Here is a 56,452-nt window from a genome sequence, read left to right as displayed (position 1 = left end):
TACGGCCCCGCCCGCGGGCGGGACCGTGGGTGACGCTGCGGGAGGTCCGCCCTGCTGGTGCTGTGTGTGCTCTTCGCGCTGCTCGGCGCCGCCAGCAACGCGGCCGGCACCGTCCTCCAACGCAAGGCCGCGCTGCGGGTGCCCGCGGAGGACGCGATGCGCTTCCGGCTGCTGGTGGACATGCTGCACCAGACGGTGTGGCTGCTGGGCATCTGCGGGGTGGCCTTCGCCGCGCTGTTTCAGGCGCTCGCGCTGGTCACCGGCCCGCTCGCGCTCGCCCAACCGGTGTTCGTGCTCGAACTGCCCTTCGCGCTGCTGATCGCGATGCCGGTGCTGGGCCGCAGCCTGCCCACCCGGGCCTGGCTCGCCGTGGCCTGCATGGTGCTCGGGCTGGCGATCGCGCTGGCCTGCGCCGCACCTGACGGCGGCACCGACCAGGCATCGCTGGCCCGCTGGGTGCCCGCGGTCGCCGGGGTGGGCGGCTTCACGCTGGCCGCGGTGGCCCTGGCCCGGCACCGCCGCAGCGGGCCGACCCGGGCCGCGCTGCTCGGTGTCGCCGCCGCGGCGGCCAACGCGCTGACCGCCGCGCTGATGAAGTCCGCCGCCAACACCTTCTCCGCCCACGGCTTCGGTGCCTTCCTCGCGGCCTGGCAGACCTACGGCTTCGCGCTGTGCGGCATCGCGGCGGTCTTCCTGCTGGAGAACTCCCTCCAGTCCGGCTCCATCGCCGCCTCCCAGCCCGCCCTGACTCTGGGCGACGCGACCCTGAGCCTGCTGCTCGGCCTGACCGTGTACGCCGAGCAGATCCGCACCGGCTGGTGGTTCGTCCCCGAACTCCTCGGCGTGGCCATGGTCGTCACCGGCACCGTCTACCTCTCGAAGTCCGTCGCGCTCACCCGCGAACTGGGGACGAAGTAGCCGCCGGCCGGCGGCGCGGGCGCCGTACCGCGCCGGGGGCCGCGCCGAGGTCACGGGGTGCCGCGCGCGGGAGCGCGGCCCGCGCATGCGATGCTGGGCATGGTCGAACACCCGAGGGAACACGACAGTGGCGATGACAGGGACACGAAGGGCGCTCACGGACCTGTGGGACCGCTACTCGGCCTCCGACCCCGGGCTGCTGCGGCTGATGGCGGGCCTGCGCACGGTCGGCTCGATCGGCCTGGCCCTGCTGGTCCTCGCCGCGATGGACACCCCGGTCCCGCAGCTGGTCGCGGGCGCGATAACGGCGATGGTCTCCACGTTCGCCATCCGGGACAAGCGCGTCGCCGACCAGGCCGTCACCCTCGCGCTCGGGCTGCCCGCCGCACTCGCCTCGATGTCGCTGGGCGCGGTGCTCAACCCGCACGTCGTGGTCGGCGACATCTTCTTCGTGCTGCTGATCTTCGTCGCCGCGTACGTGCGCCGGTTCGGCGACCGCTACACCGCCGTCGGCATGATCAGCTTCCAGGTGTACTTCGTCTCGCTGTTCGTGCACGCCACCACCGCCGACCTGCCCGGGCTGTGCCGCACCCTGGCCGTCGCCTTCGTGTGCAGCGCGCTGACCCGCTTCGCGTTCGTGCCCGAGACGCCCGAGCGGGTCCTGCGCCGGCTGCGGCAGGCGTTCCGCGCGCGCACCGCGCAACTCGTCGCCACCCAGCTGGAGGTGCTGGAGGCGCCCCCGGACCGGCTGGACAACGCCGTCGCCGACCTGCGCAAGGACACCGCGCGGCTGCACGAGACGGCCCTGATGATCCAGAACCGGCTGGAGGACGGCACCTCCGACCCGGCGGTCGCCAACCAGCTCCAACGCCGCGTCGTGGACGCCGAGATCGCCGCCGAACGCCTCGGCATCCTGCTGCTCAACACCCGCGGCGCCGGCCGCGCCGACACCCTCACCCTGCACCTGCCGAACGCCCCGCTGCCGGCGCCCGTGCGCCGGCTCGGCGACGAGGACGGCGCCGTGCAGACCCTCCGCAAGGAGGTGCGCGCCCTCCAACTGCTCGTCGCCCGGCTGTCCGGCAACGACCTCGGCACCGCCGTCGTCCACCTGCGCAACCGCCTGCTGTCCTACCGCGACGACGCGAACCTGCCGCGCGCCACCCCCGCGGTCCAGGACGCCTTCCGCGGGATCGGCGAGGCCGCCCGAGCCGTCCTCGGTCTGCGGATGGCCCTGGACGGCCCCGGCGACGACTCCGACGACGCCCCCGAGACCGTCCGCTCCCGCGAGGAGTTCGACGCCGAGGACCTGGCGCTGGCCGAGGACACCGCGCCCGCCGCCCGCGCCGGGCTGGACCGCCCCAGCACCCGGGCCGCCTTCCAGGTCGCCACCGGCTCCGCGCTGGCCGTCCTGGGCGGCGAGTTCCTGTCCTCGCAGCGCTGGTACTGGGCCGTCCTGACCTGCTGGGTGGTGTTCCTCAACACCTCCTCCACCGCCGAGATCCTGGTCAAGGGCTACCGCCGGCTGATCGGCACCATCTGCGGCGTCGTCGCCGGCGTCCTGCTCGCCGGCGCGGTCGGCCACCACACCTGGACGGCGTTCGCGCTCGTCCTGGTCTGCATCTTCGGGATGTTCTTCACCGCGCCGGTGTCGTACACGCTGATGTCGTTCTTCGTCACCGCCATGCTCGGGCTGCTCTACACCCTGCTGCACACCTACAGCCTGTCGGTGCTGGTGCTGCGGATCGAGGAGACGGCGCTCGGCGCCGCGTGCGGGGTGATCGCCGCGGTGCTGGTGCTGCCCATCCACACCGACGAGCACACCGACGCCCAACTCGTCACCGTGCTGACCCGGTTGCGCGACGTGTCGGTGGCCGCCGTGGATCAGCTCGGCGGCGGCCCCGCCGTGGACCTCGTCGACATGTCCCGCGACCTCGACAGCGCGCTGGACGCCCTGCGCCGCTCCACCAGCCCGCTCACCTACCCGATCACCCCGCTGCGGGTCCGCCGCCGCACCGCCCGCTACCTCGTCGCCCTGCTGGAGACCTGCGCCTACCACGCGCGTTCGCTGGCGGCGACCGCCGAACTGGTGCCGTACAGCAGGAGCGTGGCCGCCGACCCCCGGCTCGCCGCGGTCGGCCCGCGGATCGCGCACAACATCGACGCGCTCATCAGCCACGTCGAGGAGCAGGAGACCCCGAAGGAGCGGGCGCTCGCGCTCGCCGCCGCGCCGGCCCCGGAGCCGGGGGAGGGCGGCCGGCCGCAGGGCGGCAAGGGCAAGGGCGCGCCGCCGCGCCGGCCCGAGGTGCGCAGCGGGCCGAGCATCGCGGCCATGCTGGAGGACTCGGGCGGCGCCCATGTGCGCTCGGGCACCGTCACCTACCGGGTCCTGCGCCACCTCCAGCGCCTCGACGAGGGCATCACCGCGCTGGCCCGGCCGCTGCGGGCGCCGATGGCCGACGACGGTACGAAGCCGCGGGCGGGCGCGGGTGACGGGGCGGGCGGGAGCAGCGGGGCGCCCTCGGCCGGCCCGGCGACCTGAACCGCCGCCGAAGACGGTACGCCCGGGCGCCCTTGATGGCGGGCGGTGCGGGGGAGGGGCGGCGTCGTGGCGCCTTTACGGCGCCAGGCGGTGCAGCCGTACGTCCGACAGGGTCCCGTCCGCCGCCTCGGCCGTCATGTACGTGCGGTACGGCTCGCGCCGCCGGTCGGTCGGCGAACCCGGGTTGAGCAGCCGCAGCCCGTTCGCGGCCACCGTGTCCCACGGGATGTGGCTGTGCCCGAAGACCAGGACGTCGGCGTCGTCGAAGAGCCGCGCACAGCGCTCCTCCCGCCCGCGCGCCGGGCCCGTCTCGTGCACGACCGCGAAACGGACGCCGCCGAGCCGTGCCCGGGCCACCTCCGGCAGCCGCGCCCGCAGTTGCGGGCCGTCGTTGTTGCCGAACACCGCGACCAGCCGCCGCGCCCGCGCCTGAAGCAGGTCGAGCGTCGCGGTGTCCACCCAGTCGCCCGCGTGCAGGACGGCGTCGGCGGCGTCGATCTCGGCGAGCAGCGCCGGCGGCAGCTCCCGGGCCCGCCGGGGCACGTGCGTGTCGGTGGTGAGCAGCAGGCGCATGGCGGGCCTCCCTCGCGGGTGTCCGTAGGTGGCGGTGGGATGGGGATGGCGATGGGGATGGGGATGGGGTGCGGGGCGGAGTGCCCCGATCGTGCCATGTCCGGCCCGCGGTCCGGGCCGGGCACGCGGGCCGGAGGGGACGCGTGCCCCACAATGGGGCGCACCCGACGTAGCCGAATGGGGTCGAAAGATGCCGCACGTACCCGAACTCGCCCGGACCCTGGGGCTGAGCCCGCACCCGGCGGGCGGCTGGTACCGCAGGATCTACACCTCGCCGGTGCCCGTACGGCACCCCGCGGGCGGCGGGTCCCGCGCCTCCGCGACGATGATCCACTACCTGCTCGCCCCCGGCGGCCGCAACGAGTGGCACAACGTCGCCTCCGACGAGGTGTGGTTCTGGCAGCACGGCGGCCCGCTGCGGCTCCACACCAGCCCGCCGGGGCCCGCCCCCACCACCGTCACCGAGCACCTGCTGACCCCCGACCCGCCGCCCGGCGCCGACCCCTGCTTCCACCTCGCGGTGCCGGCCGGCTCCTGGCAGCGCGCCGAGCCGGCCGCCGACCGCGACGTGCTGGTCAGCTGCGTGGTCACGCCCGGCTTCGACTTCGCCGACTTCGCCCTGCTCAGCCGGAGCTGACCGCTGCCGCGTCGCGCGGGGCGAGGGACGGGTAGTCGGTGTAGCCGCGGTGGTCGCCGCCGTAGAAGGTGGCCGGGTCCGGGGTGTTGTAGGGGCCCTGGGCGGCCAGCCGCGCGGGCAGGTCGGGGTTGGCGAGGAAGAGCGCCCCGAAGGCGATCAGGTCCGCGCTGCCGTCCTCGACGAGGGCCAGGGCGTCCGGCCCGGTGGGCTGCGGATGGGTGAAGGGGTTGAGGACGAAGGCGCCGGGCCAGGCGGCGCGCAGGCGTGCGGTCAGCTCCTGGTCGGGCCCACCGATCACGTGCAGGTAGGCGAGGTCCAGCGCGCCGAGCCCGGTGAGCAGCGCGGTGTAGGTGCGCTGCACGTCGGCCGGGTCCTGCTCGGCGATGTCGTTGTAGGGGTTGCCGGGCGAGACCCGGAAGCCGGTGCGGTGGCCGCCGATCGCCGCGGCGACGGCCTCGGCCACCGCCAGGCCGAAGCGGACCCGGCCGGCGGCGTCACCGCCCCACTCGTCGGTGCGGTGGTTGGTGTTGGGCGCGAGGAACTGGTGGATCAGGTAGCCGTTCGCGCCGTGGATCTCCACCCCGTCGAAGCCGGCGGCGATCGCGTTGCGGGCCGCGTCGGCGAAGTCGGCGACGGTGCGGGCGATGCCGTCGGCGTCCAGTTCCCGCGGCGTGACGAACTCCTGCGGGCCCTGGTGGGTGAAGACCTGGCCCTTCGCGGCGACGGGCGAGGGCGCCACCGGGACCAGGCCGTCGGGGAGCAGACTGGGGTGGCCGATACGGCCGGTGTGCATGAGCTGCGCGAAGATCACCCCGCCCGCGCGGTGGACGGCGCCGGTGACCTCGCGCCAGGCGCTGACCTGTTCCGGTGTGTGCAGGCCCGGTGTGTCGGGGTAGCCCTGGCCGACCGGCGAGGGCTGTATCCCCTCGGTGACGATGAGGCCGGCGCTCGCGCGCTGGCTGTAGTACGCCGCCATCAGGTCGGTGGGGGTGGCGCCCGGCCCGTAGGCCCGGCTGCGGGTCATCGGCGCCATCACGATGCGGTTGGCCAGCTGCCGGCCGGCGACGTCGACGGGGGAGAAGGGGTTCGGCATGGCGGAGAGCTCCTTGCGGTCATGAAATGTCGGGTATGAGGGCCCGCCGTTCGCCGGCGGGAGGGGGGTTCTTCGGGGTTCCCCGCCCGGGCGGCGAGGGCTGCCCTGGGGCAGGCCCTCGCTCCGCACCGGGCGTGGCGGGTGCCGGCCGATCGGCCGGACGTGTCGCCCCCGCCTACGCGGCGGGCGGCTGTCGGTCGTGGTCCCGGACCGACTTCTCGATGATGTGCGCGCAGGCGGTGAACTCACGGACCTGATCCGGCGTCAGGTCGCGTACGGAGGCCCGCTCCAGGGTCCGCCACATGTCGGCGATGGGCTGCCGCAGGGCGCGCCCGGCGTCCGTGAGGTGGACCACCATGACCCGCCGGTCGTGGGCGGCGGGCTCCCGGGTGAGCAGCCCCGCCTCCTGCATGCGGCGCAGCGACTTGGAGACGGTGGAGTGGTCGAGGCCGACCAGCTCCAGCAGTTCCGCCTGGGTCCGCCCGTCGCGGTCGAAGAGCTGCATCAGCAGCAGTTCCTGCCCCGGGTGCAGGTTCATCGCGCGGAGCATGGCGGCGGCGTGGGCGCGGTGGGTGCGGGCGAGCTGGAAGATGGCGTAGCTCAACGGCCCCGCTCCCGCGGTGTCCGGCAGCTCCGACGGGGTGGTGTCCGACATGGGGGCCTCTTTTCCTCACGCAACGGTCGAGTCGACGGTGAGGACGATCTTGCCCCGGTTGTGGCCCCCGTCGCTGGCCTGCTGCGCGCGTGCCGCCTCCGCGAGCGGGTGGACCGCGCTGATCGTGGTGACCAGGGTGCCGTCGGCGGCCAGCCGCGCCAGCTCGGCGAGACGGGTGCCGGAGCGGCGCTGGGGGCCCTCGGCGAAGACGACGCCGAGCTCGGCGGCGCGGAAGTCCGCGGTGGTGACGATCCGGTCGGTGCCGCCGCGCAGGGTGAGGGAGTCCTCCAGCGCACCCTTGCCCGCGGCGTCGAAGACCGCGTCCACCCCTTCGGGGGCGAGCGCGCGGACCCGTTCGACCAGGTTGTCCCCGTAGACCAGCGGGGTCGCGCCGAGTGAGGCGACGTAACTCTGGTTGTCCGGCCCGGCGGTGCCGAGGACGCGGGCGCCGCGGGCGACGGCCAGTTGGACGGCGATGGTGCCCAGCGCACCGGAGGCGCCGTGGATGAGCAGCGTCTCGCCGGCGGTGACGCCGAGCAGGTCCAGGACGCGTTCGGCGCCGTCGCTCGCCACCGGCAGGGCCGCGGCGTGCGTCCAGTCCAGACCGGCCGGCTTGGGCGCGAGGGCGGTCGCGGGGGACAGGGCGTACTGCGCGTAGGCGCCGGTGTCGGACCAGCCGAGCACCTCGTCGCCCACCTTCAGGTGGTCGACGCCCGCGCCGACGGCGTCCACCACGCCGGCGATCTCGCCGCCGGGCACGGCGGGCAGCGTGGTGGGGAAGATCGCCTCCATGCCGCCGGCGCGGATCTTGCCGTCGACCGGGTTGACGCCGACGGCCTTCACCTGCACCCGGACCTGGCCGGGGCCGGGCTGGGGCACCTCGACCTCCGCCTCGTGCAGGACCTCGGTGCCGCCGAACGTGTCGAAAACGATGGCCTTCATGACTGCTCTCCTCGCAGGGGGACGCTTCACCGGCCACGTTCTGTGGCCAGCCACATAAAAGTAGCACCGATTGTGTGGCTAGCCAAGTAATTGCTTCGCGAGGTTCCCGGGCGCCCCGGAGCCGGGGGTGGCGGGCGTGCCGACGCGCCGCACGGCGCGAGCTCGTGCGGCGTCGTCCAGCGCGGTGTGACGCGGCGTCAGTCTTCTACGTCGCCGGTCACCGGTCGCCGCCGGCCGTGGCGGGGATGGCGTTGTCGATGAGGACGGCGGCGATGGCGGCGGCGGTGGGGAAGGCGTCGGCGTCGAGGACCCGGGTGCGGGCCGCGGCGCCGTCGATGAGCAGCGCGAGCTGCTCGCCGAGCTGTTCGGGGTCGGCGGCGCCGGCTTCACGGGCGGTGTCGGCGAGCCGCGTGGCGACGGCCTTCTTGTAGTCGCGCGCGTACCGGGACGCCGGGTGCTGGGGGTCGTGCAGTTCGACGGCGGCGGCGATGTACGGGCACAGGGGGGTGTCCGCGGGGATGTCGAAGGCGGCGAGGAGCCGTTCGCGGGGTGTGAGGTCGGTGCGGTCGAAGACGCCGGGCAGCACGGAGGGGTCGAACTGGCGCAGGTACTCGGCGACGAGTTCGTCCTTGCCGCCGAAGTGCTGGTAGGCCGTGCGCTTGGACACCTCGGCCGCCGCGCACAGCTGGTCCATGCCGGTGCGGTTGATGCCCTGCTCGCGGAACAGCTGCTGGGACGCGCCGAGGATGCGCTCGCGGGCGCCCCGGCCGCGGCGGCGGCCCGTGGGGCCCTTCTCCAACTCCGTCATGGGCCCAGCCTACCGCGGTTGGGTAACGACCGGTGTACATAGTTGCGCCTCGACCCGAGCGTCCGTACCGTAAGCACACGGGACGGTGTACATAACACCGTCGCCCCAGGTGCGCACGGCACCACCGACCCGAGGGAACGACCATGGGAAAGCTCGACGGCAAGGTCGCGGTCATCACCGGCGGCTCCACCGGCATGGCGCTGGCCGGCGCGAAGCTGTTCGTGGACGAGGGCGCGCACGTCTTCGTCACCGGCCGCCGCCAGGAGGCCCTGGACGAGGCCGTGAAGGAGATCGGCCGCAATGTCACCGGCGTCCAGGGCGACGCCGCCGACCTGGACGACCTGGACCGCCTCTACGACACCGTCAAGCGGGAGAAGGGCGGCATCGACGTGCTGTGGGCCAGCGCCGGCGGGGGCGAGCCCGCCCCGCTCGGCGAGATCACCGAGGCCCAGTTCGACACCTGGTTCGGGCTCAACGCCCGCGGCACCCTGTTCACCGTCCAGAAGGCGCTCCCGCTCCTCAACGACGGCGGCTCCATCCTCATGACCGGCTCCAACGCCTCGCTGGGCGCCTTCCCCGGCTGGAGCGTCTACGCCGGCAGCAAAGCCGTCCAGCAGGCCTGGGCCCGGATCTGGCTCAACGAACTCAAGGACCGCCGCATCCGCGTCAACGTCCTGACCCCCGGCCAGGTCGCCACGGCCAAGCAGGAAGAACTCTTCGACGAGGCCACCAAGCGCCAGTTCGAGTCCCTCATCCCCCGCGGCCGGATGGGCAGGCCCGACGAGCTCGCCACCGCCGCCCTCTTCCTCGCCTCCGACGACTCCAGCTACGTCAACGGCATGGAACTCGTCGCCGACGGCGGCACCACTGCCATCTGAACCCGACAACCCACACCCAGGGCAGGACATCCATGAGCAGCATCAGCATCATCGGCGCCGGGAACATGGCCCGCACCCTCGGTGCGCGGGCCATAGCGGGCGGCAACACCGTCGAGATCATGAGCCGGGACCCGTCCAAGGCCGCCGACCTGGCCGAGGCTCTCGGTGACGGCGCCACCACCGGAGCATGGGGCACCGCCCCGACCGGGGACATCGTCATCGTGGCGCTGCTCCACGACGGCGTCGTGCCGGCCGTCGCGCAGTACGGGGACGCCCTCGCGGGCAAGGTCGTCGTCGACATCAGCAACCCCTTCAACGCCACCTTCGACGGGCTGGCCCACCACGAGCAGACCTCGGTCGCCCAGGAGGTCGCCAAGGTGGCCCCGGCCGGCGCCAGTGTGGTGAAGGCGTTCAACACCGTCTTCCGCCATGTCCTGGAGAAGGGCCGGCCCGACGTCTTCGTCGCCGGCGACGACGCGGCGGCCAAGGCGAGAGTGGGGGCGTTCGTCGAGAGCCTCGGACTGCGGCCGCTGGACGTCGGCGGCCTGAAGATGGCGCACTGGCTGGAAGGAGCGGGCGTGGTCACGGTGGGCCTCGCCCACCACGGCGTGGGGAACCTGGACTTCGCCCTCGGCGTCACCGAAGTCCCCGCCTGAGCGGAGCGTTCGCGGACCTGTCCGGCGACGGGTCCGCTCCCCGTGGCCGCCGGGGGCGGGGGGTGAGGGCGAGCAGGGCGAGGGCCTGGAAGGCGGCGGCCGTGACGAGGGCGGCCGGAAGCGACCGGGCGGCCAGGAGGCCGGCGAGCGCGGTGCCGAGCGCGTAGCCGGCGGTCTTCAGGCCGGCGCCGGTGGTGAAGACCTGGCCGCGAAGGCGGGGCGGCACCTCGCGGTGCCGGATCGCGAACAGCGCGGTGAGCTGCGGTCCTTCGGCCGCGCCGGCCAGTACGGCGGCCAGGGCGAGTACGGGCGGCCGTACCGTCGCGGCGAGCAGGAACGCGGCGCCGAGCACCGCGGTGGCGCACCGCAGCACGGTCTCCGGGCGCACTGCGGAAGGGCGGCGCGCGAGGAGCCCGTTGGCGACCAGGGATGCCACGGCGGCCCCCGACAGCAGGTAGGCGCCGTGCCCGGCCCCGCCCAGCGCCGCCGCCCCGGCGACCGGCGCACACGTGACGAACATGCCCGCGCCCACGCAGGACACCACCGAGACGGCCGTCGCCCGCCCCAGCACCCCCGACGCGCCGATCGCCCGGAAACCGGCGGCCAGTTCACGGCGCAGACCCGCGGGCACCTCGCGCCGGTCGGGCGCCGTCCGCGGCAGCGTCCACGCGGACGGCACCGCCAGCCCGACCAGTACCGCCGCCGCCACGACCGCCGCCCCCGCTCCCGACCACCCGGCGACGGCGCCGGCCAGCGCCGGCCCCGCCAGCCCCGCCACGTCATACGTCATCGCGTCGAACGCGGTGACCCGCGCCGGCCGCTGCGCGCCTTCGGGGCCCGGGGGACCCGGCAGGTGGGGGAGTTGGGCGGACCAGGCGGCGGACAGGGCCGGGGCGAGGGGGCCGGCGAGGGCGGCGAGGAGGACGGTCAGGGCGAGGGGGAGCCGGGGGAGGGCGGCGAGGAGCAGCGTGAGGGCGGCCGCGTAGCCGGCGAGGGCGGCGGCGAGAAGGCGCCCGGGGCGGGCGGAGCGGTCCAGGAACGCGCCGAAGAGCGGGCCGCCGACCGCCGCCGACGCCATCAGCGCGGCCGGGACCAGGGCCGCGTGGGCGGCCGACCCGGTGGCGGCCAGACCTGCCAGCAGCAGCGCGGGCCCCGCCGTCTCGTCGCCGATCCGGGCGGCGGCCGCCCCGCCGAGGTACGAGCCCACGGCCGGGCCGACGTCACGCTGTCGCATGCGGAGGACGGTACGCAGGTAACCCAAAACCGCGCCACCTGCGTTACCGTGCACGGATGGCCCCGACGTACGACGACAGCTCCGCCCACCACTCCGTGCAGGCCAACGCCCGCCGCGCAGCCGACCTCGTCAACGCGCTCGCGGCCGACGCGGAGCCGAAGGAGACGGCCGCGGTGACGGCCGCGGTGACGGCCGCGGTCGCCGCGGTCCTGCGCGCCTACGGCGAGACGGAACCCTTCGGCCTCACCCCCGCCGACCTCGCCGACCTGCGGGCCGCCGCCCGCCGGCTCCGCGAGGTCTTCGCCGCCGAGGACGCCGACGAGGCCGCGGTCCGCCTCAACCGGCTGCTCGCCTCGGGCACCGGCCCGCTGCGCCTGACCACGCACGGCGGCACCACCTCCTGGCACCCGCACCTGGACAGCGACGACGACGCGCCCTGGGCCGAGTGGTTCCTCGCGTCCTCCTGTCTGGCGCTCGCGGTCCTGCTGTGGGACCGGCGGCGGCCGCCCGGCGGCGTCTGCGCCTCCCCGAGCTGCCCGAACGTCTACGTGATGGAAGGGCGCGGGCCGAACCGCCGCTACTGCTCGCGCCGTTGCGCCACCCGCGAGCGCGTCGCGGCCCACCGCGCCCGGACCCGGCCCCCCGGAGCGCCTGAGGCCACCGACGAGGCGCTGCGGGGCGAGGGGGTCACTTCCTGAGGCCAGGGCTTGACACAACGGGCCCCCGGCCTTCAGGAGTTGGCCACGGGAGGCCGACCGTGCGGGTTCCGTGCGGGCGATGTGTTCAGTGTGTGCGGGCCGGGCGCCCACTCCTTGACGGTGGCGCAAGGGCGGCTGAGACTGCCTAACGAGCCGCAGCGCCCCCGATCCTTAGATTGAGAGCGTTCTCCGATCTGCGAATCGAAGGGTCGTCAGGTGCTGTGGCAGTGAAGTAGTGGAGCCAAAGCGCGATCAACCCCCACTATCCGCGCTGACCCGCGCGTTCACTTCGTGAACCCGGGTGAAAGGACCCCCATGCGCAGACCACCCCTTGAGCCCCCCACCGCGCAGCCGCGGCGCCATGCCGGTCCCCGGCGCCGCGGCTACGCCGCCCTCGGCGCGGGCGCGCTGCTGCTCGCCACGCTGACCGGCCTGACCGGCGCGGCCGGTGCCGCCTCGGCGGACCCGGCCGGCCATGGCGCCACGACGGGCCACGGTGCCACGGCCGCGCGGCCCGCGGCGGACGCGGCGGACTGCCCGGCGCAGTCCGACACCCCGGACTTCGGGCCGAACGTGCACGTCTTCGACCCGTCGATGGGCGACGCCGCGATCCAGTCCGAACTGGACTCCCAGTTCAACCAGATGAAGGACACCGCCACCGCCCAGTTCAGCGAGAACCGGGTGGCCGACCTGTTCAAGCCCGGCACCTACAACGTCGAGGACAACGTCGGCTTCTACACGTCGGTGGCGGGCCTGGGCCAGAACCCGGACGACGTCTCCATCAACGGCGACGTGACCGTGGACGCCTTCAACGCCTCCGACGCCGGCAACGCCACGCAGAACTTCTGGCGCAGCGCGGAGAACCTGGCGATCACCCCCTCCAGCGGCACCGACCGCTGGGCGGTGGCCCAGGCCGCGCCCTTCCGCCGGATCGACGTGCGCGGCAACCTGGCGCTCTACCCGGCCAGTTACGGCTACGCCAGCGGCGGCTTCATCGCCGACACCAAGGTCAGCGGCCAGGCGTCGTCGGTGTCGCAGCAGCAGTGGTACACCCGCAACAGCAACCTCGGCAGCTGGGACGGGGGCGTGTGGAACATGGTCTTCTCCGGCGTGTCCGGGGCGCCGTCGACCACCTTCCCCAACCCGCCGGAGACCACGCTCGCCACCACCCCGGTCTCCCGCGACGTGCCCTACCTGTACGTCGACGGCTCCGGGAACTACCGGGTGTTCGAGCCGAGCCTCCAGACCGACTCCTCGGGCGCCAGCTGGGCGAACGGCAGCACCGCGGGCACCTCGCTGCCGATGAGCCAGTTCTACGTGGTGAAGGCCGGCGACACCGCCGAGACCATCAACGCCGCACTCGCCGAGGGCTGCAACCTGTTCGTCACCCCGGGCGTCTACCACCTGGACCAGACGCTCGACGTGACCCGCGCCGACACCACGATCCTCGGCGTCGGCTACCCGACCTTCGTCCCGGACAACGGCGTGGACGCGATGAAGGTCGCCGACGTGGACGGGGTCCGGCTCAAGGGCCTGCTCTTCGACGCCGGCACCACCAACTCCCAGGCGCTGCTGACCGTCGGGCCGTCCGGGTCCACCGCGGACCACTCGGCCGACCCCACCACGATCCAGGACGTCTTCTTCCGGATCGGCGGTGAGAACGCCGGCAAGGCCACCGACAGCCTCGTCGTCAACAGCAACAACACGATCATCGACCACATCTGGGCCTGGCGGGCCGACCACGGCAACTCCGGCAGCGTCGGCTGGACCACCAACACCGCCGACAACGGCCTGACCGTCAACGGCGACGACGTCCTCGCCGACGGCCTGTTCGTCGAGCACTACCAGAAGTACGAGGTGGTGTGGAACGGCCAGGGCGGCAGGACGATCTTCTTCCAGAACGAGAACCCGTACGACCCGCCGGACCAGGCGTCCTGGATGAGCTCGTCGGGGGTCGACGGCTACGCGGCCTACAAGGTCGCCGACGACGTCGCCTCGCACGAGGCGTGGGGCCTGGGCAGTTACTGCTACTTCAACGTCAACCCGGCCGTGAACAACTACCACGCCTTCGAGGCACCGGACACCGCGGGCGTGAAGTTCCACGACGCGCTCACCGTCTCGCTCGGCGGCGTGGGCACCATCACCCACGTCATCAACGACACCGGTGCGGCCACCGCGTCCGACACCACCCCGACCGACGTGGTGAGTTACCCCTAGCCCCACCGCACCCGCACCTGTATCACCACAGTGACCCGCGGCCCCGGACACCCCGCCCCCCACCAGCGGTGTCCGGGGCCGCGCCTGTGGCGCCCGGGGCGCGCGCCGTTCAGCATCCGGCCCGGCGGTAGACGACCGCGCCCTCGACGACGGCGACCCGCGTGTAGCCGCCGTCGCGTACCAGGCGCACCAGCGCCGGATACCCGGCCATCGGGTACGGGGTGCCCGCGGAGTCGTCGACCACCAGGCACGGGGGAGCGGCGGCCAGTTCACGGCGCAGGCCCGCCCAGGCGCCCGGCACGGCGTAGCGGGCGCCGACCCGGCGCACGTCCGCGCCGCCGCTGAAGTTGGTGAGCAGCCCGGCCGTCAGGTAGCGGCCGGCGGCGGGACGGCCCGCGAGCCAGTACACCTCCGGGTGCATGCTCCACAGGAACACGCTCTGCCCGGGCCGGCTGTGGGCGTCCAGCGCCGAGGCCAGGGCGAGGGACTTGCCCATCTGCGGCGGCTCGGCCCGCAGCGCGCCCGCGTCGAAGAGCGCGGCGGCCGCCACCGCGCAGAGGCAGGCGGCCGCCAGGGCGCGGTCCCGGGTGCGGGGCCCGGCTGGGCGGCGGGAGAGGGCACGCGTGCGGGAGCTGTCGGCGGCGCGCAGCGCCAACAGCGCGAGCGGCGGGAGGAGTTGCAGGAAGTAGTGGCCGTAGAAGCGGAAGCCCGCGGTGACGCCCGCGGCCGACGCGATCAGCCACAGCCACAGCACCCGGTCGAACGTCCGCGTCCGCGGCCGGAGTTCGGTGACACCGCGCCACCGGCCCAGCGAGCGGGGCATCCGGCGGGGCAGCCGGCGGGGCAGCCGGCGCGGAAGCAGGAAGGCGAAGCCGGCGAACGGTACGGCCAGCCGCAGCAGGATGCTCCCGGCGTGCCCGCACATCGCCGCCGCGCCCGGCGGGGAGGCGGCGTAGGAGCTCGAGGCCAGGAAGTTCCAGAAGACGAACGGGCGCACACCCAGCAGCAGGGCGCAGCCGGCCACCGGCAGGAACACCCCCGAGGCCAGCGCCGCGCCGTGCCGCAGCCGGTCCCGGCGCGGGCCGGCGAGGACCTGGAGCGCGACCGGCAGCAAGGGAGCCAGGCCGACCTGTTTGGTCAGGGTCGCGGCGGCCAGGGCCAGCCCGGCGGCGAGGAAGCGGCGGCGGGAGCCGAAGTACACGGCGGCGGCCGTCGCCGGGAGCATGAACACCTCGAAGGTCGCGGCCATCGCGTCGGGCGCGGGCAGCGCCGCCGACGCGGCGATGGTGAGCACCCCGGCCGGCAGCCCGGCCCACGGCCCCCACTCCCTTGCCGCCAGCCGCGCCACGAACAGCGCGGTGAGCGCCAGCGCCGCCACCGCGCACAGCCGCACCAGCCACAGCGTGCCGGGTCCGGTCAGGCCGAAGCAGGCTTCGTACAGCCAGGGCACGAGCGGGGGCTTGCGGTCCACGACGTCGGTGTAGAGCCGCCCGCCGTGCCGCAGGGCGACCGCCTCGGTGCCGAGGTAGCCCTCGTCGGGGCTCCAGAACGGGCGGCGGAAGGAGGGCGCGCGCACGGCGAGGGCGAGGAGCATCAGGAGCGGCGCCTGCCCGGCCGGGTGCCGCGTCCAGCCGGCGGTGCGGCGCCGCGCGGTCCGGCCGGCGGTCTGCGGCGGCGCCGGTGCGGCCGGTGCGGACACGCCGACCGGCGCGGCGCGTTCGGATACGTCAACAGGCGAGGTGGGCACCGCGGTTGCTCCCGTCCGGAAGAGGGCGTGCGTCATCGCCGCGCGGCCCGTGGCTTCCGGGGGCGCGTCCGACTCACTCAGTCAACTACTTAACTAGTGGACCGAGTGTCGAAGGCGCGGACCGCTGGTGTCAACCGCTCCAGGTCCACTAGTCCACTAGGGGTATGATGTGGCGGGTGGTGACCTTCCGTATCGAGCGGCGCAGCGGCGTGGCCGCGTACCAGCAGATCGTCTGGCAGACCAAACAGGCCCTGCGGTTGGGCCAGTTGGCGCCCGGCGACAAGCTGCCCTCGGCGGCGGAGGTGGTCGCCGCGACCGCGATCAACCCCAACACCGTGCTCAAGGCGTACCGCGAGCTGGAGAACGAGGGGCTCGTCGAGGCGCGGCAGGGCGTCGGCACCTTCGTCCGCAGGTCGCTCGCCCAGCCCGGGGCCGCGGCCGGCTCCCCGCTCCATGAGAGCCTGCACGCCTGGATGGCCGCCGCACGCGGCGCCGACCTGGGCCGCGAGGATGTCGCCGCGCTGCTGTCCGCCGCGCTCGACACGTACTTCCCGGCCGGTGCCGACCCCCGCGTGCCCGGCGCGGAGACGTACGACGCCCACCCGCACGGCTAGCGCGAAGCCATGACCGACCAACCGAAGGCCGGCGGCCCGCACGCCCGCACCGAACCGCCCGCGCTGGAAGCGCGCGGCCTCGGCATCCGCAACCGCGCCGACTGGGCGCTGCGCCACAGCGACTTCCGGGTCCCGCCCGGCCGGGTGGCGGGCCTCGTCGGGCCCAACGGCGACGGCAAGAGCTCCCTGCTCGCGGTCGCCGCCGGACTGCGCGCCCCCACCGAGGGCTCCCTGCGGGTGCTCGGCCACCGGCCCGGCAGCGCGGCCGCCCTGCCCCGCGTGGGCGTGCTGCTCCAGGACCGGCCGCTGCACACCGCGTTCACCGTCGCCGAGACGCTGCGCTACGGACGGGAGATGAACCCGCGGTGGGACGACACCGCCGCCCGTACGGTCCTGGCCGACGCCGACGTGCCGCTGAGGGCGAAGGTCGGACAGCTCTCCGGCGGCCAGCGCACCTGCGCGGCCCTCGCGCTCGTGCTCGGCAAGCGCCCCGAACTGCTGCTGCTGGACGAGCCGATGGCCGACCTCGACCCGCTGCGGCGGCACGCGATGATGGCCGCGCTGATGACCACCGCCGCCGAGCACGGCACCACCGTGGTGATGTCCTCGCACATCCTCGCCGAGCTGGACCTCGTCTGCGACTACGTCCTGCTGCTCGCGCACGGCCGGATGCTGGTCGCCGACGACGTGGAGTTCGTCCAGGCCGCGCACACCCTGGTCACCCACACGCTCGACGGCCGCGAACCGTTCGGCGCCGGGCCCGGCGATCCCCGCTCAGGGCGCCGCAGCCCGGCCCCCGCCGACCCTGCCGCCCCGCTGCCGGCGGCGCTGCTCGGCCACACCGTCGTGGAGGCGCGCACCACCGGGCGCCGGGTGACCGCGCTGCTCCAACTGCCGACCGCCCTGGACCGCGCCGTGAGCGCCGAAGCGCCCAGCCTCGAGGAGATCCTGCTCGCCTACCTGCGCAATCCGCAGGCCCCGCCGCTGGTCGCGCCCGCCGACGAGCCGCTGGTCCGGCCGGCCGACGCGGCGCGCGCGCACCAGCACCAGCACCAGCGCAGGCGCCAGGACGAAGCGGACCCCGGCCGATGAGCGCCCTCGCCCGCTACGTGGCCTGGCCGCCGCGCGAGGAGCGCCGTGCCCGGCGGCGCTTCCGGCTGCCGCTGCCCTCCCCGCTGCGGCTGCCGCGCCTGGCCGGACCGGCCTGGCCCGCCTGGCGCCGGCACCGGGCCGCCTTCCGTACGATGCTCGCCCTCGCCCTGCTCGCCGGGATCGGAGCGGTCCGGGAGCACCACCAACTCGTCGGCGCCGTCCACCACTACGCCGACCTCTGCCGCGCGGCGGACGGGTGCGACTTGGGCGGCGGCGACGTGGCGGCGCCGACCGTCACGCATGTGGCGCCGTACGTGCTTCGCTACCTGCCGGTCGCGGTCGGCGCGCTGGTCGGCGCACCGCTGTTCGCGCAGGAGCTGGAGTCCGGCACCCACCGGCTGGCCTGGACGCAGTCCGTCGGCCGCCGTGAGTGGGCCGCGGTCCGGCTCGGTCTGGCGGCCGCGGTCACCACGCTCGCCGCCGTCGTGGTGACGGTGCCGGCCAGCTGGTGGTGGTACTCCGCACGGCGCGGCCACGACGGCGGACCGGACCGCTTCGCATGGCGCGCGGTCGTCTGGTGGAACGACTGGGACTTCTTCGCCTGGACCGGCCCGGTCGGCGTCGCCCACCTCCTGCTCGCCCTGACGACCGGCGCGGCCACCGGCCTGCTGGTGCGCCGCACCCTGCCCGCGGTCGCCGCGGCCGCCGGGCTCGGCGAAGCCGCCCTGTTCGGGCTGGAGAAGCTGCGGCCGCACCTGCTCACCCCGCACATCCGCCGCACCCGCAGCCTCGACTTCCCCAGCACCCCGCTCGACGGCTGGTTCCAGGGCTTCGGCTACGTGCGGTCCGACGGCACCCTCACCCGCCGCAACCCCTGCTCCGGTCCCGGCCTCCAGGACTTTTCCGGATGCCTGGCGCGGCACCACATCGTCGGCCGCTACAACAGCTCCTTCACCATGGACCAGTTCCTCCCGCTCCAACTGGTCGAGACCGGCATCTGCCTCACCGCCACCGCCGCCCTGGCCGCCTTCTGCCTGTGGCACGTCCGCCGCGTCAAGACCCGCTGACTGCCTCTCCCCGCCCCGGGCCGGGACCACAACGTCCCGCCGGATCACGGCTGTTAGCGTGCCCGCATGACGCATCCGCTGACTGTCGCCTGGCCGCCCGACCCGATCAGGACCGCGCGGCTGGTCCTGCGCGCACCCGAAGCGCGCGACCGCGCGGCGTTCGTCGAGCTGCTGGCCTCGCCCGAGGTGCACACCTACCTCGGCGGGCCGCAGCGGCGGGAGGAGTTGGAGCAGGAGCTGCCCGCGGTGCCCGAGCGGTGGCCGGGGAGCTTCGTCGTGGAGTGCGGCGGGGAGATGATCGGCCAGATCCTGATGCGGCGCAGCGCCTCCCAGCGCCCCGCGGCCGCGGGGAAGGCCGACCTCGGCTACCTGTTCCTGCCGCGGGCCTGGGGGCAGGGGTACGCCGCCGAGGCGTGCACGGCCGCACTCGGCTGGTTGGAGGGCGCACTGCCCGGGGAGGCGGTGGTGCTCGCCACCCAGACCGCGAACCTCGGCTCGATGCGGCTGGCGGCGAAGCTCGGCTTCACCGAGGTGGAGCGGTTCCACGCCTGGGGCGCCGAGCAGTGGCTCGGCGAGCGCCGCCCGGTCGGCGGGGGCGGCGGGGACGCCGGCGGCGCGGTCAACGCGGCGTCAAGCGCTGGGTGAGGAAGAGCGCGGCGCGGTCCAGTGCCTCGTCGGCCTCGTCGAGGAGGCCGGTGAACGCCTGGAAGACGTGCGGCACGCCCGCGGTCACGTCGAGGATGACGTCCACGCCGGCCTCCCGGGCGCGGGTGGCGAGGCGGGTGGCGTCGTCGAGCAGGATCTCGTTCGTGCCGACCTGGAGCAGGATCGGCGGGAAGCCGGTCAGGTCGCCCGACACCGCGGGGCTGAGCAGGGGTTGGCGCGGGTCGGCCCCCGCGAGGTACATCGCCCCGGTGTACTCCACGCCCGTACGGGTGAAGACGGGGTCGGCGTCCTCCTTGCCGTCGATGCTCGCGCCGGTGCGGGTGGCGTCGAGCCCGGGGGAGAGCGCCAGGAGGGCGGCGGGCAGCGGCAGTCCGGCGTCCCGGGCGGCCAGGCAGGCGGTGACGGCCAGCCCGCCCCCGGCGGAGTCCCCGGCGAACACGACGGAGGGCGCGGGCGTGCCCGTGTCGAGCAGGGCGCGGTAGGCGGCCACGGCGTCCTCGATCGCGGCCGGGAACGGGTGCTCCGGCGCGAGCCGGTAGTCCACGGAGTACGCCGGGACGCCCGTCCTGGCGACCAGGTTCCCGGTCAGTGACAGCGCGGTCCGGGGCGAGCCGGACACCCAGCCGCCGCCGTGGAAGTACAGGATCGTGCCGGCGCGCGGCGGGCCGGCCGGGTCGACCCGCAGCACCGGCCGGCCGCCGAGCGCACCCGGCGCGGTGCGGATGTCCGGCGGCACCGCCATGGTGGCCATCAGCTTCTCGAACCCGGCGCGGATCTCCTCGATCGGCTGGGGGCCGGCGGGCTGCGGCCGCCGCAGCATCGCATCGATCCGGGCGCGTTGCTCAGTGCTCACGCGTATGCTCCCTCATAGAAGTAGCCCAGGAAGTATCTTCCCAAGAACTATATGCCTAGGAAGTTAAATGTCCAACGGTGACCGCCGCCACCTGCTGCCCGGCCTCTTCTCCGACCTGGTGCGCTGCGAGACACGGCTCTACAACGCCCTCGGCGAGCGCCTGAAGGCCGAACATGCCATCGTCACCTCGCAGTTCGAGCTCCTGCGCCACCTGCGCGACCACCCCGGCGCGCGCGTCGCCGACATCGCGGCCGTCTTCGCCGTCGGGATCGGCGCCGCCAGCAAGAGCGCCGACCGCCTGGAACGGCAGGGATGGGTCGAGCGCCGGGCCAACCCGGCCGACCGCCGCTCCTCCCTGCTGGCGCTCACCGACTCCGGCGCGCGCCTCACCGAGGCCGCCGAACGCACCTTCGCCGACGCGCTGGACGGCCTCGTCGGCGGCGTGCTCGACGCCGCCGCGCTGGCCGCCGTGGGCGACGGCCTCGCGGCGCTGCGCGCCGCACTCGAGGACCGGAAGGCCGGCACCCCCGCCGGCTGAACGGCCGGCCCGCGGCTCGAGGACCTGCCGCTCGGGCGCCGCCGCTCAGGCCCCGTCGCCCTCCTCGTCGCCCGGCCACAGCTCGTCCGCGCGCAGCGCGAGGTCCTGGAGCAGGTCCGCCGAGGACACGTCCGTGCGGCCCGCGTCATGGACGTCCGCCAGTTGCAGGAAGATCAGCGAGAACGCCCCGGTCAACCGCTCGATCACCGGGCTGAGCTGCACGCTCAGCGCCTCGCCGATCTCCCCCGGGCTGGCGTCCGCGGGGAACTCGATCGTCGGCATCGTCTCGTTGAGCAGCGCCCGTACGTTGTCCCCTGAGATGTCCTGCCGCTCGGGGTCCTCCGCCAGCAGCACCTGCATCTGCCGGGCCTCGGTGAGAATCCCGATGATCCGGCGCACGAAATCGCTGTCCTTCATGCCCGGAGCGTACGCCGCCCCCCGCCCCACCACCCCCACCCGCGACCCCATGTCGCCCCCGCGCGCCCCGAGGCCGCCTCGGCCGGGCGGGTGCGGTCAGGCCGGGGTCGGGGTGGGGAGTTCCATGACGGTGCTGCGGTAGGTCTTGCCCGGCCACTGGATGGTCTCGCGCGGGACGAAGCCCCACGCGGTGTAGATGCCGATGAGGTGGGCCGCGGGCAGCGCGGTGTCCACGCCGATGTGCGAGGCGCCCTCGGCGTGGGCCCGTTTGCGGGCGACCGCCCACAGGCGGGAGGCGAGCCCGCGGCCGCGGTCGGCGGGGTCGACCGCCATCTGGTTGAGCCAGGCCCGCCCGGGCGCGGCGGCGGTGGGGCTGAGCAGCCGCAGCGGCTCGTGCGGGGGCAGCGTCATCGTCAGGGCCGCCGCGATGCGGGTGCCGTCCACCAGCAGCCAGGACGCGCCGGTGTCCGCACGGCGCAGCGTCGTCTGCTCGGTCTGGTCCACCGCGGTGAAGTTGAGCCCGCCCGCGCCCAGTTCGGCGTAGGCGCGGTGCAGCATCGCGGTCAGGTCGGGGGCGTCGGCGGGTTCGAACGGGCGCAACCGGTACATGACCTCCACCGTAAGCCGGGCGGGCGGCGGAGTGTACCCGCGGGGTCGCACCGGGGGCGCGATGGGGTGTTCGTCCGGGTTGGCCCGCCGATGGACCGTTAGGGTCGTCGGTAGCCGGGAACGGACAGGGGGCGGACAGGGAACGGATCGGGCCGCCCGCGCAGGCGGGACCCGGCGGGACGAGAGGGACGGCACGTGCGGCTCGTACGGTGGACGGACGGCAGGGCCCGGTGGCTGCGCCGCGGCCGCAACCTGCTGCTCGCGGCCGTGCTGGTCGCGGTCGCCGGCGCCGCCGGGATCTGGCTGGCGGTACGGCTGACCCCCATGCAGTCCGTCGCCGCGGCCGGGCAGAACGTCCAGGTCGGCGCCGTACAACCGGACCTGAGCCGGTCCGGGCCCGGAGAGCTGAACCTCTTCGGCGAGGCCATCCCGACCCAGCCGCGCTTCGACGGGCCGATCCGCCCCAAGCTGATGCTCTCCCACATCACCCTCGACTCCCAGGTCGACCAGGCCTTCCACGCCGACGGCGACAACGCCCTGGTGCCGATGCTCAGCCGCCAGCTCGCCGCGGGCTGGAAGCGCTACTGCATCTGGGAGAGCCTCGTCGCGGCCGGCTGTGCGGGCGTGATCACCATCGCCGTCGCCGGGATCGGCCGCACCTCGCCGCGCACCATGCTGACGCTGCTCGCGGCCACACTGGTGACCGTCAGCGCCGCCAACGCCGCCGGCGTCTACCTGCTCGCCTCCGGCACGCCCCGCGCGCTGCGCCAGGTGCACACGCTCGACGACCTGGTCGGCCGCACCCGCGCGGCCCCGGTGCCCGCCGCCAAGGGGCCCGCGCTGCCCGGCATCCACGCGGTGGTGATCGGCGACTCGACCGCCGCCGGCATCGGCAACCCGCTGGTGCCCCACCCCACCGCGCTCGACCGCACCTGCGGCCGCAGCTCCGACTCCTACGCCGAGGACCTCGCGGCCGCCAACCGCTGGAAGGTGCTCAACCTCGCCTGCCAGGGCGCCACCGTCAGCGACGGCATCCTCGGGGTCCAGGTGCGCGGCGGGAAGGTCGCGCCGCCGCAGCTCGCGGTCGCCCAGCGCGCGACCGGCGCGTCCGCGGTGATCGTCAGCATCGGCGCCAACGACATGAACTGGGGGCTGCTGACGGGCCTGTGCGCGGCCGCACCGGTCTGCGACGACGACGCGTCCACCGCGTACTTCAAGGAGGAGCTGGCCGGCTTCACCCAGGACTACCTGGACCTGCTCGAACAGCTCGCCGCGCTCCCGCACCACCCGGCGGTGGTCCTCAACGAGTACTACGACCCCTTCGGCCCGGACACCGCGTGCCTGGCCAAGGACGGCATCACCCGGGAGAAGGCCGACGTCCTCGGCTCCCGGCTGTCCGACCTCAACGCCGTGCTGGAGCGCGGCGCCGCCACCTTCCACTTCGCCGTCGCCCGGCCCGGGTTCGCCGGGCACCAGCTGTGCAGCAAGCAGCCGTTCGTGCAGGACGCCGCCGGGAAGGCACCGCTGCACCCCACCGCCGCGGGCGAACTGGCCATCGCGCTCGCCGACCAGCAGGCGCTCGACGCGATCGAGGCCGACCGCGCCGCCCACCCCGACCGCGCCGCCTCCCCGAACCCGACGCCGTCCACGCCGACGACGCCGTCCACGCCGACCACGCAGTCCACCCAGAGCCCGCCGCCGAGCCCGTCGGGCACCGCGGCCGCCGCGCCCGGAGCGACCGGCGCCACCGTCCCGGCGCCCTGAATCCCCGCGTACCGCGCGTGCGGCGCCCGCACACGGGTGCCGTATCGTCGCCTGGAGCGTGTCGTGGCTGTGCCGCGCCGGTGGCCTCCGTATGGCCTGCCGGTGCGGGAGATGTGTGGCAAAGATCACTCGCCTCACCCAATGTGACGGTGTCTGGGCCCGGTCGCCGCGGGCAGGCCCCCACCGGGGCACCGGTGCCCGCGACTTGGGGACCGGCGCCGCGACGGGTACGCTCCGTGACCACGTGGGACGCGCCGAGATGTCCTCCCGGTATCGGTAGACGGACGTTTTGGTGTCCGATGTAGTGTCGGGCGAGTCGCCCGGCGCGCTGCCGGATCGTTCGGGAAGTTCGGGAAGAGAGATCGACCGCATGCTGCTGGCGTATCCGCCGAGCCTGCCGAGCCAGTCGCCGCGCGGGCGACGGCCGGGACCTGCACCGACCTGTCACCGCCCGGCCGGTGACCGGGCACGTCGGCGGGCCGCGGCCGGCGCCGGGGGTGCCAGGTGACCGCCACCGCGGAGGGCTCCACGAGCCCCGTGGCCGCCGCCGATCCGGACGAGCGGCCCGCCGCCGTACGGCGCTTCCCGCTGCTGCCCGCCCGGATGCGCCCGCGCAACCGGCCCCGGCTGCTGCTCGAACTCGCCTTCACCGTCGCCCTGTACCTCGCCTACAGCCGCACCCGCCGCTACGTCCCGCGGGAGAAGACCCAGGCGCTGCACCGCGCCCGCGAGGTCCTGCACTTCGAGCGGCTGCTGCACGTCGACTTCGAGCTGAGCCTCAACCACGCGGTGGACAAGGTCAGCTGGCTGACGGTCGGCATGAACTACTACTACGCCACGCTGCACTTCGCGGTCACCCCCGCGGTGCTGATCTGGCTGTACGCGCGCCGCCCGCAGCACTACCGGGCGGCCCGCACCGCGCTGTACACCGCGACCTGCCTGGCGCTGGTCGGCTTCACCTTCTTCGCGCTGGCGCCGCCGCGGTTCCTGCGGTCCGAGGGCTTCATCGACACGATCGTCGCCCACCACACCCACGGCTCCTGGGACTCCGGGCACGTCTCCACCGTCTCCAACCAGTACGCGGCGATGCCGTCGGTGCACATCGTCTGGTCGGCGTGGTGCGGGCTGACGCTGTTCTTCCTGGCGCGCTGGACCTGGCTGCGGGTGCTCGGCATCTGCTACCCGCTGGCGACGTTCGTGGTGATCATCTCCACCGCCAACCACTTCTTCGCCGACGCGGTGGCCGGTGCGGTCACCCTCGCGATCGGCTTCTTCCTCCAGCGGCTGCTGTTCGGCCGCCGCGCCTACCCGAGGCTGCGGGCCTCGGGCGGCGCGGACGGACCCGCGGACGGCGACGGCTACCCGGCGTCCGTACCCTCGGCGCGCGGGGCCGCGGACGAGCCGTCGGACACCGGCAGGTGGGGGAAGCGGAACTCGGTGCGGCTGCGGTAGAGGCCGTCGGGCCGCAGCACCGTGCTCGGGTACTCCGGCCGGTTCGGCGCGTCCGGGTAGTGCTGCGTCTCCAGGCAGACCGCGCCGTGCCGCCCGTACGGCCGGCCGTCCGCGCCCTTGAGCGCGCCGTCCAGTGAGTTGCCGGTGTAGACCTGGATGCCGGGTTCGGTGGTCCACACCTCCAGGCAGCGCCCGCTGGCCGGGTCGGTGAGCCGGGCGGCCGGCAGCGGCGGCCGGCCCGCCTCAGGGGCGGCCAGCACCCAGCAGTGGTCGTAGCCGCCGGCGTCGGTGAGCTGCACATGGGACTCGCCGATGCGCTCGCCGATCGGGTGGGCCGCGGTGAAGTCGAACGGGGTGCCCGCGGTGGGCTCGACCGGGCCGAGCGGCACCGACTGCGCGGAGACCGGCAGATAGGCGGCGGAGTGCAGTTGCAGGGTGTGGCCGAGGATGACGCCGCTGCCCGCGCCCGCGAGGTTGAAGTAGGCGTGGTTGGTGAGGTTCAGGTGCGTGGCCCGGTCGGTACGGGCCCGGTAGTCGATGCTCAGCGTGCCGTCGGGGGTCAGCCGGTAGACCACCTCGACGTCGAGCGCGCCGGGGAAGCCCATGTCGCCGTCCGGGCTGTGCAGGGTCAGCCGCAGCGCCGCCGCGTCCGGGCCGTTGCCGTCGGCCGGCCCGGCCTGCCAGACCCGGCGGTCGAAGCCGTCCGGGCCGCCGTGCAGGGCGTGGCCGCGGTCGTTGAGCGGCACCTGGTGGTCCTGGCCGTCCAGGGTGAAGCGGCCGTGCGCGAGGCGGTTGGCGTAGCGGCCGACGACCGCCCCAAGGTAGGGCTGTTCGGCGGTGTAGTCGGCGAGCGTCGGCAGGCCGAGCACCACGTCGGCGGTGCGGCCGGCGGTGTCCGGCACCGTCAGGGAGCGCAGGACGGCGCCGTAGGTGAGGACTTCGGCGCGCACCCCGGTGCCCGAGTCCAGCGTCCAGCACTCGACGGCGTCACCTCCCGGTGCGGTGCCGAAGGGGGCGCTGCGCAGGGCGGCGGTGGAAGCGGGCGCGGGGGAGTGAGAGGGCATGGTCATCCTGTGACGAGGGTCGGTGGGAGGGCGTGCCGCCGCCTGGCCGCGGCACGCGGACGGCGTGGCCCGGCGGCGGTCGGGCGGGACTGGTGGTGGGCGCGGCGGTGGGCCCGGTCGAGGTCGCCCTCGGCCCGAGCCTACCGGGGTGCCCCCGGCGGCCCGGGGGCGCTCCCCCGCATACGGACCCGCGGCGCAGGCCGTGACCTGCGCCGCAGGCCGCGGCCCCAGGCCGTGTCTGACACAACCGCCTGGCCGACGGGGGCCGGCACGCACGCTCTGCCCCGGCCTTCGGCGGGAGGCGCCCCCGGCGTTGCCGGTCGTGGGCGCGGCCCGCTGCGCTCTGTTCCCCGGAGCTTCGCCGGGGAACGACCCATCCTCCGCCGTGCGATCGCGGGGCACCTCCCCTGCCGAAGGCCATGGGGGCGCGCCGGCCCCGGTCAGCCCCCCGCCCCTTCGGGCGGGACGACGCTATGTGTCGGACACGGCCTAGCTTCTTCGCACCGACGTCGACTCGCGGACGATCAGCCGGTAGCCGGGGAGGATACGGCGGGGGCTGGGGGGTTCGGTGCCGCCGGCGATCGTGATCCGCTCCACCAGGCAGTCCACCGCCAGTTGGGCCAGCGCGGCCTTGTCCGGGGCGACCGTGGTCAGCGAGACCATGCCGAAGCGGCTCTCCTCGATGTCGTCGAAGCCCACCACGGCGATGTCCTCGGGCACCCGCAGGCCGCGTTCGACCAGGGTGCGCATCGCGCCGAGCGCGATCAGGTCGTTGTAGGCGAACACCGCGTCGGGCCGGTCCTCGCGGTCCAGCAGCGCGGCCATCGCCGCGGCGCCGTCGGCCCGGTCGTACCCCTCGGTGGCCGCGACCATCGACTCGTCGGGGGCGAGCCCCGCGCCGGTGATCGCCTCCCGCCAGCCGCGCAGCCGCAGGTGGGCCGGCTGCCGCGCGCTCTCCCGGCGGGCGCCGAGGAACGCGATCCGGCGCCGGCCGATGTCCAGCAGGTGCCGCACCGCGCTGCGGGCCGCCCCCACGTTGTCGATCATGATGTGGTCGTACGGGGCGTCGTACTCCCGCTCGCCGAGCAGCACCATCGGCGGGCCCTCCGGGCGGGAGAGCAGGTCCTCGCTCTCCAGCCGGATCGGGCTGAGGATCAGCCCGTCGATGACGTGCGAGCGGAACCCCTGCGAGACCAGCACCTCCTTCTCGCGCAGCCCGGCGGTGTGGTCGAGCAGCACCGTCAGCTCGTGCCGGGCCGCCGCGTCGATCACCGCGCCGGCCACCTCCGCGAAGTAGGGGTTGCCGAGTTCGGGCACCGCCAGCGTGATGATGCCGGTGCGGCCCTTGCGCAGGTGGCGGGCGGTGAGGTTGGGCCGGTAGCCGAGTTCGTCGATCGCCTGCTGGACCCGCCGTCTGGTGCCGGGCGTGACGTGGGGGTAGTCGTTCACCACGTTGGAGACTGTCTTCACGGACACGCCGGCGCGCAGCGCGACATCCTTCAGGCTGACGCCCACGGAAATCCTCTCTCGGTCGGACCGGTTGCGTCGCGGTCCGGCTCGGGTCGGTGCCGGCCCCCGGTCCGCGGTGGTGCCGCCCCGCTGCGGCGCGGCGGCATCACTCCAGTTGCTGGGTCCGGCTCAGCAGTGTCTGTAGCAGTACCACGACGGCCAGGAAGCCGCCGTTGACGGTGTCGGTGAAGGCCGATCCGTACTGCGAGAAATAGTGGTCGATCAGATTGTGGATCACCGCCAGCAGCAGCACGCCGCTGACCGTGCCGCCGACCGAGCCGGCGCCGCCGGTGAGCAGGGTGCCGCCGATCACCACCGAGGCGATGGCGGTCAGTTCGTAGCCGACGCCGATGGTGGTCACGCCCGAGCCGAGCCGGGCGCCGCCCAGCGCGCCCGCGCCCGCCGCCAGGGTGCCGGACAGCAGGTAGACCAGCACCTTCGCCCGGGCGACCGGCAGGCCCATCAGCCGCGCCGCGTGTTCGTTGCCGCCCAGCGCGGTGAGGGTGGCGCCGAACCGGGTGCGGGTCAGCAGCACCGCGCCGAGCGCGAAGAGCGCCGCCACGATCAGCACCGGGGTCCAGGTGCCCGCGCCCAGGTGCCGGAACCAGGAGTGGGCCGGCACCAGGTAGGTGGTGGCGCCCTCGTTGGTGACCGCCTGCAACAGCCCGCGCAGGCCCAGCAGTCCGACGAGCGAGACGATGAACGGCGCCATCCGCGCGTACGCGATCAGCAGCCCCTGCACCGTGCCCCAGACCGCGCCGACCGCCAGCGGCAGCAGGATCGCCAGCCAGGTGCCGTGCCGTGAACCGTAGGCGCCGAGCACCCCGCCGAGCGCGAACATCGAGCCGACCGACAGGTCGATGCCGCCGGTGATGATGACGAACGTCATGCCGAGCGCCAGCAGCCACACGAAGGCGTTGTTGCCGAGGATGCTGCTGATGTTGTTCCAGGTCGGAAAGGTCGAGGAGGTCGCCGAGGCGATGACGACCACCAGGACCAGCACGGCCAGCGCGCCGTGCCGCTGCACCTGGGAGGCGATCCGCTCGCGGACCGGGACCCGCGCGGCCGGCCCGTCGTCGGGCACGGCGGGCGGCGGCGGCACCGCGGACGGCTGGAGGGCGGTGGAAGTCATCGGGTCCCTCGCTCCTGGGAGGCGTACACCGCGAAGCAGATGATCGCGGCCTCGACGATCTGGGTGTAGGAGGTGTGCACGTTGTGCTGGGTGAGCACCGCGGTGATCAGCTGCATGAACAGCGCGCCGGCGACGGTGCCCAGCACCCGCACCCGGCCGCCGGACAGCGGGGTGCCGCCGACCACGACCGCGGTGATGGCGTCCAGTTCCATGTTCAGGCCCTGGTTGGCCGGGTCGGCCTCCGCGCCGTGGCCGACGATCAGCACGCCCGCGAGCGCGGCGAGCACACCCGACAGGATGTAGACGGTGATCAGCACCCGGCGTACCGGCAGTCCGGACAGCCGGCTCGCCTGCCGGTTGTCGCCGATGGCGACGAGCTGCCGGCCGAAGGTGGTGCGCCGCACCAGCAGCCCGGTCAGCAGCGCGCACACCCCGGCGATCCAGGCCATCTCGGGGACCCCGCCGACGGTGCGCGAGCCGAGGTCGACCAGCCCGGACTGGGTGATCGGCTTGGCCGAGTTGCCGTTGACGATCTCGGCCAGGCCGCGGACGCCGATCATCAGCGACAGCGTCGCCACGATCGGCTGGACCCGGGCGAAGGCGACCATGGCGCCGCCGAGCGCGCCGGTGGCCGCGCCCAGCAGCAGCGCGACCGCGAGCGCGGCGAACAGGCCGTACCCGGCGTACAGCGGCACCACGGAGGCGGCCAGCGCGATCGTGGCGCCCACCGACAGGTCGATGCCCTCGGTGCCGATCACCAGGGACATGCCGAGCGCGACCAGCAGGGTCGGGGCGACCTGGTACAGCTGCACCCGGATGTTGCTGGTGGACAGGAAGTTCCCGTCCAGGCCCACCGCGACGGCGAAGAGGACGACCAGCGCGGCGTACACGCCGTACTGCTGGAGCAGCCGCAGCAGGCGGCCCCGGTCCAGGGCCGCGCCCGGCCAGGTCAGGGAGGTCATGCGGGGGTCTCCTTCGGTGCGGCGGGCGGGGCCTGCTCCGGCGCGGTGGCGAGCGCGTCCAGCAGGCCGTCCTCGGTGACGTCGTCCCCGGACAGGTGCCCGACGACGCGGCCGTCCTTGAGGATCACCACCCGGTCCGAGCCCTCGATCAGCTCCTCCAGGTCGGAGGAGATCAGCAGCACGCCCAGCCCGTCGCGGGCGAGTTCGTCGATCAGGCCCTGCACCTCGGCCTTGGCGCCGACGTCGATGCCGCGGGTCGGCTCGTCCAGCAGCAGCACCTTCGGGTTCAGGCACAGCCAGCGGGCCAGCAATACCTTCTGCTGGTTGCCGCCGGACAGGTCGCCGACCTTCTGGTCCGGGCCGGACGCCTTGATCCGCAGCCGCTCCATGAAGAACGTGACGATCTCGTCCTGCTTGGCCTGCGAGACCAGCCCCGCCCGGGACAGCCGCGGCAGCGCGGCGAGCGAGATGTTCTCCCGCACCGACAGGTTCGGGATCACCCCCTCCGCCTTGCGGTCCTCCGGCAGCATCACCACGCCCGCGCGGATCGCGGCGGCCGGGCTGCGCCGGTGCATCGCGCTGCCCTCGACCTCGACGGTGCCCTCCTCGGTGGCCAGCGCCCCGATGACCGCCTTGGCGGTCTCGCTGCGGCCGGCGCCCAACAGCCCGCCGAGGCCGACGACTTCACCGGGGTGCACATCCAGCGAGACACCGTGCAGTTTGTGGCGGACCGTCAGATCCCTTGCGCGCAGCAGGGGTTGGCCGTCCTGGCGCTCGTGTCCGTCGGAGTCGAAGGCGGTGGTGCCCTTGTCGCGGACCGCGGACATCTCCCGGCCGAGCATCAGCGACACCAGCTTCAGGCGCTCCAGGCCCGCGATCGGGCCGGTGTGGACCACGCGGCCGTCGCGCATGACGGTGACCTGGTCGCACACCGCGTACAGCTCGTCGAGCCGGTGGCTGACGTACACCACCGCGATGCCCTGCTCCTTCAGGCCGCGGATCACCGAGAAGAGGGTCTCGACCTCCTTCGGCTCCAGCGACGAGGTCGGCTCGTCCATGATCACCACGCGGGCGTCGATCTGTACCGCCCGGGCCAGCGCCACCATCTGCTGGGCGCCCAGGCCCAGGGTGCGCAGCGGCCGGGTGACGTCGACCCGCACCCCGAAGCGGCCCAGCTCCCGCGCCGCCTCGCGGTTCATCCGGCCGTGGTCGACCAGCCCGAAGCGGCGCGGCTCGCGGCCGAGGAAGAGGTTGCGCGCCACCGACATCAGCGGGACGAGGTTGACCTCCTGGTAGATGGTGGAGATGCCGGCCGCCTGGGCCTCCAGCGGGTTGCGGAAGTCCCGCTCCCGGCCGGCGAGGCGTACGGTGCCGGCGTCGGGGCGGTGCACGCCGGTCATCACCTTGATGAGGGTGGACTTGCCCGCGCCGTTCTCGCCGATCAGGGCGTGCACCTCGGCGGGCCGCAGCGTGAAGTCCACCTCGCGCAGGGCGTGGACGCCCGCGAAGCTCTTGTCGACCCCGGCCACCTCCAGGATGGCGGCGCTGCGGGGGTCCGGGTCCTGCTGGACCAACGTCTTCCTCCTCGTGGGGAGTTGTGCGCAACGGCTGGGCGTGGGGGCGGGACGCGGCGGGGCCGGGCCACAAGCAGGCCCTGGCCCGGACCCGGCCGGACCGCGCGGGGCGTCAGTACACCAGGCCCTGGGCGAGCGCCTGCTTGGCGTTGTCCGAGGTGAAGTGGCCGTCCTTGATGATGACGTCGGCCGACACGCCGGCGGTGCCGTAGAAGTTCTCCAGCGACGAGATGGCCAGCGGGCCGAACCGCGGGTTGGTCTCGATGTCCGCGACCAGCGCGCCGGACGCGACGTCCTGGACGGCCTGCTGGGTGCCGTCGATGGAGACGACCTTGATGTCCTTGCCCGGGGTCTTGCCGGCGGACTTGATCGCCTGGAGCGCGCCGAGCGCCATCTCGTCGTTCTCCGCGTAGACCGCGTTGATGTCGGAGTGCGCCTGGAGCAGCTGCTCCATCACCTTCTGGCCGTCGGTCTGCGTGAAGTTGGCGGTCTGCGAGGCGACCACCTTGATGTTCGGGTACTTCTTCTTGACCTCGTCGTTGAAGCCCTTGGTGCGGTCGGTGGAGACGTTGTTGCCCGGGGTGCCGGTGAGGACCGCGACGTGGGCGGTGCCGCCGGTCGCCGTGCCGAGGTCATCGGCGGCGATCTGGGCCTGCCCGTAGAAGTCCGAGCCGATGAAGGAGATGAAGTCGCCGCAGGCGGTGCCGGTGACGGTGCGGTCGATGGTGAGCACCGGGATCTTCTTCGACTTCGCCTTGGCCAGCGCCGGGCCGAGCCCGTCGGAGTTCTCCGGCGCCACGATCAGCACCTTGGCGCCCTGCGCGATCATGTCCTCGATCTGCGAGTTCTGCGCGTTGACGTCCGCGTTGGCGTTCCGCTCGATCAGCTTGACGCCCTTGGCCTTCGCCTCGGCCTCGATGCTCTTGGTCTCGGTGGCGCGGAACGGGTTGCTGGTCGACTCGGACTGGGAGAACCCGACGATCGTCTTGCCGTCGGTGATGTCCAGCTTCGGCACCCCGCCGCCGTAGGTCTGGTAGGTGCAGGCGGTACCGCCGGAGGCGGTGGGGGAGTCGGTCTGCTGGGCGGCCGCGGTGTTGCCCGAGGCCGCGGCCTTGTCCGAACCGGACGAGTCGTTGCCGGAGTTGGTGCAGGCGCTCGCGGCGAGGCACAGGCCGACGGTGAGCACCGCGGCAGCGGTTCTGGCCCGGAAGGAGACGTTCATGCGCCGATCACATCCTCGTGGATACGGGAAGAAACAGGGGGCGGAGCGCAGAGGTGCAGTGCGGAGCGGGGCGGCACGAAGACGGCCGGAAAGCCCGTCCTTTACAACGATGTAGAGGACCCTGCGGGATTGACGACCACGTGTCAAGAGTCCGGTACGATCCCGGCTGAACCGGGGAAACTTCGGTACGCGGGCTGGACATGGCCGCACTGACATGCTGTCATTTCCCTGCTCGGCTTTACATCGTTGTACGCCGTGTGACCCCGCCGTACGCGTCGCCGTGTGCCGCCGAGGCGCGACCCACTGACGGGCGCCGGCGGTGGTGCCTCCACCGCCGGCGCTCCCCCCTCCCGCACCCGGGAGGAACCGCGAACTACACGAAGCGCCACAGGTGGTCGTCGGTACGGCTGTCCTCGAACTGCACCACCCGCGCACTGTCGGAAGTCGACATACCGTCGACGCCCAGCACCAGACCGCTGTTGCCGTTGCGAATCCGGAACCAGCCGTCGCCGTTGTCGAGCAGCTGCCAGTAGTGGTCGGCCGTGCCGTTGTCGTGGTACTGCTGCACCTGCGCGCTGTCAGCGCGCGAGGCGCCCGCGACCGCCAGCAGCAGCCCGCTGTTGCGGTTGGTGATCGTGAAGCGGTTGTCGCCCACCGCGGTGAACCGCCAGTCGTGGTCGGCGGTGCCGTTGTCGGCGAACTGCACGACGTTCGCGCTGTCGGCCGTCGACATGCCGTCGACCCCGAGCACCTTGCCGCTGTTCTTGTTCTGCACCCGGTACCAGGTGCCGCCGTCCACGACGGCCTGACGTGCCGTCACATCCCACTGGAGGATGCCCGCCGACACCCCGGCGGCCAGCTGCGCCACCACCCGCACCGCCGTGGTGCGCACCGGCGTGAACGCCACCGGGTTGAAGGCGTCGACCGCCGTGCCGTACGCGCCCGCGCCGGACACCGGCTGCCAGGACCCGTCCGCCGCCTGGTACTCCACATGCCAGGACGCCGGCACCCGGCACTGGCCGTGCCCGGTGTCGTCGTACCAGTACACCGACGCGCCCGAGACCGTCACCGGAGCGGAGTAGCTGTACTGCACCCACTCGCTGCTGCCGGTGTGGTCCCACCAGGTGAAGCGCGGGTGCGACTGGTCATAGGAACTGCTCGGCGTGTACGCGCTGTTGAGGGCGTTCACGGTGTCGCCCGACCAGCACCAGGAGGCCGACGGCGTGGCCGGCAGCTGCCACTCCCGGCCGCCCGCGCCGATCGTCGGGAAGGAGGTGATCCGCAGCGCGGCCGCGCCCATCGGGATCAGCGTCACCGTGGTGGCCGGCTCCGCGGACGCCACGGGGCTGGGCTGGAGCGTGGTCACCACGTCCTGCTGGTCCGCGAGCCAGTTGGGGATCGGCCGGGCCTGCGCGGTCATCGCCACCGGCGTGCCCTGCGGGGTGAACGGGTTGCCGCTCGCCCCGGTCGCCGTCGCCGTGAAGGTCCCCGGCACCAGGCCGTAGTTCCACGCGGACGTCGGGAACACCTCGTACTCCGCCCAGTGCGAGGACGCGTCATTGGTGCGCAGGAAGTTCTGCCCGATCTCCAGCGCGTACGTCAGCGGGCCGCGCCGCACCGACAGCGAGTCGTGGTTCTGCGCCCAGGTGGTGGTGGCGACCTCCATCGGGAAGGACACCGCGACGGTGTCCCCGTTCTTCCAGGTGCGGTCCACCGCCACGAAGCCCGCGCCGCCCGACGCGCTCACCGCGGCCCCGTTGACCTTCACCGACGGCTTGGCACACCACGACGGCACCCGCAGATACAGCGGGAAGGCCACGCTGCCCGTCATCGACAGCGCCAGCGACACGCTGTCGGTGAACGGGTAGTTCGTGCTCTGGGCGACCGTCACCTGCGCCGCCTGGGCACCGACCTTCGCCGTCACCTTCGTCGGCGCGTACAGCACCGCCGCCAGGCCGTTGTCCGCCGTCGCCAGCCACGCGTTCTCCGTGAAGTACGCCCAGCCCTGCCCGTAGTTGTGCGGGCAGCAGCGGTACTTGTCCACGCCCAGCAGATACGCCTGCATCGAGAAGGTGTTGTCGAACTGGTGCAGCGTCTTGTCGTAGTCGTCCAACTGCACCTGGTTGGCGGCCGTCGCGTAGTGCAGCGAGGTGTGGTTCGGCTCCATCGCGGCCGGCAGCGAGTTGAACGCCAGCGTCTCGGTGCCGTCCGCCCAGCTCGGGTCGCCGGTCATCCGCACCATCGACTCGAAGCTCTGCATGTACTCCACGATCCCGCAGGTCTCGAAGCCCTGCCGCGGATCGCCGTACCCGGGCCGGGCGTTCTCGTCCCCGGCGAACCCGCCGCCGCTGAACTGCCCGTAGGTGCCCTGGATCGTCGCGTAGTCCTGGTACGACGCCTGCGTCAGCGACGCGTCCCCGCGCAGCGCCGCGAACGCCGGCTCGGTGAAGCCCTGCGCCAGGTTCACGTTGTGCAGCGACGGCAGGTTGTCGACGTAGTTCGCGCTGTACTGGTGGATCTTGTCCGCCAGCCCCAGCAGCGCGCTGTCCCCGGTCCGGGCGAACAGCCAGTGCAGCGAGTGCAGCGTCGTCGCCCACCGCACCGAACCCCAGCTCTGGTTGAACGCCGAGGCGCCGAACGTGTTCTGGTAGTGGAAGAACTTCGTCAGGAACGGCACGATCCGGCTGTCCCCGGTGTACTCCTGGTAGGTGCACAGCGCCTGGAGCATCGGCATGAACGGCCAGAAGTCCGGGCCGCCGCCCAGCGACGTGCGCAGACTCGTCGGCCCGAAGAAGCCGTCGGACTGCCCCGTCGCCAGCACGCCGTTCACCCAGGTGTCCGCCTTCGCCCGCAGCGCGGCATCCCCGGTCACCCCGGCCAGCGCGGTCAACCCCCGCACCCAGTACGGCACTTCCTCCCAGCCGACCTGGTCCGGGTGGAACCAGCCGGTGGTCGAGGTGTCCAGGAAGTGCGACACCTCGTCATAGCGCCCGGCGATCCCGTCCGCCTCCAGGGCGAGTTGCTGCGCCAGCCAGCCCGACGCGGTGACACTCCCGGTCGGCAGCTTCAGGAACGGGGTGCGGGTCAGCCCGGCCGGATACGGGTGGTACAGCCCGCCGCCGGAGGTGTCACCGACCAGCACCACCCCCGGCCCGCCCCCCGACGCCCCCCACGAGGAGGTGACCATACGGCCGGCGAAGGCCACACTGCCGAGGGCGACGGCGCCGCCGCGAAGGAAGGTACGACGATCCATGGACATGCTCCCTGATCGTGGGAAGTGGGGGGTGGGTTGCGCGCGGCGCGGCCTCAGATCATGCGCCACAGGTGGTCGGTCGTCCCGTTGTCGTTCCACTGCGTGACCTGCGCGCTGTCCGCGGTCGACGCGCCGTCCACGGCGAGCAGCTTCCCCGACCGCACATTGACGATCTTCGACCAGCCGTCCCCGTTGTCGACGAACCGCCAGACGTGGTCCGGTGTGCCGTTGTCCTGGTACTGCTGCACATGCGCGCCGTCGTCCAGGCTCTGGTCGTGCACCGCCAGCACCTTCCCGCTGTTGCGGTTCACGATCCGCACCGTGCCGTCGCCGTTGTCCAGCAGCGTCCACACATGGTCCGCGGTGCCGTTGTCGGCGTACTGCGTGACCTCCGCCGAGTCCGCCAGCGACATCCCCGAAACCGCCAGCACCTTCCCGGAGTTCCGGTTCTGGATACGGCACCACACCACCACCGAGCCGGCCGGCGCCAGCGCCGGCGCGAACATCCCGCCGACCACCGGCCGGTTCTGGAACCCGCGCTGCGCCGCGCTCGCCACCGTGTACCAGTCGCTGAACGGCACCCGCGTCGGCGTCGCGTTCGCGTACCCGTACACCCCGTTGACCAGCGCGTCGCGCACCGTGCCGTGATCGGCGAGCCAGGCCGCCGTCCACAGCTCCCAGTCCGCCTTGGTGTAGTCGTTGCGCGGGTCGAGCACCACCCCGTACGTACCGGTGTGCGCCCCGTACCAGGACGCCTCCATCGCCGCGGTGCCGACCGGCACCAGGTCCAGGCCGAGCAGCCGGTCCGCGAAGCCGTTGTACTTCAGGCTCCAGGTGCCGTCCTGGTCGTAGGCGAGCTTCAGGTGCGCGCCCGAGGAGTCCGCCGCGAGCGTCGTCCACTGGCTGACGTAGCTGCGCGAGAGCGTCGCGTACCGCGCCGCATCCGAGCTGTTGCCCGTCGCCCGCGCCACCACGCCCATCGCGCCGATCCCGATGATGCCCTTGAGCGCGAGGTTCGCACTGTGCGCGATGAAGCCGGTGAAGTCGTCCGTCTGGTTCTGGTAGCCCGGGTCCAGCGCGTTGGACACCAGGTACTCCGCCCACTGCCGCAGGATCGGGTAGTGCGCGGCGGCGAACGCCGCCCCGTCCGCCGCGGGCAGCCGCTGGACCACCGCCGCCGCCATGATCAGCAGGTCCGCCGACTCCTCGACCGGCATGTCCTCCTCGTTGCCGTCGTTGTGCCCGGCGGCGTTCGGATACGACGAACCGATGTCGTGCTCGGCGAAGTCCTTCGGCCAGCCGCCGTGCTCCGCGTAGTCCAGCACCGGCTCCAGCAGCAACCGCAGATACGCCGGCGACAGGTACAGGTACCCCGGGAACGCCGGATACGTCACATCGATCGTCGACATGTTCCCGTCGGAGGAGATCTCCTTCAAAAAGGCCCACGGGCTGCCGCCGCGGTCGGCCAACTCCGTACCGCCCACCGCCTGCCGCACCGCCAGCGCGCACACCGCCGCGTAGTGGTCGCCCGTGGTGCCGCCGCCCACCGCCGCGACCGCGTCGTCATGGACGCGCTGCTCCAGCGCCGTCGCCGCCGACAGCGCCGCCGATCGGTCCGCGTCGAACCACTGGAGCATGTCCGTCCACGACGACCAGTAGTGCGTCCACCACGGCTGCAACTGCGTACCCAGGTAACTCACTGCGGGCGTACGGACATGCCCCAGCGACACCGTGAACTCCGCCGACGGCGTACCGGCGTTCACCGTGCCGAAGTCCCGGTTGAGGCCGAGCACCGGCCACCTGTCGCTGATCGCCCGCGGCTGCGCGGAGTCCACCGTCCCGGCCAGCCTGCCGCTGCCCGCCGACGCGGCCCGCACCACCGTGTCCTGCCCGATCTGCCAGGTCAGCCCGGACCCGCTCGGCGCGGCGAACACCAACCGCCCCCACGACGCCTGGTCGCCGCTCTCCTGGAGCACCCCCGGGCTCGCCGGCTGCGCGGTCAGCACCGTCAGCGAACCGGCCTGCTGCTGCGCCCACGTGATCTGCGCCGAGGTGTCGCCGTGCACCCACTCGCCCGACACGTCCAGGTGCACGTCCACCGCGTGCGCCTGCCCGTCGCTGCTCTCGGCCTGCACGGTCACGTACGACAGCGGCACCGACTGGCGCTGGAGGTCGTCGAGGTCGACCGGCGAGAAGAAGGTGACGGTCAGCGTCACCCCGCCCCCGCTGAGCCGGTAGATCGAGCGGGTGGCGGTCAGTTGGAGCGAGACCTGCTGCATCGTGGTGAGCGCCGGGCCGCCCGGCAGGTTCGGCGCCCCGGCGAAGAGGTAGGCGGTGCCGTCGATCCGGGCGAGTCCGCACAGCGCGGTGACGTGGCCGTTCCAGAAGCTCGACCAGGTCCCGGCGAGGTTGTCGGCGGCCACCCAGGTGGACAGGTACGGCGAGCGGACCGCGAGCGGCACCGCGGGCGGCCGCAGCGGTGCGAACGTGGAGGCGGCCGCGGGGGACGCGGCACTTGTGGCGTCCGCGGCGGAAACGGGTAGGCCCGCGGGGGACGCGGCGGCGGCCGGGCCGGCCGTGAACCACCCGCCGGTGGCGGCGGCCGCGGTCAGCGCACCGGTCCACTTCAGCAGGTCGCGGCGGCCGGGGCGGGGGGAGCGGGTCTCGTCGGAAGTCACGGTGATCCGTTTCTGCGGCAGGGGCGCGGAGATGGGGGGACGGACGGGCACGTGGTGGTGCGGCGTGACGCGGGAGTCGAGCAGGGCGGGGCAGTGCGAGGCCGGACGGTGGGGCAGGGCGGGACAGGCGGGGCAGAGGCACGCGGGGAGGTGGGGCGCGGGCCGTGGGGGAGCGCTGTCGTGCTGTTCCAACGTTGCAAAGAATGACGCCAACCGGCATGACAGCACTTGGCGTTGGGCGTGTCCATACCCCGGGCAGAAGTGGGTGCGGGGGCGGGAGGGGTGAGCTGGCGTCCCTGGCGTCCCTGGCGTCCGGCCGCAGGCCCGCGACGTGCGGCGGGACCGGGTCCCGGCGGGCCGCGGGGGCTTTACAACGTAAGTAAAAACGTGGTCGTGGTGGGTCTCGCGGGTGTGACGGGGCCCCGGGGGCGGGGCGGGGTCCGGCCGTGGCGGGGCCGTGATGGGGAGGTGGCGGGGCCGTGGTGGCGAACGGGCCGTAGGCGGAGGGTGTCGAGGGGTATCCATCGGCGGTCGGATCGGCGTATAGTCTGACAACGTTGTCACCTTGTGGCGGCGGAGCAGCGCTTTCGGGCTGCTCGCCGCCCCCACGACCCGTGGGCGGGGCCGATGTCAGGCGGCTCCGCCCACGCGCTTGGCTCCGCTAGGCGGGCCGACCGTGTGCGGGCTCAACCGTCCCGGCGGGCCGGTGGGGTTGGTGAGGTTGGTGGGGTTGCCGCGGGTGGTGCCGGGGGCGCGGTCAGCGAGGCGATGCACCTGGTGAGCAGGCGCCGCATCTGATCCTGTTCGCCGGTGTCGAGGTCGGCCAGCATGGCCCGTTCGACCCGGCGTACCGCGGCGCTGGCCGTCTCGAGCTGACGGCGCCCGTCGGCGGTCAGTTCGGTGGGCAGCGCCCTGCCCACGGGCGCCTTGGCGGCGCGGGTGACGAGTCCCTGGCGTTCGAGGGACTTCAGGAGCACGTTCATCGACTGCCGGGTGACGAAAGTGCCGCGGGCCAGCTCGGAGTTGGACAGACCCGGGCGCTGGGAGAGCAGCTCCAGGCACGAGTAGTGCGTGATCGTCATGCCGAGCGGGCTCAGCACGGCCTCCATGGCGGAGTGCAGGGCGCTGGAGGCCGCTTTCAGCATGTACCCCAGCGACGTGTCCAGCTCGATTCCGGGCTCGCCTTGACTCATGTCAGCAGTCTGACATACGTTGGGTATGTCAGAAGCCTGACATTGCTTTGAGGAGGTAAGGACCATGGCGGTCACCGGACCCGACTTCGTTTCCCTGCAGGTGCGCGACCTGGAGCGCTCCGCCGACTTCTACGAGCGGTACCTGGGGCTGAAGCGCTCCGCCGCGGGGCCGCCGCACGCGGTCGTCTTCGACACCAAGCCGATCGCGTTCGCGGTCCGCGACGTCGTCGCCGGCGTCGACCTCGACGCGCTCGCGCAGCCGGGCCAGGGCGTGGCGCTGTGGCTGCACGCCCCCGACGCGCAGGACATCCACGACGCGCTCGCCGCGGCCGGTACGACGATCGTCTCGGCCCCCGTCGACGGGCCGTTCGGCCGTACGTTCACCTTCGCCGACCCCGACGGATATCAGGTCACGCTCCACGACCGCGGGTGAACCCGGCGCCCCCGGTCGGTGGGGTGCCGCCGCGCGGTCTTCCGCGGCGGGCCCTACGGTGAGGGCGCCGCCCGCCGCGTACGGGTCCGCCCGGGCGGGCGTCGTCGGGGAGGCCCTACCCGGTGGGGACACCCGGGTTGAACCGCCGCGCGTCGAAGAGGGCGGGGGCGACGAGGCGGGCTCTTTCGCCGAGGTCCCGCGCGGTCGGGTTCCTGGTGTGGGGGCGGATGAGCCGGGCCATTTCCCTGACGTGTTTGTCGACCTGTCCGGACTGGATCGACGGGTAGTCGTCGAGGACCTCGTGCCAGGTGGCGCACGCCTCGTCCAGGTGCCCGAGGGCCAACTGCCGCTCGGCCAGCATCGAGGTGAAGCGCATGCCGCTGCGGTGGGATTCGTTCGTGGGCTCGCGCAGGCGGAAGTGCAGTTGGAGCGATTCGACGCTGCCTGCCACGTCGCCGAGTTCGTACCTGACCTGCGCGGTGTGATAGGCGAGCGTGGCGGCGCTGTAACCGCCGAAGGTCCGGGCCTGACTGTCAGCCCTGCTCATGGAGACCTCGGTCTTCCGGATGCTGCTGAGCGCGTTGTGGCGCTCGCCGGCGTCGGCGTAGGAATGGGCCTGCTGGCCCGACATGAAGGCGGCCATCCTCGGACCGGCCGCGGGTGACGCCTCGCTTGCCGCATCCGCCCACTTCACAGCCGTCGGGCCGTGCCGGAGGTCCACGGACCGCACGGACATGCCGCGCATGATGTGACAGTAGGTCAGGTGGTCATGGCTGGCGCCCGCCAGCTCCAGACCTTTCACGTAGTACTGCTGGGCGATGCCGTGCAGCCCTTCGTCCACGGCCATCCAGCCCGTCAGGTAGCAGAGGAACGAAGCGGCGGACATCATCGCCCTCCGTACGTCTTCGGGCGCGCTCGCCTTCAAGTAGGGGGCGACGACGTTCACCAGGAAGGCCGCAGCCATCGGTCGCGCGTACCGTCCGCCGAACTGGTCGTCCAGATCGGAAAGACGGTCGGTAACGGCGACCACGGAGTCGACTTCGGCCGTTCCGATCCGCTGCGCCCCGCCCGACCGTACGGCCTCCGTCCGGCCGACCACGTCCTGCCAGCCGGGGATGGCGAGGGCCGCGGAGAAGAGCGAGGCTCCGATGACGCTGCGACGCGAGGGGTCCATGGCGGGGCCTCCGGGATGAGCGGGCAATGGGGCGTGGCGGCTACGCGGATATCGTGGTGCGCACCAGACGGCGGCGCGAGGAGGGCGGGATGGGGCCGAAGACGACACGGGTCTACCGGACGCTGCGGGAGCGGATCAGTACCGGCAAGGTGGGGCCAGGCGCCAAGTTGCCGTCCGAACGCGCTCTGGTCGAGGAATTGGACATCGGGCGCACCGCTCTCCGGCAGGTGCTGGCACGCCTGGTGGCGGAAGGCGTACTGGAGGTGCACGGGCGAAGCGCCTACGTCGTTCCGGCTCCGGCGGTGAGTGCGGCCCCGCCGGGGGACCTCGAGCCGTGGAAGGTCCACGGCGCCCGCACGGTGTACGACAACCGGTGGGTCGAACTGTCCCTGGTGGACGTCGAACCGCCCGGCGTCGAGCGCTTCGCGCACCACGTGGTCACGCTGCACCAGGTCGCCGTCGCCGCTGTCCTGGACAGGGAGGACCGTGTCCTCATGCTCTGGCGCTACCGTTTCGTGCCACGGCAGTGGGGGTGGGAGCTGCCGGGAGGGATCGTGGAATCCGGGGAGGGTCCCGAGGAGGCGGCGCTGCGGGAGGTCGAGGAGGAGACCGGCTGGCGACCGGACGAACTGCGGCACGTGGTCACGTTCCAGCCGATGATCGGCATGGTGGACTCGCCTCATGCGGTGTTCGTAGGGCGGGGTGCCCGGCGTACCGGAGAGCCGGCCGACGCCGAGGAAGCAGGGCACGTCGCGTGGGTGCCGCTGTCCGACATCCCGGCGATGATGACGCGTGGCGAGCTCATGGGTTCCGGCACGCTCGTCGCCCTTCTCCACCTGCTGGCCGCACGCGGCGCTTCGTAGGACCGGCGGGCACGGGGCAGGCGTTGGTTCGGCTGCGGAGCGAGGGGGTCGGTCAGGTGGCGGCCCTCCGCGCGTCGAAGAGGGCGGGGGCGACGAGGCGGGCCCTTTCGTGGAGGTCCCGCGCGGTTGGGTTCTTGGTGTGGGGGCGGATCAACTTGATCATCTCGGCCACGCGTTGGTCGGCTCTGCCGGACTGTACAAGGGGAAAGTCGTCGAGCGCCGCATGCCAGGTCGCGCAAGCCGCTTCGAGGTGTCCGATGGCGAATTGACGTTCGGCCAGCAGCCCGCGCTGGTTGACGCGAGTGCGTCGGTAGATGCTGTAGCGGAGTTTGTCGGCCTTCTCCATCGCGTCAACAGCGCCCTTGACGTCGCCGAGTTCGTACCGTACCTGGCTCGCGTGGTAGTTCAGCGCCGCGGGGTCGTATGAGCCGAAGGACCTCTCTCGTGCCTCGGCTTTCTGCATGGCCGAGTCCGCTTCCCGCAGGTGCACGAGGGCGCCCTGCCGGTCGCCCACCTGGGCGGAGGCATGGGCTTGCTGCCCGGCGAGGAAGGCGCGCATGCGCGGTCCGGCTTGTGGCGCGGCCGAGGCGGCGGCGTCGGCCAGGCGCAGGGCTTCCGGGCCGTGGCGCAGGTCCACGGCTTGGACGCTCATGCCGCGGAGGGTGGTGCAGAAGGTCAGGTGGTCCTCTGCGGCGCCCGCCAGTTCAAGGGCCTTGACGTAGTAACGCTGCGCGATTCCGTGCGCGCCCTCGTCCACCGCCATGTAGCCGGTGAGGTAGCACAGGTCGGACGCGGCGGACATCATCGCCTTGCGTACGCCTTCGGTGGCGTCGGCCTTGAGGTACGGAGCGACGGTGTTGACCAGGAAGGCCGCTGCCATGGGGCGTGCGTGCCGCCCTCCGAACTGGTCGTCCAGTTGGGAGACCTGCTCGGTGACGGCGACGACCATGTCCACTTCGGCCGTACCGATGCGTTGGACCTTGCCTGCCATGGCGGCCTCCATCCGGCCGACCACGTCCTGCCAGCCGGGGATGGCGAGGGCCGCGGAGAAGAGCGAGGCTCCGATGACGCTGCGACGCGAGGGGTCCATGTCCTGCCTGCCCAGGTCGAGTAGACCCTCCACCGTACTGGCTTCGCGGCTGCCGTGCGCGGGTGCGAATACGGGTGCGGGTGCGGGGAAGCCCGCCTCCGCGTGGGTGACCGGGCGTTGGAGCCGGCGGGCGAGCGCCTCCAGGATGAGGGGACGGACCTCGGCCTTGGGCAGGTGCCCGTCCAACCACTGGTGCACCGAGGGCCGTTGGTAGCGCGTGGGCCTTCCGCGCTCCGTGGCGACCTTGTTGACCTCCTGGGCGAACTGCCGCAGCGTCCAACCCGTAGCGGTGTACAGCCCCTTGAGGCCGTCGTTCGGCTGCCGGTCGTCCATGTCCGTGCCTCACTGTGCGCTTAACGCTCTTAACTGTGCCCGTTTCGCCAACGGTAGCGCTCTGCGTGACGGCCCGGTTGCCTAGAGCAAAGCGAACGACATGGTGGAAGGGGAATCCGTATGGGCGACGGGGGCAGCACGGGCGGCCGGGGCATCGGCGGGGGGACGGGTTTTTCGGCGCGGGAGTGGTACGCCGGGGAACTGGCGTACCGGCGGCGGGAGTCGGGGATGACGTTGGTGGAGCTCGCGGCGCTCTGCCTCTACGAGCAGTCGTATCTGCACAGGCTGGAGCGGGGGCAGCGGCTCGGGACGGTGGAGGCGGCCGCCGCGCTGGACAAGGTCTACGGGACCGGGGACCTGCTGGTGCGGCTGTGGCATCTGGCGCGGCGGGAGACGAAGGACCGGCTGCTGCCGGGGATCGAGCCGTTGGAGCGGGACGCGGTGAGCATCCAGGAGTACGCGGTCGGCGCCGTCCCCGACCTGCTCCAGACCCCCGCCTACGCGCGGGAGCAAGTGCACGCGGCGCACGTGGGCGAGGAGCAGGTGGAGGCGGAGGTCGCGGCCCGGATCGGCCGGCAGGAGCGGCTGGCCGGCCGAAACCCGCTGCACTACCGGGCGTTGATCGACGAGGGTGCGCTGCGGCGTGGGGCGCGCGACCCGAAGACGTGGACCGGGCAGTTGGCGCACCTCGTTGACGCGGCCCAACGCCCGGGCGTCTGCGTGCAGGTGGTGCCGTTCGGGACCGGGCCGCACCGCATCCGCGGCCCGCTGGAACTGGTCTACTTCCGCGACGCGCCCACCGTGGCGTTCGTGCAGGGGAGTTGGAACGGCCACCTGACCGAGGACCCGGACGACGTCGAGCCCTTGCGCCTGGCCTACGACGTACTGCGCGACACCGCCCTCACCCCCGCGGAGTCGCTGGCGTTCCTGCGTGCCCTGCTCGGCGCGTGCACCGAGGACGTGCCGCTGACCGGCTCCGAGGCGTCATGAGCGGCGCGGGCACGGCGGCCGCACGGCGGAGGGCTCACAATGTCAGGACGAGCTTGCCCCGCAGGTGGCCGCCGTCGAGCAGCCGGTGCGCGTCGGCGACGCGGGCGAAGGGGAACGTCTCCTGCACGTGGACCCGGAGCCGGCCCTGCTCGACGAGCGCGACGAGCCCGCGCAGCCCGACCGGGTCGGGGTCGACCGCGACGCCGCTGAAGCGCATGCCGGCATCCTCGTAGCGTGCGGCGAGCCCCGGGTCGTCCTCGGCGACCGCCGTCACCAGGTGGCCGCCCGGGCGCAGGACGGCGAGCGACCGTTCGGCCGTGTCACCGCCGATCGTGTCGAGGACGACGTCGACGTCGCGGACCGCGCGGGTGAAGTCGACCGCGGTGTAGTCGATCACCTCGTCGGCCCCGAACCCCTCGACGAACGCGCGCTTGCCGGCACCTGCGGTCGTGATCACGTGAGCGCCGAGCGCCTTCGCGAGCTGGATCGCGACGTGGCCGACCCCGCCACCGCCGCCGTGCACCAGGACGCGGTCGCCCTCGGCCACACCGGCGAGGTCGACCAGGGCCTGCCACGCCGTCAGCCCGACGATCGGCAGCGCCGCCGCCTCCACGTACGACAGCGAGGCGGGCTTGCGGGCCAGGTGCAGCGCGGGCGCCGTCACCACCTCGGCGTACGCGTTCGCCGCGCGCGGGAACAGCGGCATCCCGAACACCTCGTCGCCCGGCCGGAACCGCCACGTCTGCGGCGCGTCCTCGACCACGCCGCTGATGTCCCAGCCGAGGACGAACGGGGGCGGGCCCATCAACGGGAACTCGCCGGCCCGCAGGCGCGCCTCCAGCGGGTTGAGGCCGATCGCCCGGACGCGGACGAGGACTTCGGTCGGCAGCGGCCGCGGCTCGGGTGCGTCCACGATCGTGAGGACCTCGGGGCCGCCGAGTTCGTGCTGGGTGATGACGCGCATGACGCTCCTGGTGTGCGGAGGGAAGGGGGAACCAAAGAGGGGGAGGGGAGGGGACGTGCGGGGGAAGGACACCCACGCTAAGCGGCTGACAGGAACCCGCGGGTACCTTTGGCCCCATGAGCGGTTTCGGTTCCGGCGACCCCTTCCTCGCCGACTGCCCTGCGCGCATGGCGGTCGAGTTGATCGCCGACAAGTGGACGGTCGTGGTGCTCGCGGGCCTCAGCAAGGGCCCGGTGCGGCACGGCGAGCTGGTCGACCTGATCGGCGGGATCTCCCGCAAGATGCTCACCCAGACGCTCCGACGGCTCGCCGCGCACGGCCTCGTCCGCCGCCACGCCTACGCCGAGGTGCCGCCGCGCGTGGAGTACGAGCTGACGCCGCTCGGGGCGACACTCATCGGACCGATCCACGCGCTGACGGAGTGGGCGAGGGACAACGGCGAGGCGGTCCTCGACGCGCTCGACGGGCCCGATGTCCCCGATGGCCCGGACGCCCCCGACGCCGAGCCCGGACCGCAAGCCCGCACCGCCTGAATCCCGCGCCGCCCGCCCGCGCGCATCGGACCGGGCGGCGTTGCCGTATCCGGCAAAGGGTCCAGGGCGAGCCGGTCGTCGACGACGGAGGCAGCCGTGCGGACCCGGTCAGCGGTGCGCGTGGGCCTGGCAGGGGACGCTGCGGAGGCGGAGAAACCGGTGTCCGTCCTCCGGGGCAGGGTGATAGACATCCCGCGTGCAAGAGACCCTGGACTTCCCCGATCTGCTGCGGCTGATCGACGAGCGGTCGGCCGCCTTCCGTGCCGCGATCGCTTCCGCGCCCGACCTCGACGTGCGGGTGCCGACCTGCCCCGACTGGACGCTCTCCGACTTGGTGCAGCACCTGGGCGAGGGGCGCCGCGCCTGGGCCGCCACCGTCGCCGCGGGGCCCGACGCCACTGCCAAGGTCGCAGCGCCCCAGGGCGACGCGACCGCACCACGGGAGCGCGAGGCCCTGCTGCGCTGGCTGGCGGAGTCGACGCAACTGCTGCTGGACGCGCTGCGGGCGGCCGGTCCGGACCGCGGTTGCTGGGTGTGGTGGGGCACGTCCCAGTCGCCGCGGACATGCGGTGCCGTCGCCCGGCACCAGCTCCACGAGATCGCGGTGCACGCCTACGACGCCCAGCTGACGGTGGGCGCCCCCGAGCCGCTGCCGGAGGACGTGGCCCTCGACGGCGTCGAGGAGTTCCTCTTCACCCTCTGCACCACGACGGTGGCATGGCCGCATGAGCCCGCCGTCGTCGACTACCACGCCACCGAGGGCCGCTCCTGGCGCAACTGGCTCTCCGGAGACGGCGCACGGGCCGCCCGCCTGCCCGCCCCCGGCGCACCTGCGGCTGCCGCCACCCACGAGGCACCGGAGACGGCTGACGCCTCCGCCGAAGGTGCGGCCGGCGAGCTGGTCCTCGCCTTCTACGGCCGTGTTCCGCTGGACTCCCTGGAACTCGACGGCGACCGGGGCGTCTTCGACCAGTTGGTGTCCTGGGAACCGGAGTAGCGGCCCATGACGGCGCGCCGTCTCTTCCCCGCCGAGTAGCCCGCCTCCGGCCACCCGGGCGAGGTGCGCTGCCGCCCCCGTTACGCTTCGGCGGCCCGAGGAGTCATCCGGTCAGCGCGGCGACCAGCAGGCGGCCAGTGAGTTCTCGGCCAGCCGGGCGAGTTCCGCCCGGGTCAGGCCCAGGCCGGCGGCGCTCGCCACGTAGTTGTCGGCGACGTAGCCACCGAAGAACGGCGGGTCGTCGGAGTTGAGGGTGACTGCCGCACCGGCGTCGAGCAGGCGCTTGAGCGGGTGGGCGGCAAGGGTCGGCACCACCTTGAGCGCGACGTTGGACAGCGGGCACATGGTCAGCGGTATGCCGAGGTCGGCCACCCGGCGGACGAGCACCGGGTCATCGGCCACGGCCACACCGTGATCGATCCGGTCCACCCCGAGTTCCAACGCTTCGACGACGTACGAAGCGGGCGCGTCCTCGCCGGCGTGGATCGTGGTCCGGTAGCCGCGGCGCTGGGCCTCGGCGAAGAAGCGCGCGAACTTCGAGGGCGGGTTGCCCCGCTCTGCGGAGCCCATCCCGATGCCGATGACCTGCTCGCGCCACGGCTCGATCAGGTCGAGCAGCTCCAGGGCGGTGGACTCCTCCCGGTGGCGCTGCGCGGTGCAGATCAGCCGGGCGTCGATGCCCCATTCCTCGCCGGCTTCGCGGAAAGCGGAGAGCACGCCGTCGAGGACGACCTCGATCGGCACGCCGGCGTCGAGGAAGGTCTGGGACCCCACGAAGACCTCCGCCCGGGTGACGCCGTCGGCGTGCGCGTGGCGCAGGTAGTCCATCGCTAGGTCGTAGAAGTCCTGCCGCTGCCGCAGGGTGCCGGCCACCCGGAAGAGCACCTCGAGGAAGGCCGGCAGGTCCGCGAAGTCGTAGGCCGCCCGCAGCTCCTCCTCGCTGCCCCACGGCAGACTCACCCCGTTGCGACGAGCACACGCCAACGCGGTGGCGGGCTCAAGAGTGCCCTCGAGGTGTACGTGGAGTTCGGCCTTCGGCAGCGAACGGACGAAGGCCGAGTCGACGTCGGCAGTGCTCATCGCAGCAGCCTAACGGGAGCAGCGGGGGGCCGGGGCGCCGTGTCACAGGGGGTTGGCTGATGGTGCGGTGTGGCGAAGCGCGTCCAAAGGGTACGGGGTTCGGGGGTCTTCGTGTTGCAGTTGGTGGAGGAACTGCCACATCGTCAGGGAGAGGGAGGCGTCGCGGGTGAGGAGGGCCGCTGCGGGTGCCGGGATGCCGGTGGGGTGGTGGCGCCCCTCCGCGTAGGCGCGGACCAGGGCGTGGCGCTCGGGGCTTCCGTGGGGGTGGCCGTAGAGCGCGTTGACCAGCCAGTGGACGAAGTAGGAGGCGGTGTAGGAACGGTCGTAGCCGCGGTGGCGCTCGTGGAAGCCGCGCTCGCCCGGCGTGAGGTCGAAGCGGGTGGAGAGCGCGAGGCCGTAGTCGGCGAAGTACAGGCGGCGGCCGTCGGTGAGGACGTTGTGGAAGTGGGCGTCGAAGTGGAGCAGCCCGCGGGTGGTCATGAAGGAGGTGGCGGCCTCCAGTTCGCGGTCCACCATGGCGCAGGCGCGCCCGGCCGCTTCGTCGCCGGCCGCGAACTGGGCGCCGAGCCAGTCGTGGAGGGTGTGCGGGATGTACTCCAGGAAGAGCGTGAGGCTCGCCGTCGACTGCTGGAGCGCCTCGATCCGGCGGCGTACTCCGGCATCGCCGCCCCAGTAGCCGACGGTGCCTTCGACGTCGGCCAGTTCGTCGGGTAGCGGCCGGCCGGAGTCCGTCAGCACCCGCCAGTGGTACGTGAGGGGGAAGCCCTCGTGCGCCCCGGCGATCACCCAGTTCGTGGTCATCGTGTGGACGGCCGACTCCCGCCAGGCGCTGACGCCCGGGCCGCATCCGATGCCGTACTGGCAGCAGGAAGGGACGCCGAACAGGTTGGCCGTGGAGTGGACGTGCTCCGGGCGGCGCTCCAGGTCGGTCAGGCGGACCTGCTTGACGAAGACGGGGGTTCCCTCGACCTCCAGCAGCAGGGTCTTCCCGCCGATGCCCGAGCCCAGCGGGGTGGCGGCGGCCAGCAGTTCACGCAGCCCGGCCTCGCCGCACAGCGCGAGCGAGGTGGCGACGGCGCTATGGGCGGCCAGGCGCGCGGCGCGGGACATGTCGGGGCGGTGCACGGTGCCTCCCGTCCGGCGCCCGCCCCGCGCGCGTCCACGGCAGCGGACGTTCGGCGCACACCCGGGCAGGTGCCCTCGCCACCCTCTCACGTCGGGCGCCCCTCTCACGTCGGGAGCCGTGAGCGGTCGGCCCCGCGTTCCCGGCGGGCGCCTCCGCGGCGCAGCGGACCCGGCCGAGGGTCGGTCCACGCCGGCGGGCCGCCCCGGCGCGCGGGGGTCACATGCGTCTCAGGAGTCGCGGATTGAAGGGTTTCAATGCCCATCGGTGCGCAAAAAGATCGTCCTGACGCGCATTCAGGCTGTTCATTGCATTGACGTGGGCGGAGTGCGGCCATACGGTCCGGTCGGAATTAAATCGATTCATCGTTGGCGGGGCGCGAGGAAGAGGGGTAGCCGTGGGCGTTCAGGAGCAGCCGGGGCAGGCAGGTCAGCCGGAACAGGCAGCGCAGGCAGCGCAGGCGGGGCACGCGGGACAAGCGGGTACGGATCGGCTCACCCGGCGACGCGTGTTGCAGGCCGGCGCGGCGACGGGCGCGATGACCGCGCTGGCGTGGGGCGCGGCGGCGGGCGCCGCGCAGGCGAGTTCAGGGGCGAGCACCGGCGCCAACCCCCACGCCGACGCGAACGCCGCCGCGTCCGCCGCCGCGAAGGGCACCGGCAAGGCGGACTGGCTGGCCGCCCCCGCCCGCCCGCTCCAGCCGAAGTTCCGCTGGTGGTGGCCGGACGGCCTGGTCGACCCGGCCGAACTGCGCCGGGAGATCGACCAGATCGCGGACGCGGGCTTCGGCGGCGTCGAGATCTCCGCGGTGCACCACAGCGTCGACGACACGTCCGTACTCGACACCGCGCACCACGGCTGGGGCAGCCCCTCCTGGATCGCGGGCGTCGAAGCGGCCCTGGAGCAGGCCGACAAGCGCGGCATGACCGTCGACATCACCATCGGCCCCGCCTGGCCGGCAGCCGTCCCCACCATCACCCCGGACAGCGACGGCGCGCTCAAGGAACTCGCCCACGGCGTGGTGTCCGTGGCCGCGGGCGCCACTTACGCCGGGACCGTACCGGCCCCGGCGGCCGCCGCCGCGAGCACGGTGACGCGGCAGACGCTCGTCGCCGTCCAGGCCGTACGCGTGGACACCGCCTACAGCACCACCAAGCTCACCGGTCTGGACGCGGACTCGGTGACCGACCTGACCGCCGGCGTCACCGGGCCCAGGACCTGGACGTCCAGCGACGCGGCCGTCGGCGCGCGGATCTCCTGGACCGCGCCCGCCGACGGCACCTACCTGCTGTTCGCGTACTGGCAGCGCGGCGTCGGCCAGACCCCGGAAGCCGGCCCGCACACCGTGCCCGCCGCCTACGTCGTGGACCACTTCAGCCCCGCCGGCACCCACGCGATCACCGACTTCTGGGAGTCGGACCTGCTCACGAAGCCGGTGCGGCGGCTCATCGCCAAGGCCGGCGGCGCCCTGTTCGAGGACTCCATCGAGCTGGAGAGCAAGTCCCTGCTGTGGACGCCCGACGTGCTGGCGGAGTTCGCCCGCCGCCGCGGCTACGACCTGCTGCCCTACCTGCCGACCCTGCTCGTCAGCGGCGGCAACCAGGCGTACACGTTCGTCGCCCGGCTGACCCGCGAGGTCAGCCACGACTACTGGCAGACGCTGTCCGAGCTGTACAACGAGCACCACGCCACGGCCGTGAAGAAGTGGGCCAACGCCCTCGGCCTGAAGCTGCGCGCCCAGCCGTACGGCCTCCAGACCGACGCGACGTACACCGCCGCGATCCTCGACATCCCTGAGGGCGAGTCGCTGGGCTTCCACAACCTGGACGACTACCGCAGCCTCACCGGCGGCCGGGACATGGCCGGCACCACCATCCTGTCCTGCGAGTCGGGCGCCTACACCGGCGGCGCCTACAGCACCACCTGGCAGAAGTTCCTGCTCACCATGGGCGGCGCGTACGCCGCGGGCGTCAACCAGACGGTCATCCACGGCTTCTCCTACGCGGAACTGCCCGGCGTGCAGTGGCCCGGCTACGCGGCCTTCACCCCGTACAAGGGCGCCGTCGGCTACGCCGAGTCCTGGGGGCCGCGGCACCCGACCTGGCGCCACATCGCCGACATGTCCGGCTACCTCTCGCGCATCCACCAGGTGCTCCAGAGCGGGAAGCCGCGCATCGACGTCGCCGTCTTCCGGCAGACCGGCTACGCCGACACCGGCATCGGCACCTCCTGGTTCACCGCGACCGGCATCACCCTCGGCTGGAACCACTCCTTCATCAGCGAACCGCTGCTCAGCCTGCCCGCGGCCAAGGTCACCGGCGGCAAGCTCGCCGCGAACGGCGCCGCCTACCAGGCGGTCTTCGTCGAGGGCGACCGCTTCTCCAGCATGGACATCACCCTGTCCGTCGCCACCGCCGAGAAGTTCCTCGCCTTCACCAAGGCCGGACTGCCGATCATCCTGCTCGGCGACTGGTCCGCCCCGAGCATCCCCGGCGTCGACCCCGGCGGCCAGAACGCCCGCCTGGCCGCGGTCATGGCGCAACTGCTCGCCCAGCCGCGGGTGCGCGTGCTCAGCGACCTCACCCAGATCCCGACCGCGCTCGCCGACCTCGGCATCACCCCGTACGTCTCCTACGGCGCGAGCTCCACGCTGCTCAACGCCCACCGGTACGCAGGCGGCGTGGACTACTACTACTTCTGCAACGGCAAGCACGCCGAGACCGTCAAGCCGCCGGTCGCCGCGATCGACCACGACGTGACCCTGCCGCGGCAGCGCACCGGCGACGTGCCCTACCTGCTGGACCTGTGGACCGGCGAGATCACCCGCATCGGGCAGTACACCGAGGGGAAGGACGGCGCGGTGACCTTCCGCGTGGCCCTCCAGCCCGGCGAGACGATGGTGGTGGCGGTCGGGGCGCCCGGGCTGTTCGGCGACCGCAACGCCAAGGACCCGCACGCGGTCACCACCGACGCGCAGGAAGCGCTCTTCGCGGACGGGCAGCTCGTGGTGCGCGCGACCGCCGACGGCCGCTACACCACCGCGCTGTCCAAGGGCGGTACGGTGCACACCACCCTGAGCGGGATACCGCAGTCGACGACGCTGACGCAGTGGGACCTCGACGTCGAGGACTGGCAGCCCGGCGCCACCGCCACCACCACCTCGGTCGTCCGCCACCACCTGTCCCTGGACGCCCTCGCCGCCTGGCCCACCCTGCCGGACATCGCCGACGCCTCCGGGATCGGCACCTACCGCACGACCGTGCACCTCGACGGCCCCTGGACCGGCGGCTACGGCGCCTACCTCGACCTCGGCACCGTCTACGACACCTGCCGGGTGACCGTCAACGGCCGCGCCCTCCCGCCCGTCGACCACCTCCACCCCGTCGTCGACCTCGGCGGCTGCCTGCGGCGCGGCGACAACACCATCGAGGTGGAGGTCGCCACCACTCTCGGCAACCGCCTGCGGGTCTGCGACCCCTCGGTCTACGGCACGATGGCCGCGCAGCCCTACGGCCTGATCGGCCCGGTCCGCCTCACGCCGTACGGTCAGGCGCCCCTGGCCTGAGGACGCGGACGTTCTTCCGCCCGGCGCCGGCTTCGGGAGCCCAGGAGGCGAGCAGGTCCAGCGCCCGGCGGGAGGACGATCCGGCGGCGGCGGTGTAGAGGTACAGCACTGTCTCGCTGTCGCCGGGCAGGGTGAGCGTCTCGTACTCGACGGTGAGGTCGCCGACGAGCCGGTGGCGCAGGCGCTTCGACCCGTGGGTGCGCTGGTGCACGCGGTGGCTGCGCCACCACCGGTCGAAGTCGCCGCTGCGCTCCCGCAGTTCCGCGACGAGCCGCTGCGCGGCCGGGTCGCCCTGGTCGCGGCCGGCGTCCAGCCGCAGGCTCTCCACGGCCGCCCGGGCCTGCACCTCCCAGTCCACGAAGAGGGCCCGGGCGCCCGGGTCGAGGAACAGCCAGCGGGTGTAGTTGCGCTCCGCGGCCGGAAAGGCGTCGAAGTCCGCGAACAGCGCCCGGGCCAGCCGGTTCGCCCCGAGGACGTCGGCGCGGCGGCCCAGCGCGAGGGCCGGGGTGCCGCCGTCCAGCGAGTCCAGCAGCTGGTGGACGCCCGGCCGCAGGCGCTGCACGCCGGGCGGGCGGGTGCGTACGGGGCCGGCGGTGGTGCCGATCAGGTCGGCCAGGTGCGCCCGCCCGGCGGCGTCGAGCCCGAGCGCCTGGCCGACCGCCTCCACGACGGCGGGGGAGGGGGTGATCCGGCGGCCCTGTTCGAGCCGGGCGTAGTAGTCCGCGGAGACCCCGGCCAGCCGGGCGACCTCCTCGCGCCGCAGGCCCGGGACGCGCCGGACCCGGCCGTCCGGCGGCAGCCCGGCCCGCGCCGGGTCGCACTGGGCGCGGGCGCGCCGGAGGAAGTCGGCGAGTTCGCGGTTGGTGGTGGCGGCCATGCCTCCAGTGTGGACGACCCCCCGCGGGCGCCGGGCGCCTTACCTGGGTCGGTGCGTCCTAGTCAGCCGGGACCGGGGCGCGAGAGGGCCGATCATGGCGCCGCGAGGGGCGTGGCACGCGACCAGAGTGGAGGGCAGCGCCGGACCGCGGACCACCGCCCCGGCCGCACCCCCCCGTCAGCTCCGGCCTCAGCTCCGGCCTCGCGAAGGATCGCCATGACCACTTCCACCTCTTCTTCCAGCAGCTCTCCCGCCACTGCTTCCGCCACTGCTTCCGCCACTGCTCCCGCCTCCTCCGACGGCACGGCTCCCGGCGGCTTCCCCGGCACCTGGTTCGTCACCGGCGCCTCCCGCGGCCTGGGCCTGGAACTCGTCCGGCACCTGCTTGCCCTGGGCGGCAGCGTGGCGGCCACCACCCGCTCCGCCGACCGGCTCACCGCCGCCCTGGGCCCGGACACCGACACCTCCCGGCTGCTGCCGCTGACGGTCGACCTGACCGACGAGGCGCAGGTCAAGAACGCCGTCGACCGGACCGTCGAGCGCTTCGGCCGCCTGGACACGGTGGTCAACAACGCCGGCTACGGCTTCCTGGGCGCGGTCGAGGAGACCGGCGACAAGGAAGTGCGCGCCATGCTCGACGTGCAGATCGTCGGAGTGTGGAACGTCCTGCGGGCGGCGCTGCCGGTCCTGCGCGGGCAGCGCGCGGGCCGCGTCATCAACGTCTCGTCGGTGCTCGGCCTCACCGCGGTCCCCGGCTGGGCGCTGTACTGCGCGGGCAAGTTCGCGCTGGAGGGCCTGACCGAGGCGCTGGCCGCCGAGGTCGCGGAGTTCGGCATCGAGGTCGCCCTCGTGGAACCCGGGTACTTCCGCACGTCCTTCCTGACGACCGACTCGCTCGCCCTGCCCGCGGAGGTGTCCGCGCACTACCCGGCGGTGCGCACCATGGTCGCGGAGCACCTCGCACTCCAGGGCCACCAGCTCGGCGACCCGGTCGAGGGCGCCGCCGCCATCGTCCGCCGGGCCGCCGCCGGCGGACCGCTGCGCCAGTTGTTGGGCTCCGACGCGCACGCCTACGCCACCGCGAAGGTCGAGGCGCTGCGCGCCGACCTCGCCGCCAACGCCGCCACCGCCCCGGAGACGGACTTCCCCGCGCGGTGACGGCGGCCCCGCGCCCCCTGCCCGCCCGTGCCGCGCAGGTGCGGGGTTGTATTGAAAGCATCAAATCGGGGGATCGGGCGGGTGTGGGGGTGTATGTCAGGGGGTGAGGGTTGACGTCTGCCGAGGTCGGTCCTAGGGTCGGGGGACCGGGTTGAATAGTTTCAATCGGTCGCGGGCCGTACGGGAAGGGCGCGGTGGGCCGGTTGGCGACGGCGCCCGTGGGTGGAGTGGGCCGCCGCAGCGGCAGGTCGAGTGAACTGTTTCAATGGGGAGATCGCCGACCCGTTCAGTACATTGCGGTCCGGCGGTGCGCGGAGCCCCCTCTGAGGAGAACATGGTGCGAATGGTCGGGATCAAGGACGTGGCGCGGCAGGCCGGCGTGTCGGTGGGCACGGTGTCCAATGTGATCAACCGCCCCGACCTGGTCTCGGAGGAGACCAGGGACCGCGTGCAGAGCGTCATCAAGCAACTCGGCTACGTCCGCAGCGAGTCCGCCCGCCAGCTGCGGGCCGGCCAGAGCCGGATCATGGCGCTGCTCGTCCTCGACATGGGCAACCCGTTCTTCGTGGACGTCGCGCGCGGCGCGGAGTCCGCGGCGCGCGAGGCGGAGCTCGGCGTGATGCTCTGCAACAGCGGGCAGAGCGCCAGCGAGGAGGCGACGTACATCTCGCTCTTCGCCGAGCAGCGGGTGCGCGGGGTACTGCTCACCCCGGCCGACCCGACCGGCGCCAGCCTGGAGCTGCTGCGGCAGCAGAACGTGCCGTTCGTCCTGGTGGACCGGGGCGCGGGGGAGGCCGACGACGGCTGCTCGGTGTCGGTCGACGACACGATCGGGGGCGCGCTCGCCGGCCGCCACCTGGTGTCGGCCGGGCACCGCACCATCGCGTACATCAGCGGGCCGCCGCACCTCCAGCAGGTCAAGGACCGCCGGGACGGCATGCTCCAGGCCCTCGCAGAGGCCGGGCTCGGGCCCGAGGCGCTGCTGGAGATCCCTGCACAGCGGCTGGACGTCGCCGCCGGCCGCGACGCCGCCTCCCGCCTGCTGGGCCTCGCGCAGCGCCCCACCGCGGTCTTCTGCGCGAACGACCTGCTGGCCCTCGGCGTCCTCCAGGTCGTCTACGCCGCCGGGATCGCCGTCCCGCGCGACCTGGCGATCGTCGGCTACGACGACATCGAGTTCGCGGCGGCCGCCGTGGTCCCCCTGACCTCCGTACGGCAGCCGGCCGCCGAGATGGGCCGCATGGCCGCGGAACTCCTCCTGGAGGAGACCGGCCCCCGCGCCGCCCTGCACCAGCACCAACGCGCGGTGCTCCTCCCGGAACTGGTGGTCCGCGGCTCCAGCCTCCCGGTGCGGTGAGCCCCGCCGCCGGCGTCCGCGCGATCCGACGGCCGCGGCGCGCCGCTCACGACGGCCGTCAGGCGGCGGTGCGGACGAAGAGCGCGGTGCCGCGCGGGACGGTGCCGTCGGACGTGGGGGAGGTGCGGGTGCCGAGGCGGCGGAAGCCGCACTTCTCGGCGACCCGGAGCGATGCGGTGTTCGCCTCGTCGGCCTCCAGCAGCAGCCGGGTCAGGGCGAGGTCGCGGAAGGCCCAGGCGGTCACGAGGCGGACGGCGCGCGGGGCGATGCCGCGGCGGCGGTGGGCCGGGAAGACGGTGTAGGCGATCGAGGCGACGTCGTCGGTGCGGAACTGGAGGTTCACCAGCCCGACCGGCTCGTCCGTCACCGTGTCCGCGATCACCGACGGGGCCGCGCTGCCGCTGTGCCACGCCTGCTCCACCCGGGCCATCGCGGTGCGCCGTGCCTCGGCGTCCATCGGGGCGTCCGCCAGCCAGCGGCGCGTCTCGACGTCGTGGCTCGCGGCCTCGACCGCTCCCAGGTCGGACTCACGCCTCAGCCGTACGGTCACGATGCCGTCGGTCAACGGCCTACGGGGCGGCTCGATGGGCACGGAACGGGGCACGGTGGGTGTCCTCTCGCTGCGGCCGCGCGGGACGTGTCGGACACGGCCTACGGCTCG

48 protein-coding genes are annotated in these 56,452 nt (G+C 73.4%); 22 read left to right on the top strand and 26 right to left on the bottom strand.

Annotated features, from left to right (window positions below; translation table 11 throughout):
* The first annotated feature begins 51 nt into the window (after nt 1–51).
* Both AC3EVP_RS32070 and AC3EVP_RS32065 read left to right on the top strand, forming a co-directional pair.
* A complete protein-coding gene (locus AC3EVP_RS32070) occupies nt 52–918 on the top strand; it encodes a DMT family transporter (RefSeq protein ID WP_335983049.1) in 867 nt (288 codons plus the stop codon).
* A 133-nt stretch (nt 919–1,051) separates the two neighbouring features.
* On the top strand, nt 1,052–3,457 hold the full coding sequence (locus AC3EVP_RS32065) for an FUSC family protein (RefSeq protein ID WP_435135998.1): 2,406 nt from the start codon (nt 1,052–1,054) through the stop codon (nt 3,455–3,457).
* A 75-nt stretch (nt 3,458–3,532) separates the two neighbouring features.
* On the opposite strand, the gene AC3EVP_RS32060 is transcribed toward AC3EVP_RS32065, so the two are convergent.
* A complete protein-coding gene (locus AC3EVP_RS32060) occupies nt 3,533–4,030 on the bottom strand; it encodes a metallophosphoesterase family protein (RefSeq protein WP_435135996.1) in 498 nt (165 codons plus the stop codon).
* A 190-nt stretch (nt 4,031–4,220) separates the two neighbouring features.
* Between AC3EVP_RS32060 and AC3EVP_RS32055 the strand changes: the two genes are divergently transcribed.
* Nucleotides 4,221–4,667 carry a cupin domain-containing protein gene (locus tag AC3EVP_RS32055; protein WP_435135994.1) on the top strand — a complete coding sequence of 149 codons (447 nt, stop codon included), beginning with the start codon at nt 4,221–4,223 and terminating at the stop codon, nt 4,665–4,667.
* On the opposite strand, the gene AC3EVP_RS32050 is transcribed toward AC3EVP_RS32055, so the two are convergent.
* The 4 genes from AC3EVP_RS32050 to AC3EVP_RS32035 all read right to left on the bottom strand — a co-directional run bounded on the left by AC3EVP_RS32050 (nt 4,654) and on the right by AC3EVP_RS32035 (nt 8,165).
* A complete protein-coding gene (locus AC3EVP_RS32050; RefSeq protein WP_435135992.1) occupies nt 4,654–5,760 on the bottom strand; it encodes an alkene reductase in 1,107 nt (368 codons plus the stop codon). The two genes, AC3EVP_RS32055 and AC3EVP_RS32050, sit on opposite strands and share 14 nt — an antisense overlap.
* 175 nt (nt 5,761–5,935) lie before the next feature.
* Nucleotides 5,936–6,415: a MarR family winged helix-turn-helix transcriptional regulator gene (locus AC3EVP_RS32045; RefSeq protein WP_435135990.1), complete on the bottom strand. Its 480-nt coding sequence runs from the start codon at nt 6,413–6,415 to the stop codon at nt 5,936–5,938.
* A 15-nt stretch (nt 6,416–6,430) separates the two neighbouring features.
* Entirely contained in the window at nt 6,431–7,357 is a 927-nt protein-coding gene (locus tag AC3EVP_RS32040) for an NADP-dependent oxidoreductase (RefSeq protein ID WP_435135988.1), read from the bottom strand.
* A 217-nt stretch (nt 7,358–7,574) separates the two neighbouring features.
* Nucleotides 7,575–8,165: a TetR/AcrR family transcriptional regulator gene (locus AC3EVP_RS32035; protein WP_435135986.1), complete on the bottom strand. Its 591-nt coding sequence runs from the start codon at nt 8,163–8,165 to the stop codon at nt 7,575–7,577.
* A 143-nt stretch (nt 8,166–8,308) separates the two neighbouring features.
* Between AC3EVP_RS32035 and AC3EVP_RS32030 the strand changes: the two genes are divergently transcribed.
* Nucleotides 8,309–9,043: an SDR family NAD(P)-dependent oxidoreductase gene (locus AC3EVP_RS32030; protein ID WP_435135984.1), complete on the top strand. Its 735-nt coding sequence runs from the start codon at nt 8,309–8,311 to the stop codon at nt 9,041–9,043.
* A 32-nt stretch (nt 9,044–9,075) separates the two neighbouring features.
* Nucleotides 9,076–9,699 (top strand): NADPH-dependent F420 reductase, encoded by a 624-nt coding sequence (locus tag AC3EVP_RS32025; RefSeq protein ID WP_435135982.1) that lies wholly within the window; start codon nt 9,076–9,078, stop codon nt 9,697–9,699.
* On the opposite strand, the gene AC3EVP_RS32020 is transcribed toward AC3EVP_RS32025, so the two are convergent.
* Nucleotides 9,680–10,933: an MFS transporter gene (locus AC3EVP_RS32020; RefSeq protein WP_435135980.1), complete on the bottom strand. Its 1,254-nt coding sequence runs from the start codon at nt 10,931–10,933 to the stop codon at nt 9,680–9,682. The two genes, AC3EVP_RS32025 and AC3EVP_RS32020, sit on opposite strands and share 20 nt — an antisense overlap.
* Nucleotides 10,934–10,989: 56 nt before the next feature.
* Here AC3EVP_RS32020 and AC3EVP_RS32015 point away from each other — a divergent pair, with 56 nt between their 5' ends.
* Together AC3EVP_RS32015 and AC3EVP_RS32010 are read left to right on the top strand one after the other, a co-directional pair.
* Nucleotides 10,990–11,631 (top strand): CGNR zinc finger domain-containing protein, encoded by a 642-nt coding sequence (locus AC3EVP_RS32015; protein WP_435135978.1) that lies wholly within the window; start codon nt 10,990–10,992, stop codon nt 11,629–11,631.
* 315 nt (nt 11,632–11,946) lie between these two features.
* Nucleotides 11,947–13,848, top strand: coding sequence for a coagulation factor 5/8 type domain-containing protein (locus tag AC3EVP_RS32010; protein WP_435135976.1), 1,902 nt, complete (start codon nt 11,947–11,949; stop codon nt 13,846–13,848).
* Between the two features lie 109 nt (nt 13,849–13,957).
* On the opposite strand, the gene AC3EVP_RS32005 is transcribed toward AC3EVP_RS32010, so the two are convergent.
* Nucleotides 13,958–15,595 carry a glycosyltransferase family 39 protein gene (locus tag AC3EVP_RS32005; protein ID WP_435135974.1) on the bottom strand — a complete coding sequence of 546 codons (1,638 nt, stop codon included), beginning with the start codon at nt 15,593–15,595 and terminating at the stop codon, nt 13,958–13,960.
* A 179-nt stretch (nt 15,596–15,774) separates the two neighbouring features.
* Here AC3EVP_RS32005 and AC3EVP_RS32000 point away from each other — a divergent pair, with 179 nt between their 5' ends.
* From AC3EVP_RS32000 to AC3EVP_RS31985, 4 genes are all read left to right on the top strand, one after another.
* Nucleotides 15,775–16,209: a GntR family transcriptional regulator gene (locus AC3EVP_RS32000; RefSeq protein ID WP_435136029.1), complete on the top strand. Its 435-nt coding sequence runs from the start codon at nt 15,775–15,777 to the stop codon at nt 16,207–16,209.
* Nucleotides 16,210–16,218: 9 nt separating this feature from the next.
* Nucleotides 16,219–17,301, top strand: coding sequence for an ABC transporter ATP-binding protein (locus tag AC3EVP_RS31995; protein ID WP_435135972.1), 1,083 nt, complete (start codon nt 16,219–16,221; stop codon nt 17,299–17,301).
* Nucleotides 17,298–18,368: an ABC transporter permease subunit gene (locus AC3EVP_RS31990; RefSeq protein WP_435135970.1), complete on the top strand. Its 1,071-nt coding sequence runs from the start codon at nt 17,298–17,300 to the stop codon at nt 18,366–18,368. Before AC3EVP_RS31995 ends, AC3EVP_RS31990 begins: the two co-directional genes overlap by 4 nt.
* A gap of 66 nt (nt 18,369–18,434) precedes the next feature.
* Nucleotides 18,435–19,013, top strand: coding sequence for a GNAT family N-acetyltransferase (locus AC3EVP_RS31985; RefSeq protein ID WP_435135968.1), 579 nt, complete (start codon nt 18,435–18,437; stop codon nt 19,011–19,013).
* On the opposite strand, the gene AC3EVP_RS31980 is transcribed toward AC3EVP_RS31985, so the two are convergent.
* Nucleotides 18,988–19,887 (bottom strand): alpha/beta hydrolase, encoded by a 900-nt coding sequence (locus AC3EVP_RS31980; protein ID WP_435135966.1) that lies wholly within the window; start codon nt 19,885–19,887, stop codon nt 18,988–18,990. The two genes, AC3EVP_RS31985 and AC3EVP_RS31980, sit on opposite strands and share 26 nt — an antisense overlap.
* A 67-nt stretch (nt 19,888–19,954) precedes the next feature.
* Between AC3EVP_RS31980 and AC3EVP_RS31975 the strand changes: the two genes are divergently transcribed.
* The gene (locus AC3EVP_RS31975) at nt 19,955–20,425 is read left to right on the top strand and encodes a MarR family winged helix-turn-helix transcriptional regulator (RefSeq protein WP_435135965.1); all 471 of its coding nucleotides are present in this window, start codon (nt 19,955–19,957) and stop codon (nt 20,423–20,425) included.
* Between the two features lie 45 nt (nt 20,426–20,470).
* Here the strand turns inward: AC3EVP_RS31975 and AC3EVP_RS31970 are convergent, their stop codons facing one another.
* Both AC3EVP_RS31970 and AC3EVP_RS31965 read right to left on the bottom strand, forming a co-directional pair.
* Nucleotides 20,471–20,842: a hypothetical protein gene (locus tag AC3EVP_RS31970; protein ID WP_435135963.1), complete on the bottom strand. Its 372-nt coding sequence runs from the start codon at nt 20,840–20,842 to the stop codon at nt 20,471–20,473.
* A 96-nt stretch (nt 20,843–20,938) separates the two neighbouring features.
* Nucleotides 20,939–21,451 carry a GNAT family N-acetyltransferase gene (locus AC3EVP_RS31965; RefSeq protein ID WP_435135961.1) on the bottom strand — a complete coding sequence of 171 codons (513 nt, stop codon included), beginning with the start codon at nt 21,449–21,451 and terminating at the stop codon, nt 20,939–20,941.
* 195 nt (nt 21,452–21,646) lie between these two features.
* Between AC3EVP_RS31965 and AC3EVP_RS31960 the strand changes: the two genes are divergently transcribed.
* Nucleotides 21,647–23,215 carry a GDSL-type esterase/lipase family protein gene (locus AC3EVP_RS31960; RefSeq protein ID WP_435135959.1) on the top strand — a complete coding sequence of 523 codons (1,569 nt, stop codon included), beginning with the start codon at nt 21,647–21,649 and terminating at the stop codon, nt 23,213–23,215.
* 504 nt (nt 23,216–23,719) lie between these two features.
* Entirely contained in the window at nt 23,720–24,667 is a 948-nt protein-coding gene (locus AC3EVP_RS31955) for a phosphatase PAP2 family protein (protein WP_435135957.1), read from the top strand.
* Here AC3EVP_RS31955 and AC3EVP_RS31950 read toward each other — a convergent pair.
* From AC3EVP_RS31950 to AC3EVP_RS31910, 9 genes are all read right to left on the bottom strand, one after another.
* Nucleotides 24,574–25,731 (bottom strand): aldose epimerase family protein, encoded by a 1,158-nt coding sequence (locus tag AC3EVP_RS31950; RefSeq protein WP_435135955.1) that lies wholly within the window; start codon nt 25,729–25,731, stop codon nt 24,574–24,576. The two genes, AC3EVP_RS31955 and AC3EVP_RS31950, sit on opposite strands and share 94 nt — an antisense overlap.
* Before the next feature lie 489 nt (nt 25,732–26,220).
* A complete protein-coding gene (locus AC3EVP_RS31945; RefSeq protein WP_335983008.1) occupies nt 26,221–27,246 on the bottom strand; it encodes a LacI family DNA-binding transcriptional regulator in 1,026 nt (341 codons plus the stop codon).
* A 100-nt stretch (nt 27,247–27,346) separates the two neighbouring features.
* Nucleotides 27,347–28,372: an ABC transporter permease gene (locus AC3EVP_RS31940; protein WP_335983010.1), complete on the bottom strand. Its 1,026-nt coding sequence runs from the start codon at nt 28,370–28,372 to the stop codon at nt 27,347–27,349.
* Entirely contained in the window at nt 28,369–29,334 is a 966-nt protein-coding gene (locus AC3EVP_RS31935; RefSeq protein ID WP_335983011.1) for an ABC transporter permease, read from the bottom strand. Before AC3EVP_RS31935 ends, AC3EVP_RS31940 begins: the two co-directional genes overlap by 4 nt.
* Nucleotides 29,331–30,908: a sugar ABC transporter ATP-binding protein gene (locus tag AC3EVP_RS31930; RefSeq protein WP_435135952.1), complete on the bottom strand. Its 1,578-nt coding sequence runs from the start codon at nt 30,906–30,908 to the stop codon at nt 29,331–29,333. Before AC3EVP_RS31930 ends, AC3EVP_RS31935 begins: the two co-directional genes overlap by 4 nt.
* 112 nt (nt 30,909–31,020) lie before the next feature.
* The gene (locus tag AC3EVP_RS31925; protein WP_335983015.1) at nt 31,021–32,130 is read right to left on the bottom strand and encodes an ABC transporter substrate-binding protein; all 1,110 of its coding nucleotides are present in this window, start codon (nt 32,128–32,130) and stop codon (nt 31,021–31,023) included.
* A gap of 373 nt (nt 32,131–32,503) precedes the next feature.
* On the bottom strand, nt 32,504–35,383 hold the full coding sequence (locus AC3EVP_RS31920; RefSeq protein WP_435135950.1) for an RICIN domain-containing protein: 2,880 nt from the start codon (nt 35,381–35,383) through the stop codon (nt 32,504–32,506).
* A 53-nt stretch (nt 35,384–35,436) separates the two neighbouring features.
* Nucleotides 35,437–38,061 (bottom strand): glutaminase domain-containing protein, encoded by a 2,625-nt coding sequence (locus AC3EVP_RS31915; RefSeq protein ID WP_435135948.1) that lies wholly within the window; start codon nt 38,059–38,061, stop codon nt 35,437–35,439.
* Between the two features lie 686 nt (nt 38,062–38,747).
* The gene (locus tag AC3EVP_RS31910) at nt 38,748–39,254 is read right to left on the bottom strand and encodes a MarR family winged helix-turn-helix transcriptional regulator (protein WP_435135946.1); all 507 of its coding nucleotides are present in this window, start codon (nt 39,252–39,254) and stop codon (nt 38,748–38,750) included.
* 64 nt (nt 39,255–39,318) lie between these two features.
* Between AC3EVP_RS31910 and AC3EVP_RS31905 the strand changes: the two genes are divergently transcribed.
* Complete coding sequence (locus AC3EVP_RS31905) at nt 39,319–39,687, top strand: VOC family protein (RefSeq protein WP_435135944.1); 369 nt, start codon at nt 39,319–39,321, stop codon at nt 39,685–39,687.
* A 115-nt stretch (nt 39,688–39,802) separates the two neighbouring features.
* Here AC3EVP_RS31905 and AC3EVP_RS31900 read toward each other — a convergent pair whose 3' ends face one another.
* Entirely contained in the window at nt 39,803–40,969 is a 1,167-nt protein-coding gene (locus AC3EVP_RS31900; protein WP_488179837.1) for an NsdA family TPR-like regulatory protein, read from the bottom strand.
* On the opposite strand from AC3EVP_RS31900, the gene AC3EVP_RS31895 reads away from it, so the two are divergent.
* Entirely contained in the window at nt 40,951–41,724 is a 774-nt protein-coding gene (locus AC3EVP_RS31895) for an NUDIX domain-containing protein (protein ID WP_435136027.1), read from the top strand. The two genes, AC3EVP_RS31900 and AC3EVP_RS31895, sit on opposite strands and share 19 nt — an antisense overlap.
* Before the next feature lie 52 nt (nt 41,725–41,776).
* On the opposite strand, the gene AC3EVP_RS31890 is transcribed toward AC3EVP_RS31895, so the two are convergent.
* The gene (locus AC3EVP_RS31890) at nt 41,777–43,147 is read right to left on the bottom strand and encodes an NsdA family TPR-like regulatory protein (RefSeq protein ID WP_435135940.1); all 1,371 of its coding nucleotides are present in this window, start codon (nt 43,145–43,147) and stop codon (nt 41,777–41,779) included.
* A gap of 120 nt (nt 43,148–43,267) precedes the next feature.
* Here AC3EVP_RS31890 and AC3EVP_RS31885 point away from each other — a divergent pair, with 120 nt between their 5' ends.
* Nucleotides 43,268–44,137 (top strand): helix-turn-helix domain-containing protein, encoded by an 870-nt coding sequence (locus AC3EVP_RS31885; RefSeq protein WP_435135938.1) that lies wholly within the window; start codon nt 43,268–43,270, stop codon nt 44,135–44,137.
* A gap of 34 nt (nt 44,138–44,171) precedes the next feature.
* Here AC3EVP_RS31885 and AC3EVP_RS31880 read toward each other — a convergent pair whose 3' ends face one another.
* Nucleotides 44,172–45,101 (bottom strand): NADP-dependent oxidoreductase, encoded by a 930-nt coding sequence (locus AC3EVP_RS31880; RefSeq protein WP_435135936.1) that lies wholly within the window; start codon nt 45,099–45,101, stop codon nt 44,172–44,174.
* Nucleotides 45,102–45,217: 116 nt separating this feature from the next.
* Here AC3EVP_RS31880 and AC3EVP_RS31875 point away from each other — a divergent pair, with 116 nt between their 5' ends.
* Both AC3EVP_RS31875 and AC3EVP_RS31870 read left to right on the top strand, forming a co-directional pair.
* Nucleotides 45,218–45,634, top strand: coding sequence for a winged helix-turn-helix transcriptional regulator (locus tag AC3EVP_RS31875; protein ID WP_435135934.1), 417 nt, complete (start codon nt 45,218–45,220; stop codon nt 45,632–45,634).
* A 196-nt stretch (nt 45,635–45,830) separates the two neighbouring features.
* Nucleotides 45,831–46,631 carry a maleylpyruvate isomerase family mycothiol-dependent enzyme gene (locus AC3EVP_RS31870; protein WP_435135932.1) on the top strand — a complete coding sequence of 267 codons (801 nt, stop codon included), beginning with the start codon at nt 45,831–45,833 and terminating at the stop codon, nt 46,629–46,631.
* A 111-nt stretch (nt 46,632–46,742) separates the two neighbouring features.
* On the opposite strand, the gene add is transcribed toward AC3EVP_RS31870, so the two are convergent.
* Both add and AC3EVP_RS31860 read right to left on the bottom strand, forming a co-directional pair.
* Nucleotides 46,743–47,711 carry an adenosine deaminase gene (gene add, locus AC3EVP_RS31865; protein WP_435135930.1) on the bottom strand — a complete coding sequence of 323 codons (969 nt, stop codon included), beginning with the start codon at nt 47,709–47,711 and terminating at the stop codon, nt 46,743–46,745.
* 42 nt (nt 47,712–47,753) lie between these two features.
* Nucleotides 47,754–48,821, bottom strand: coding sequence for a BUD32 family EKC/KEOPS complex subunit (locus tag AC3EVP_RS31860; RefSeq protein WP_435136025.1), 1,068 nt, complete (start codon nt 48,819–48,821; stop codon nt 47,754–47,756).
* A gap of 521 nt (nt 48,822–49,342) precedes the next feature.
* Here AC3EVP_RS31860 and AC3EVP_RS31855 point away from each other — a divergent pair.
* A complete protein-coding gene (locus tag AC3EVP_RS31855) occupies nt 49,343–52,399 on the top strand; it encodes a glycosyl hydrolase (protein WP_435135928.1) in 3,057 nt (1,018 codons plus the stop codon).
* Here the strand turns inward: AC3EVP_RS31855 and AC3EVP_RS31850 are convergent.
* Nucleotides 52,368–53,276, bottom strand: a complete 909-nt coding sequence (locus AC3EVP_RS31850; protein WP_435135926.1) for a helix-turn-helix transcriptional regulator — start codon at nt 53,274–53,276, stop codon at nt 52,368–52,370. The genes AC3EVP_RS31855 and AC3EVP_RS31850 overlap by 32 nt on opposite strands.
* 216 nt (nt 53,277–53,492) lie before the next feature.
* On the opposite strand from AC3EVP_RS31850, the gene AC3EVP_RS31845 reads away from it, so the two are divergent.
* Together AC3EVP_RS31845 and AC3EVP_RS31840 are read left to right on the top strand one after the other, a co-directional pair.
* Nucleotides 53,493–54,434, top strand: a complete 942-nt coding sequence (locus AC3EVP_RS31845) for an SDR family oxidoreductase (protein ID WP_435135924.1) — start codon at nt 53,493–53,495, stop codon at nt 54,432–54,434.
* 334 nt (nt 54,435–54,768) lie between these two features.
* The gene (locus tag AC3EVP_RS31840) at nt 54,769–55,791 is read left to right on the top strand and encodes a LacI family DNA-binding transcriptional regulator (protein WP_335983044.1); all 1,023 of its coding nucleotides are present in this window, start codon (nt 54,769–54,771) and stop codon (nt 55,789–55,791) included.
* Nucleotides 55,792–55,849: 58 nt separating this feature from the next.
* Here the strand turns inward: AC3EVP_RS31840 and AC3EVP_RS31835 are convergent, their stop codons facing one another.
* Complete coding sequence (locus AC3EVP_RS31835; RefSeq protein ID WP_435135922.1) at nt 55,850–56,395, bottom strand: GNAT family N-acetyltransferase; 546 nt, start codon at nt 56,393–56,395, stop codon at nt 55,850–55,852.
* Nucleotides 56,396–56,452 lie beyond the last annotated feature (57 nt).

This window comes from Actinacidiphila sp. bgisy144 (assembly GCF_057708105.1).
The sequence above is the reverse complement of the archived record's forward strand: the minus strand, read 5'-3'. Positions and strand labels throughout refer to the sequence as shown.

Bases quoted from the DNA above. Each gene is read 5' to 3' on its own strand.
- AC3EVP_RS31895 (WP_435136027.1), top strand. From the start codon at position 40,951: ATGGGGCCGAAGACGACACGGGTCTACCGGACGCTGCGGGAGCGGATC.
- AC3EVP_RS31845 (WP_435135924.1), top strand. From the start codon at position 53,493: ATGACCACTTCCACCTCTTCTTCCAGCAGCTCTCCCGCCACTGCTTCC.
- AC3EVP_RS31935 (WP_335983011.1), bottom strand. From the start codon at position 29,334: ATGACCTCCCTGACCTGGCCGGGCGCGGCCCTGGACCGGGGCCGCCTG.
- AC3EVP_RS31920 (WP_435135950.1), bottom strand. From the start codon at position 35,383: ATGGATCGTCGTACCTTCCTTCGCGGCGGCGCCGTCGCCCTCGGCAGT.
- AC3EVP_RS31970 (WP_435135963.1), bottom strand. From the start codon at position 20,842: ATGAAGGACAGCGATTTCGTGCGCCGGATCATCGGGATTCTCACCGAG.
- AC3EVP_RS32040 (WP_435135988.1), bottom strand. From the start codon at position 7,357: ATGAAGGCCATCGTTTTCGACACGTTCGGCGGCACCGAGGTCCTGCAC.
- AC3EVP_RS31885 (WP_435135938.1), top strand. From the start codon at position 43,268: ATGGGCGACGGGGGCAGCACGGGCGGCCGGGGCATCGGCGGGGGGACG.
- AC3EVP_RS32065 (WP_435135998.1), top strand. From the start codon at position 1,052: ATGACAGGGACACGAAGGGCGCTCACGGACCTGTGGGACCGCTACTCG.
- AC3EVP_RS31875 (WP_435135934.1), top strand. From the start codon at position 45,218: ATGAGCGGTTTCGGTTCCGGCGACCCCTTCCTCGCCGACTGCCCTGCG.
- AC3EVP_RS31950 (WP_435135955.1), bottom strand. From the start codon at position 25,731: ATGCCCTCTCACTCCCCCGCGCCCGCTTCCACCGCCGCCCTGCGCAGC.
- AC3EVP_RS32020 (WP_435135980.1), bottom strand. From the start codon at position 10,933: ATGCGACAGCGTGACGTCGGCCCGGCCGTGGGCTCGTACCTCGGCGGG.
- AC3EVP_RS32025 (WP_435135982.1), top strand. From the start codon at position 9,076: ATGAGCAGCATCAGCATCATCGGCGCCGGGAACATGGCCCGCACCCTC.
- AC3EVP_RS31860 (WP_435136025.1), bottom strand. From the start codon at position 48,821: ATGTCCCGCGCCGCGCGCCTGGCCGCCCATAGCGCCGTCGCCACCTCG.
- AC3EVP_RS32045 (WP_435135990.1), bottom strand. From the start codon at position 6,415: ATGTCGGACACCACCCCGTCGGAGCTGCCGGACACCGCGGGAGCGGGG.
- AC3EVP_RS31905 (WP_435135944.1), top strand. From the start codon at position 39,319: ATGGCGGTCACCGGACCCGACTTCGTTTCCCTGCAGGTGCGCGACCTG.
- AC3EVP_RS32060 (WP_435135996.1), bottom strand. From the start codon at position 4,030: ATGCGCCTGCTGCTCACCACCGACACGCACGTGCCCCGGCGGGCCCGG.
- AC3EVP_RS31850 (WP_435135926.1), bottom strand. From the start codon at position 53,276: ATGGCCGCCACCACCAACCGCGAACTCGCCGACTTCCTCCGGCGCGCC.
- AC3EVP_RS31965 (WP_435135961.1), bottom strand. From the start codon at position 21,451: ATGTACCGGTTGCGCCCGTTCGAACCCGCCGACGCCCCCGACCTGACC.
- AC3EVP_RS31985 (WP_435135968.1), top strand. From the start codon at position 18,435: ATGACGCATCCGCTGACTGTCGCCTGGCCGCCCGACCCGATCAGGACC.
- AC3EVP_RS32015 (WP_435135978.1), top strand. From the start codon at position 10,990: ATGGCCCCGACGTACGACGACAGCTCCGCCCACCACTCCGTGCAGGCC.
- AC3EVP_RS32010 (WP_435135976.1), top strand. From the start codon at position 11,947: ATGCGCAGACCACCCCTTGAGCCCCCCACCGCGCAGCCGCGGCGCCAT.
- AC3EVP_RS31880 (WP_435135936.1), bottom strand. From the start codon at position 45,101: ATGCGCGTCATCACCCAGCACGAACTCGGCGGCCCCGAGGTCCTCACG.
- AC3EVP_RS31975 (WP_435135965.1), top strand. From the start codon at position 19,955: ATGTCCAACGGTGACCGCCGCCACCTGCTGCCCGGCCTCTTCTCCGAC.
- AC3EVP_RS31890 (WP_435135940.1), bottom strand. From the start codon at position 43,147: ATGGACGACCGGCAGCCGAACGACGGCCTCAAGGGGCTGTACACCGCT.
- AC3EVP_RS32035 (WP_435135986.1), bottom strand. From the start codon at position 8,165: ATGACGGAGTTGGAGAAGGGCCCCACGGGCCGCCGCCGCGGCCGGGGC.
- AC3EVP_RS31995 (WP_435135972.1), top strand. From the start codon at position 16,219: ATGACCGACCAACCGAAGGCCGGCGGCCCGCACGCCCGCACCGAACCG.
- AC3EVP_RS31990 (WP_435135970.1), top strand. From the start codon at position 17,298: ATGAGCGCCCTCGCCCGCTACGTGGCCTGGCCGCCGCGCGAGGAGCGC.
- add (WP_435135930.1), bottom strand. From the start codon at position 47,711: ATGAGCACTGCCGACGTCGACTCGGCCTTCGTCCGTTCGCTGCCGAAG.
- AC3EVP_RS31840 (WP_335983044.1), top strand. From the start codon at position 54,769: ATGGTGCGAATGGTCGGGATCAAGGACGTGGCGCGGCAGGCCGGCGTG.
- AC3EVP_RS31925 (WP_335983015.1), bottom strand. From the start codon at position 32,130: ATGAACGTCTCCTTCCGGGCCAGAACCGCTGCCGCGGTGCTCACCGTC.
- AC3EVP_RS32050 (WP_435135992.1), bottom strand. From the start codon at position 5,760: ATGCCGAACCCCTTCTCCCCCGTCGACGTCGCCGGCCGGCAGCTGGCC.
- AC3EVP_RS32055 (WP_435135994.1), top strand. From the start codon at position 4,221: ATGCCGCACGTACCCGAACTCGCCCGGACCCTGGGGCTGAGCCCGCAC.
- AC3EVP_RS31940 (WP_335983010.1), bottom strand. From the start codon at position 28,372: ATGACTTCCACCGCCCTCCAGCCGTCCGCGGTGCCGCCGCCGCCCGCC.
- AC3EVP_RS32030 (WP_435135984.1), top strand. From the start codon at position 8,309: ATGGGAAAGCTCGACGGCAAGGTCGCGGTCATCACCGGCGGCTCCACC.
- AC3EVP_RS31910 (WP_435135946.1), bottom strand. From the start codon at position 39,254: ATGAGTCAAGGCGAGCCCGGAATCGAGCTGGACACGTCGCTGGGGTAC.